Source organism: Cupriavidus sp. GW823-FHT06D04 (assembly GCF_058795055.1).
Map to the genome: position 1 here is coordinate 1 of NZ_JBXAHL010000044.1, position 55,278 is coordinate 55,278.

At 66.8% G+C, this 55,278-nt stretch carries 52 protein-coding genes, 4 tRNA genes and 2 pseudogenes (1 of these 58 only partly in view); 25 read left to right on the forward strand and 33 right to left on the reverse strand.

Going from position 1 to position 55,278, the window contains the following annotated elements:
• The 4 genes and pseudogenes from AC1Q7H_RS34090 to AC1Q7H_RS34105 all read left to right on the forward strand — a co-directional run.
• Positions 1–416, forward strand: a pseudogene (locus tag AC1Q7H_RS34090) (allantoinase); the annotation flags it as partial.
• Positions 413–931, forward strand: coding sequence for a 2-oxo-4-hydroxy-4-carboxy-5-ureidoimidazoline decarboxylase (gene uraD, locus AC1Q7H_RS34095; protein WP_211980856.1), 519 nt, complete (start codon positions 413–415; stop codon positions 929–931). The pseudogene AC1Q7H_RS34090 and the gene uraD, both read left to right, overlap by 4 nt.
• A 183-nt stretch (positions 932–1,114) precedes the next feature.
• Positions 1,115–2,182: a porin gene (locus AC1Q7H_RS34100; protein WP_492382210.1), complete on the forward strand. Its 1,068-nt coding sequence runs from the start codon at positions 1,115–1,117 to the stop codon at positions 2,180–2,182.
• 240 nt (positions 2,183–2,422) lie between these two features.
• Positions 2,423–2,668: a hypothetical protein gene (locus AC1Q7H_RS34105; RefSeq protein ID WP_013955972.1), complete on the forward strand. Its 246-nt coding sequence runs from the start codon at positions 2,423–2,425 to the stop codon at positions 2,666–2,668.
• A 110-nt stretch (positions 2,669–2,778) separates the two neighbouring features.
• On the opposite strand, the gene AC1Q7H_RS34110 is transcribed toward AC1Q7H_RS34105, so the two are convergent.
• Both AC1Q7H_RS34110 and AC1Q7H_RS34115 read right to left on the reverse strand, forming a co-directional pair.
• Positions 2,779–5,100 (reverse strand): NADP-dependent malic enzyme, encoded by a 2,322-nt coding sequence (locus AC1Q7H_RS34110; protein WP_013955971.1) that lies wholly within the window; start codon positions 5,098–5,100, stop codon positions 2,779–2,781.
• Positions 5,101–5,442: 342 nt separating this feature from the next.
• Positions 5,443–6,066, reverse strand: a complete 624-nt coding sequence (locus AC1Q7H_RS34115; RefSeq protein WP_153956844.1) for a DUF4136 domain-containing protein — start codon at positions 6,064–6,066, stop codon at positions 5,443–5,445.
• A gap of 270 nt (positions 6,067–6,336) precedes the next feature.
• Between AC1Q7H_RS34115 and pepN the strand changes: the two genes are divergently transcribed.
• The 3 genes from pepN (at position 6,337) to AC1Q7H_RS34130 (ending at position 10,373) form a co-directional block, all read left to right on the forward strand.
• Positions 6,337–9,033: an aminopeptidase N gene (gene pepN / locus AC1Q7H_RS34120; RefSeq protein ID WP_211980855.1), complete on the forward strand. Its 2,697-nt coding sequence runs from the start codon at positions 6,337–6,339 to the stop codon at positions 9,031–9,033.
• 97 nt (positions 9,034–9,130) lie between these two features.
• Positions 9,131–10,147, forward strand: a complete 1,017-nt coding sequence (locus AC1Q7H_RS34125) for a class 1 fructose-bisphosphatase (protein ID WP_013955968.1) — start codon at positions 9,131–9,133, stop codon at positions 10,145–10,147.
• A gap of 150 nt (positions 10,148–10,297) precedes the next feature.
• Positions 10,298–10,373 (forward strand) — tRNA-Thr (locus tag AC1Q7H_RS34130).
• Positions 10,374–10,716: 343 nt separating this feature from the next.
• On the opposite strand, the gene ppk2 is transcribed toward AC1Q7H_RS34130, so the two are convergent.
• Positions 10,717–11,634 carry a polyphosphate kinase 2 gene (gene ppk2, locus AC1Q7H_RS34135; protein ID WP_153956839.1) on the reverse strand — a complete coding sequence of 306 codons (918 nt, stop codon included), beginning with the start codon at positions 11,632–11,634 and terminating at the stop codon, positions 10,717–10,719.
• 128 nt (positions 11,635–11,762) lie between these two features.
• Entirely contained in the window at positions 11,763–13,151 is a 1,389-nt protein-coding gene (locus tag AC1Q7H_RS34140; protein ID WP_211980854.1) for an FAD-binding oxidoreductase, read from the reverse strand.
• 245 nt (positions 13,152–13,396) lie between these two features.
• On the opposite strand from AC1Q7H_RS34140, the gene AC1Q7H_RS34145 reads away from it, so the two are divergent.
• Complete coding sequence (locus AC1Q7H_RS34145; protein WP_371827390.1) at positions 13,397–14,509, forward strand: CapA family protein; 1,113 nt, start codon at positions 13,397–13,399, stop codon at positions 14,507–14,509.
• Positions 14,510–14,570: 61 nt separating this feature from the next.
• Here AC1Q7H_RS34145 and AC1Q7H_RS34150 read toward each other — a convergent pair whose 3' ends face one another.
• The 7 genes from AC1Q7H_RS34150 to AC1Q7H_RS34180 all read right to left on the reverse strand — a co-directional run bounded on the left by AC1Q7H_RS34150 (position 14,571) and on the right by AC1Q7H_RS34180 (position 20,552).
• The gene (locus tag AC1Q7H_RS34150) at positions 14,571–14,726 is read right to left on the reverse strand and encodes a hypothetical protein (RefSeq protein ID WP_013955963.1); all 156 of its coding nucleotides are present in this window, start codon (positions 14,724–14,726) and stop codon (positions 14,571–14,573) included.
• 255 nt (positions 14,727–14,981) lie between these two features.
• Entirely contained in the window at positions 14,982–16,595 is a 1,614-nt protein-coding gene (locus AC1Q7H_RS34155) for a flagellar assembly protein A (RefSeq protein ID WP_153956836.1), read from the reverse strand.
• A gap of 139 nt (positions 16,596–16,734) precedes the next feature.
• The gene (locus AC1Q7H_RS34160; protein WP_492382211.1) at positions 16,735–17,541 is read right to left on the reverse strand and encodes a hypothetical protein; all 807 of its coding nucleotides are present in this window, start codon (positions 17,539–17,541) and stop codon (positions 16,735–16,737) included.
• A gap of 66 nt (positions 17,542–17,607) precedes the next feature.
• Positions 17,608–17,949: a hypothetical protein gene (locus AC1Q7H_RS34165; RefSeq protein WP_153956191.1), complete on the reverse strand. Its 342-nt coding sequence runs from the start codon at positions 17,947–17,949 to the stop codon at positions 17,608–17,610.
• Positions 17,946–18,710 carry a lytic transglycosylase domain-containing protein gene (locus AC1Q7H_RS34170; protein WP_153956196.1) on the reverse strand — a complete coding sequence of 255 codons (765 nt, stop codon included), beginning with the start codon at positions 18,708–18,710 and terminating at the stop codon, positions 17,946–17,948. Before AC1Q7H_RS34170 ends, AC1Q7H_RS34165 begins: the two co-directional genes overlap by 4 nt.
• Positions 18,710–20,080, reverse strand: a complete 1,371-nt coding sequence (locus AC1Q7H_RS34175; protein ID WP_492382213.1) for an OmpA family protein — start codon at positions 20,078–20,080, stop codon at positions 18,710–18,712. The genes AC1Q7H_RS34170 and AC1Q7H_RS34175 overlap by 1 nt, the downstream gene beginning before the upstream one ends.
• A 58-nt stretch (positions 20,081–20,138) precedes the next feature.
• On the reverse strand, positions 20,139–20,552 hold the full coding sequence (locus AC1Q7H_RS34180; protein ID WP_228772684.1) for a hypothetical protein: 414 nt from the start codon (positions 20,550–20,552) through the stop codon (positions 20,139–20,141).
• Positions 20,553–21,147: 595 nt separating this feature from the next.
• Between AC1Q7H_RS34180 and AC1Q7H_RS34185 the strand changes: the two genes are divergently transcribed.
• Complete coding sequence (locus AC1Q7H_RS34185; RefSeq protein ID WP_153956190.1) at positions 21,148–21,990, forward strand: class I SAM-dependent methyltransferase; 843 nt, start codon at positions 21,148–21,150, stop codon at positions 21,988–21,990.
• On the opposite strand, the gene AC1Q7H_RS34190 is transcribed toward AC1Q7H_RS34185, so the two are convergent.
• Positions 21,991–22,566 (reverse strand): DUF1415 domain-containing protein, encoded by a 576-nt coding sequence (locus AC1Q7H_RS34190; RefSeq protein ID WP_153956189.1) that lies wholly within the window; start codon positions 22,564–22,566, stop codon positions 21,991–21,993.
• Between the two features lie 90 nt (positions 22,567–22,656).
• Between AC1Q7H_RS34190 and AC1Q7H_RS34195 the strand changes: the two genes are divergently transcribed.
• Entirely contained in the window at positions 22,657–23,922 is a 1,266-nt protein-coding gene (locus AC1Q7H_RS34195; protein WP_153956188.1) for a TIGR03862 family flavoprotein, read from the forward strand.
• Here AC1Q7H_RS34195 and AC1Q7H_RS34200 read toward each other — a convergent pair.
• Both AC1Q7H_RS34200 and AC1Q7H_RS34205 read right to left on the reverse strand, forming a co-directional pair.
• On the reverse strand, positions 23,919–25,544 hold the full coding sequence (locus AC1Q7H_RS34200; protein ID WP_153956187.1) for an NAD(P)/FAD-dependent oxidoreductase: 1,626 nt from the start codon (positions 25,542–25,544) through the stop codon (positions 23,919–23,921). The genes AC1Q7H_RS34195 and AC1Q7H_RS34200 overlap by 4 nt on opposite strands.
• A gap of 67 nt (positions 25,545–25,611) precedes the next feature.
• Positions 25,612–25,983, reverse strand: coding sequence for a hypothetical protein (locus tag AC1Q7H_RS34205; RefSeq protein WP_153956186.1), 372 nt, complete (start codon positions 25,981–25,983; stop codon positions 25,612–25,614).
• A 175-nt stretch (positions 25,984–26,158) separates the two neighbouring features.
• Between AC1Q7H_RS34205 and AC1Q7H_RS34210 the strand changes: the two genes are divergently transcribed.
• Positions 26,159–27,595: an aminotransferase-like domain-containing protein gene (locus AC1Q7H_RS34210; protein WP_211980837.1), complete on the forward strand. Its 1,437-nt coding sequence runs from the start codon at positions 26,159–26,161 to the stop codon at positions 27,593–27,595.
• 151 nt (positions 27,596–27,746) lie between these two features.
• Positions 27,747–29,252, forward strand: a complete 1,506-nt coding sequence (locus AC1Q7H_RS34215; protein ID WP_492382212.1) for a sensor domain-containing diguanylate cyclase — start codon at positions 27,747–27,749, stop codon at positions 29,250–29,252.
• Positions 29,253–29,263: 11 nt separating this feature from the next.
• On the opposite strand, the gene AC1Q7H_RS34220 is transcribed toward AC1Q7H_RS34215, so the two are convergent.
• The 5 genes and pseudogenes from AC1Q7H_RS34220 to AC1Q7H_RS34240 all read right to left on the reverse strand — a co-directional run bounded on the left by AC1Q7H_RS34220 (position 29,264) and on the right by AC1Q7H_RS34240 (position 33,039).
• The gene (locus AC1Q7H_RS34220; RefSeq protein WP_013955949.1) at positions 29,264–29,518 is read right to left on the reverse strand and encodes a putative hemolysin; all 255 of its coding nucleotides are present in this window, start codon (positions 29,516–29,518) and stop codon (positions 29,264–29,266) included.
• A 94-nt stretch (positions 29,519–29,612) separates the two neighbouring features.
• A complete protein-coding gene (lpxO, locus tag AC1Q7H_RS34225) occupies positions 29,613–30,515 on the reverse strand; it encodes a lipid A hydroxylase LpxO (RefSeq protein ID WP_013955948.1) in 903 nt (300 codons plus the stop codon).
• Between the two features lie 157 nt (positions 30,516–30,672).
• Entirely contained in the window at positions 30,673–30,984 is a 312-nt protein-coding gene (locus tag AC1Q7H_RS34230) for a hypothetical protein (protein WP_013955947.1), read from the reverse strand.
• A gap of 32 nt (positions 30,985–31,016) precedes the next feature.
• Positions 31,017–32,459: pseudogene (locus AC1Q7H_RS34235) on the reverse strand (DUF2252 domain-containing protein).
• A 136-nt stretch (positions 32,460–32,595) separates the two neighbouring features.
• Positions 32,596–33,039 carry a carboxymuconolactone decarboxylase family protein gene (locus AC1Q7H_RS34240; RefSeq protein WP_153956183.1) on the reverse strand — a complete coding sequence of 148 codons (444 nt, stop codon included), beginning with the start codon at positions 33,037–33,039 and terminating at the stop codon, positions 32,596–32,598.
• Between the two features lie 142 nt (positions 33,040–33,181).
• Between AC1Q7H_RS34240 and pdxR the strand changes: the two genes are divergently transcribed.
• Positions 33,182–34,630 (forward strand): MocR-like pyridoxine biosynthesis transcription factor PdxR, encoded by a 1,449-nt coding sequence (pdxR, locus tag AC1Q7H_RS34245; protein WP_153956182.1) that lies wholly within the window; start codon positions 33,182–33,184, stop codon positions 34,628–34,630.
• 158 nt (positions 34,631–34,788) lie between these two features.
• Entirely contained in the window at positions 34,789–35,097 is a 309-nt protein-coding gene (locus tag AC1Q7H_RS34250) for a hypothetical protein (protein WP_013955942.1), read from the forward strand.
• Between the two features lie 57 nt (positions 35,098–35,154).
• Here the strand turns inward: AC1Q7H_RS34250 and AC1Q7H_RS34255 are convergent, their stop codons facing one another.
• The gene (locus AC1Q7H_RS34255) at positions 35,155–35,838 is read right to left on the reverse strand and encodes a Fe2+-dependent dioxygenase (protein ID WP_153956181.1); all 684 of its coding nucleotides are present in this window, start codon (positions 35,836–35,838) and stop codon (positions 35,155–35,157) included.
• A gap of 151 nt (positions 35,839–35,989) precedes the next feature.
• Here AC1Q7H_RS34255 and AC1Q7H_RS34260 point away from each other — a divergent pair, with 151 nt between their 5' ends.
• Positions 35,990–36,271: a hypothetical protein gene (locus AC1Q7H_RS34260; protein WP_013955940.1), complete on the forward strand. Its 282-nt coding sequence runs from the start codon at positions 35,990–35,992 to the stop codon at positions 36,269–36,271.
• A 144-nt stretch (positions 36,272–36,415) separates the two neighbouring features.
• Here the strand turns inward: AC1Q7H_RS34260 and AC1Q7H_RS34265 are convergent.
• Positions 36,416–36,491 (reverse strand) — tRNA-Met (locus AC1Q7H_RS34265).
• Positions 36,492–36,508: 17 nt separating this feature from the next.
• On the opposite strand from AC1Q7H_RS34265, the gene AC1Q7H_RS34270 reads away from it, so the two are divergent.
• Entirely contained in the window at positions 36,509–36,694 is a 186-nt protein-coding gene (locus AC1Q7H_RS34270) for a hypothetical protein (RefSeq protein WP_013955939.1), read from the forward strand.
• Positions 36,695–36,749: 55 nt separating this feature from the next.
• Here the strand turns inward: AC1Q7H_RS34270 and AC1Q7H_RS34275 are convergent, their stop codons facing one another.
• Positions 36,750–37,010: a hypothetical protein gene (locus AC1Q7H_RS34275; protein WP_013955938.1), complete on the reverse strand. Its 261-nt coding sequence runs from the start codon at positions 37,008–37,010 to the stop codon at positions 36,750–36,752.
• A gap of 214 nt (positions 37,011–37,224) precedes the next feature.
• Positions 37,225–37,301, reverse strand: a tRNA-Arg gene (locus tag AC1Q7H_RS34280).
• Positions 37,302–37,457: 156 nt separating this feature from the next.
• Here AC1Q7H_RS34280 and greB point away from each other — a divergent pair.
• Positions 37,458–38,027 (forward strand): transcription elongation factor GreB, encoded by a 570-nt coding sequence (gene greB / locus AC1Q7H_RS34285; protein ID WP_013955937.1) that lies wholly within the window; start codon positions 37,458–37,460, stop codon positions 38,025–38,027.
• Between the two features lie 21 nt (positions 38,028–38,048).
• On the opposite strand, the gene AC1Q7H_RS34290 is transcribed toward greB, so the two are convergent.
• From AC1Q7H_RS34290 to AC1Q7H_RS34305, 4 genes are all read right to left on the reverse strand, one after another.
• Complete coding sequence (locus AC1Q7H_RS34290; protein WP_041228319.1) at positions 38,049–40,460, reverse strand: RelA/SpoT family protein; 2,412 nt, start codon at positions 40,458–40,460, stop codon at positions 38,049–38,051.
• A 196-nt stretch (positions 40,461–40,656) separates the two neighbouring features.
• A complete protein-coding gene (gene rpoZ / locus AC1Q7H_RS34295; protein ID WP_006578656.1) occupies positions 40,657–40,860 on the reverse strand; it encodes a DNA-directed RNA polymerase subunit omega in 204 nt (67 codons plus the stop codon).
• Positions 40,861–40,965: 105 nt separating this feature from the next.
• The gene (gmk, locus tag AC1Q7H_RS34300) at positions 40,966–41,628 is read right to left on the reverse strand and encodes a guanylate kinase (RefSeq protein WP_010809225.1); all 663 of its coding nucleotides are present in this window, start codon (positions 41,626–41,628) and stop codon (positions 40,966–40,968) included.
• 31 nt (positions 41,629–41,659) lie between these two features.
• Entirely contained in the window at positions 41,660–42,595 is a 936-nt protein-coding gene (locus tag AC1Q7H_RS34305) for a YicC/YloC family endoribonuclease (protein ID WP_013955935.1), read from the reverse strand.
• Between the two features lie 190 nt (positions 42,596–42,785).
• Between AC1Q7H_RS34305 and AC1Q7H_RS34310 the strand changes: the two genes are divergently transcribed.
• The 5 genes from AC1Q7H_RS34310 (at position 42,786) to hemW (ending at position 47,747) form a co-directional block, all read left to right on the forward strand.
• The gene (locus AC1Q7H_RS34310) at positions 42,786–43,832 is read left to right on the forward strand and encodes a serine/threonine protein kinase (RefSeq protein WP_035819595.1); all 1,047 of its coding nucleotides are present in this window, start codon (positions 42,786–42,788) and stop codon (positions 43,830–43,832) included.
• A 56-nt stretch (positions 43,833–43,888) separates the two neighbouring features.
• Complete coding sequence (locus tag AC1Q7H_RS34315; RefSeq protein ID WP_153956180.1) at positions 43,889–44,803, forward strand: PP2C family protein-serine/threonine phosphatase; 915 nt, start codon at positions 43,889–43,891, stop codon at positions 44,801–44,803.
• Between the two features lie 362 nt (positions 44,804–45,165).
• Positions 45,166–45,885 carry a ribonuclease PH gene (gene rph, locus AC1Q7H_RS34320; protein WP_153956179.1) on the forward strand — a complete coding sequence of 240 codons (720 nt, stop codon included), beginning with the start codon at positions 45,166–45,168 and terminating at the stop codon, positions 45,883–45,885.
• Positions 45,886–45,900: 15 nt separating this feature from the next.
• Positions 45,901–46,518, forward strand: coding sequence for an RdgB/HAM1 family non-canonical purine NTP pyrophosphatase (gene rdgB, locus AC1Q7H_RS34325; protein ID WP_013955932.1), 618 nt, complete (start codon positions 45,901–45,903; stop codon positions 46,516–46,518).
• Positions 46,515–47,747: a radical SAM family heme chaperone HemW gene (gene hemW / locus AC1Q7H_RS34330; protein WP_013955931.1), complete on the forward strand. Its 1,233-nt coding sequence runs from the start codon at positions 46,515–46,517 to the stop codon at positions 47,745–47,747. Before rdgB ends, hemW begins: the two co-directional genes overlap by 4 nt.
• Before the next feature lie 80 nt (positions 47,748–47,827).
• Here the strand turns inward: hemW and AC1Q7H_RS34335 are convergent, their stop codons facing one another.
• Positions 47,828–48,328 (reverse strand): outer membrane lipoprotein, encoded by a 501-nt coding sequence (locus AC1Q7H_RS34335; protein ID WP_153956178.1) that lies wholly within the window; start codon positions 48,326–48,328, stop codon positions 47,828–47,830.
• A 288-nt stretch (positions 48,329–48,616) separates the two neighbouring features.
• On the opposite strand from AC1Q7H_RS34335, the gene AC1Q7H_RS34340 reads away from it, so the two are divergent.
• Positions 48,617–48,706 (forward strand) — tRNA-Ser (locus AC1Q7H_RS34340).
• Between the two features lie 43 nt (positions 48,707–48,749).
• On the opposite strand, the gene AC1Q7H_RS34345 is transcribed toward AC1Q7H_RS34340, so the two are convergent.
• The 5 genes from AC1Q7H_RS34345 to AC1Q7H_RS34365 are packed head-to-tail and all read right to left on the reverse strand — an operon-like array spanning position 48,750 to position 52,667.
• On the reverse strand, positions 48,750–49,124 hold the full coding sequence (locus AC1Q7H_RS34345) for a hypothetical protein (RefSeq protein WP_013955929.1): 375 nt from the start codon (positions 49,122–49,124) through the stop codon (positions 48,750–48,752).
• A gap of 40 nt (positions 49,125–49,164) precedes the next feature.
• Positions 49,165–50,334, reverse strand: a complete 1,170-nt coding sequence (locus AC1Q7H_RS34350) for an osmoprotectant ABC transporter ATP-binding protein OsmV (RefSeq protein WP_013955928.1) — start codon at positions 50,332–50,334, stop codon at positions 49,165–49,167.
• The gene (locus tag AC1Q7H_RS34355) at positions 50,331–50,981 is read right to left on the reverse strand and encodes an ABC transporter permease (protein ID WP_022533965.1); all 651 of its coding nucleotides are present in this window, start codon (positions 50,979–50,981) and stop codon (positions 50,331–50,333) included. The genes AC1Q7H_RS34350 and AC1Q7H_RS34355 overlap by 4 nt, the downstream gene beginning before the upstream one ends.
• 10 nt (positions 50,982–50,991) lie before the next feature.
• Entirely contained in the window at positions 50,992–51,924 is a 933-nt protein-coding gene (locus AC1Q7H_RS34360) for a glycine betaine ABC transporter substrate-binding protein (RefSeq protein WP_228772683.1), read from the reverse strand.
• Positions 51,925–51,950: 26 nt separating this feature from the next.
• The gene (locus tag AC1Q7H_RS34365) at positions 51,951–52,667 is read right to left on the reverse strand and encodes an ABC transporter permease (protein ID WP_013955925.1); all 717 of its coding nucleotides are present in this window, start codon (positions 52,665–52,667) and stop codon (positions 51,951–51,953) included.
• 689 nt (positions 52,668–53,356) lie between these two features.
• Here AC1Q7H_RS34365 and AC1Q7H_RS34370 point away from each other — a divergent pair.
• The gene (locus AC1Q7H_RS34370) at positions 53,357–54,289 is read left to right on the forward strand and encodes a pirin family protein (protein ID WP_013955924.1); all 933 of its coding nucleotides are present in this window, start codon (positions 53,357–53,359) and stop codon (positions 54,287–54,289) included.
• Between the two features lie 316 nt (positions 54,290–54,605).
• Positions 54,606–55,278 carry the beginning of an ABC transporter ATP-binding protein gene (locus AC1Q7H_RS34375; protein WP_013955923.1) on the forward strand. Its footprint extends 890 nt past the window's final position, so the window shows 673 of its 1,563 coding nt (coding positions 1–673); the start codon lies at positions 54,606–54,608; the stop codon falls past the right edge of the window.

Consider the following 55,278-nt stretch of genomic DNA (forward strand, 5'->3'; position numbering starts at 1 on the left):
ACGGCGGCCTCCTGTACGACTCGGACTACTACGGCGACGACCTGCCCTTCTGGACCGAAGTCGAAGTCACCGGCGGCGAGAAGAAGCCGCACCTGGTGGTGCCGTACACGCTCGACTCCAACGACATGCGCTTTGCCACGCCGCAGGGCTTCAATACCGGCGAACAATTCTTCCAGTACCTCAAGGACGCGTTCGACGTGCTGTACGAGGAAGGCGACCCGAGCGGACAGGACAGCCCCAAGATGCTGTCGGTCGGCATGCACTGCCGCCTGCTCGGCCGCCCGGGCCGCTTCCGCGCGCTGCAGCGCTTCCTCGACTATGTGCAGGGACACGACAAGGTGTGGATCTGCCGCCGTGTCGACATCGCCCGCCACTGGGCCGATACCCACCCCTACACCCCCCGGAACCAAGCATGAGCCAGACCTACACCATCGCCCAACTCAACACCATGCCTGTCGCGGAGTTCGTGCAGGTGCTGGGCGGCATCTACGAACATTCGCCGTGGTTTGCCGAGGCCGCTGCCGCGCAACGGCCCTTCGCCGACGGTGCCGCGCTGGCGCAGGCACTGCGCAAGGCCGTCGATGAAGCCGGCGAGGCGGCCCAGCTCAAGCTGGTGCGCGCTCACCCGGAGCTGGCCGGCAAGGCCGCCGTGCGCGGCGAGCTGACCGCCGAATCCACGCGCGAGCAAAGCGGCGCCGGCCTGAACCTGTGCACGCCAGAGGAGTTCGACCGCCTGCAGTCGCTCAACGCGGCCTACAACCAGAAATTCGGCTTCCCGTTCATCCTGGCCGTGCGCGGCTACGACCGCCACGGGATCATCGCGGAGTTCGCGCGCCGCCTGGAAAACACGCCGCAGCACGAGTTGCAAACGTGCATCAACCAGATCCATCGCATTGCGCAGTTCCGGCTTGACGACTTAGTATCCGCCTGAGCAAAAAAGCGTCACCTGTATAACAAAAAACGCTGTACCCGATGCCGCCGGCACCCCATGCACCACCCACCACCGAGCCAGGCCAGGCGGCACGAATAAAAGCACCAAGACATTAGAAGAACCCGACAGGGACCCAGTACACAACGTTCCAAGCAGGATCGATCAAACCACGGAGGTCTAACAATGCAGAAGCAGTACAAGCCGGCACTAAAGCTGGCGGTGGTAGCGGCTACCCTTTTTTCCGGCGCGGCCATGGCCCAGTCCAGCGTCACGCTGTACGGCCAGGCTGACATGTTCGTCGGCGGCGTCAAGAGCCCGGGTTCGGGCGAGCGCGCATGGGTGGCCAACTCGGGCGGTATGCAGACGTCCTACTGGGGCATCAAGGGCACCGAAGACCTGGGCGGCGGCACCAAGGCCATCTTCGACCTGAACGGGTTCTTCCGCACGGACAGCGGCAACAGCGGCCGCTTCAACGGGGATTCGATGTTCAGCCGCAATGCGTACGTCGGCCTGCAGAATGACAAGCTGGGCACGTTGAAGCTGGGCCGCAACACGACCCCGTACTTCATCTCGACCATCCTGTTCAACCCGCTGGTCGACTCGTACGTGTTCTCGCCGACCATCTTCCACACCTACTTCGGTGCCGCCAGCAATGGCGTGGTGGACCCGGGCATCATCGGCGACTCGGGCTGGAACAACTCGGTGCTGTACTCCACCCCGAACTTCGGCGGCCTGAGCGCGAACCTGATCTACTCGGCAGGCGAGAAGGCAGGTGCCGCGGGCCAGAACAAGTGGGGCGGCAACCTGATGTATTTCAACGGGCCGTTCGCCGCGACCGTCGCGTACCAGCAGGTCCGCTTCAACGCGGTTCCCGACGACCTGTCGAGCGCGGGCTTCAGCCGCCAGGACGCCGTCCTGGGCGGCATCACATACGACTTCAAGGTGGTCAAGCTGTTCGCCCAGGGCCAGTACATCAAGACCAAGGCCAGCACGGCCGCCAGCGGCGACATCAAGCACTCCAACGGTCAGGTCGGCGCCTCGGTGCCGATCGGTGCCGGCAACGTGCTGGCGTCCTACGCCTATGGCAAGACCGAGAACGCAATCGGTGACTTCAAGCGCAACACGTTTGCCGTCGCCTACGACTACAACCTGTCCAAGCGCACCGACGTGTACGCCGCCTACTACTACGACAAGATCACCGGCATCGAGCACGGCGATACCTTCGGCGTGGGCGTGCGTCACAAGTTCTGATGACGTAACCGTCTCACCGGCAGTCCTGCAGCCCGCCCTTCCGGCGGGCTTTTTCATTGCCGCGTTCGCATCACACTGCGCGGAAATCTGCCACCGCAATGCTGCGCCGCGCCATCGCATGCCGTCCGGCAATACGGATCGAAAGCCAGCATTTCATAGATGGATTCAATTGGAAGCCCCCCTTCACGCTTCCTAGATTGGTGTTCCGGACCCTCAAAACGACATTGAGAGAGGTGATTCATGCGGCGCTACCCGAAGACCCGTTCCGAACTGATGGCCATCCTGAACCAGTGCCTCGACAACAACCCCGAGTGCGGCGAATGCGAACTGCACGCGGTGCGAATGCACCAGCCTGACCATACCGGATGCAACTGGAGCGCCGAGGTCGATTTCCCGCAGGAATATGTTGAAAACCTCGACACGCAGTTGGCCGCGGCCAAGTCGATCATCGTCGTGATGCGCGAGCAGTACAACGTGCTGCAATAGCAACCACGTCAAGTGCCTTCCCCCCGCAATTGCCGCGGGGCAGCATTAAACAAAAAGCCGGGTCAGACGACCCGGCTTTTTGCATTCTTGCTGACTTCGTTTTCAGCGCATCAGCGCACCGCGCCGCTCTCCGCCACGGCCACCGCCGTCATGTTGACGATACGGCGTGTGGTCGCCTGCGGGTTCAGGATGTGCACCGGCCTGGCCGCGCCCAGCAGGATCGGGCCCACCGTCACGCCCTGCCCGCCCGTGATCTTGAGCAGGTTGAAGGCGATATTGGCCGCGTCCAGCGTCGGCATCACCAGCAGGTTGGCGCTGCCGGCCAGCTTGGTCGACGGCAGGAAGTGGCGGCGCACGTCTTCGTCCAGTGCGGCGTCGCCCTGCATCTCGCCTTCCACTTCCAGGTGCGGTGCCACCTTGGCCAGGATAGCCGCAGCCTCGCGCATCTTGCGCGCCGACGGACGGGTCGAGGAACCGAACATCGAATGCGACATCAACGCGGCCTTGGGGACCAGGCCGAAACGCGCGATTTCCTCAGCGGCCAGTTGTGCGATCGCGGCCAGTTCCTCGGCGGAGGGATCGTCATTGACGAAGGTGTCAGTGATAAACAGCGTGTGCTTCTCCAACATCAGGGCGTTCATCGCGGCGAACACCTTGGCGCCAGGCGCCAGGCCGATCACGTCACGCACGTGCTCAAGGTGAGCCTCGAAGCGGCCGACCGTGCCGCACAGCAGCGCATCGGCATCGCCCATGTGCATCAGCATCGTGCCGATCAGCGTGTTGGAGCGGCGCAGCGCCACCTTGGCCATGTCCGGCGTCACGCCGTCGCGACCGCGCAGCGCGTGGTAGGCCTCGTGGTAGGCGCGGTAGCGCGGGTCTTCTTCCGGATTGACCAGGTCGAAGTCCACCCCGGCCTTGAGGCGCAGGCCGGCCTTCTCGATGCGCATCTGGATCACGTGCGGGCGGCCGATCAGGGTGGGGCGCGCCAGCCCTTCGTCCACCACGGTCTGCACGGCACGCAGCACGCGCTCTTCCTCGCCCTCGGCGTAGGCCACGCGCTTGGGCGCGGCCTTGGCGGCCGAGAACACCGGCTTCATGATCAGGCCGGTGTGATAGACATAGGTGGACAGCTGCTGGCGATACGCTTCGAGGTCCTTGATCGGGCGCGTGGCCACGCCGGATTCCTCCGCGGCCTTGGCCACCGCCGGCGCGATCTTCTCGATCAGGCGCTGGTCGAACGGGGTCGGGATGATGTAGTCCGGGCCAAACTTCAGCTCACGGCCGCCGTAGGCGGCGGCAACGGCGTCGTTCAGCTCGGCCTCGGCCAGCTCGGCGATGGCCTTGACGCAGGCCAGTTTCATCGCTTCCGTGATCTTGGTCGCGCCGCAATCCAGTGCGCCGCGGAAGATGTACGGGAAGCACAGCACGTTGTTGACCTGGTTCGGGTAGTCCGAACGGCCGGTGGCGATGATGCAGTCCGGGCGCGCGGCCTTGGCCACTTCCGGGCGGATTTCCGGCTCGGGGTTGGCCAGCGCCAGGATGATGGGCTTGTCGGCCATGGTCTTGACCATCTCGGCGGTCAGCACGCCGGCGGTCGAGCAACCCAGGAAGACGTCGGCGTCCTTGACGATGTCAGCCAGCGTGCGCGCCGAGGTGTCCTGTGCGTAGCGCGCCTTGTTGGCTTCCATGTTGACGTCGCGGCCAACGTAGATTACGCCCTTGGAGTCCACCACCGAGATGTTCTCGCGCTTCACGCCCAGGCTGACCATGGTGTCCAGACAGGCAATGGCAGCCGCGCCGGCGCCGGACACGGCCAGTTTCACCTTGCCGACGTCCTTGCCGACCACCTTCAGGCCATTGAGCAGCGCCGCGGTCGAAATGATGGCGGTGCCGTGCTGGTCGTCGTGGAAGACGGGGATGTTCATGCGCTCGCGCAGCTTCTGCTCGATGTAGAAGCATTCCGGCGCCTTGATGTCTTCCAGGTTCACGCCGCCCAGCGTGGGCTCGAGCGCGGCAACGATCTCGACGATCTTGTCCGGGTCGCGCGCGTCGAGCTCGATGTCGAACACGTCGATGCCGGCGAACTTCTTGAACAGGCAGCCCTTGCCCTCCATCACCGGCTTGCCGGCCAGCGGGCCGATATCGCCCAGGCCCAGCACGGCGGTGCCGTTGGTGATCACGGCCACCAGGTTGGCGCGCGAGGTGTACTCGGCGGCGGTGGCGGGGTCCTTGGCGATTTCCTCGCAGGCATAGGCCACGCCCGGCGAGTAGGCCAGCGACAGGTCGCGCTGGTTGGACAGCGCCTTGGTCGCGGTTACCTGGATCTTTCCCTTGGTGGGGCTGCGGTGGTATTCCAGCGCAGCGAGGCGCAGCTGCGCTTCAGGACTGTTCGGGGCATGTTGCGGTGCATCACCGCTAATCTTGCTGCTCATTGGCTCGTCCGGAAAATGGCCCGGACCGGAAGCGCCCCTCTCCCGCCAAGAACCGGCTCGGGCCCGATCGAGAAGTCTCAGGATACGGGCCGGCAGCGAATGACAACGCCTGGCAGCGAAACTGGCGATTCCGGCAGACAGGCCGGAAAAATCGAGCAACCATTCTAGCCCACGTGTCCGCGCAAAGTACCACCACAGCCCGCCTGCAGGCCGTTTTTTGAGTGGATTATTCCAGTTAAACAGCTTTTACCATTGCGTATGCAATGCAGGTGCAGACGCATGCCCCTGCATGCATCCGCACGCATCGCCTGGCCAGGACCGCGCGGCCGGCCCCCGGCTGCCCTACTTTGCGTTTTTCTCGACCTCCAGCGTCACCCTGCGCGGACGGCCGCTCTCGGCCGGGAAGTCGGTAAAGGCGCTGCGGATCAGGTAGGGCATGACCGCCGGCAGGCTGCCGTTTTCGGTCTGGTTCTGCGCGGTGACCTGGTAGATCCGCTTGCCGCTGGCCGCATCCCTGAAATACACCCGCAGGCTGGAGAACGTCACCGGCACGTCGCGCACCACGGTCTGCGGCGGCCAGTAGCCCGGCCCCCATGGGCCCCACGGACCCCAGGGCCCGTAGGGGCGGTAGTAGCCGGGCCCCCAGTAAGGGCCCCACGGGCCGTACCACGGGTCCGAGTAGACGGTCTCGGCCACGCGCACGATGCCGGGCGCGGCATCGAAGTCCATGCTGACGCGATAGCGCGCCTGTTTCGCCGGCACCTGCTCGAAGCCGATCCCCGCCAGCGCCGCGGCCAGCCACTGCTCATAGGTCTGGCGGTCCAGCTGCGCCGCCTGCTCGGCGCTGCGCTCGAAGCTGTAGGTGCGCGGCGCATCGTTCTGCCAGCCCGGCTGGCGGAACGCCGTGACATCGGTCACCACTGTGCTGGCGCACCCTGACAGCAACAGCGCCGCCAGCAACGCCATCGCCCCCCACCACCTGCGCGGCCCCACCGCTCCTGCATTGCCGACACCGCCTGCGCGCTGCCACATAGTGCTACCTCGCTTTCCTCTGAATACCCACGTGTCTCTGAGACCACGCCGCCGGCGCGGAATTCCCCGCAGCATGCCGATGCCGTGCTGCGCCGGGCCGCGCCCCGACCCCTTGGCTACAATGAGGACTTCAGCGCCATGCTTCGCTGCCGCGCGCATGGCCCGCCCCCTTTCCTAACGGTCTTCCGAAGACAGGATCTTTCCATGCTGCGCACCGACACGCCCGTTACCGTCTATCGCAAGGACTATACCCCGCCGCCGTTCGCCATCGACCACGCCGAGCTGGTGCTGGACCTCGATCCCCAGCGCACCGTGGTCACCAGCACGCTGCGCTTCGCGCGCCAGGCCGGCGCGCCCGACGCACCGCTGGTGCTGGCCGGCGAGGAACTCGAACTGATCGGCGTCAGCCTGGAGGGCAAGCCGGTCGCCAACGCGACCCAGGATGCCGGCACGCTGACCATCCCCGGCCTGCCGGCGCAGGGCACGCTGGAGATCACCACGGCGTGCCAGCCCGCGGCCAATACCACGCTGTCGGGCCTGTACGTGTCCAACGGCAACTTCTTCACCCAGTGCGAAGCCGAGGGCTTTCGCCGCATCACCTACTTCCTGGACCGCCCCGACGTGATGGCGACCTACCGCGTCACGCTGCGCGCCGACCGCGCCGCCTATCCGGTGCTGCTGTCCAACGGCAACCTGGTGAGCCAGCGCGAACTGCCCGACGGCCGCCACGAAGCCGTGTGGGAAGACCCCTTCCGCAAGCCGGCCTACCTGTTCGCGCTGGTCGCGGGCAAGCTCGAATGCATCGAGGAACGGATCCAGTCCGCCTCCGGCAAGGACAAGCTGCTGCAGGTCTGGGTCGAGGCGCGCGACCTCGACAAGACCCGCCACGCTATGGATTCGCTGATCCATTCGATCCGCTGGGACGAGCGCCGCTTCGGGCTGGAACTTGACCTGGATCGCTTCATGATCGTCGCCGTGGGCGACTTCAACATGGGCGCGATGGAGAACAAGGGCCTGAACATCTTCAACACCAAGTACGTGCTGGCCAACGCGCAGACCGCCACCGACACGGACTTCGCCAATATCGAGGCGGTGGTCGGCCATGAGTACTTCCACAACTGGACCGGCAACCGCGTGACCTGCCGCGACTGGTTCCAGCTTTCGCTCAAGGAAGGCCTGACGGTGTTCCGCGACCAGGAGTTCTCGGCCGACATGATGGGCTCGGAATCCGGCCGCGCGGTCAAGCGCATCGAGGACGTTCGCGTGCTGCGCCAGGTGCAGTTCCCCGAGGACGCCGGCCCGATGGCGCACCCGGTGCGCCCCGACAGCTATGAAGAGATCAACAACTTCTACACGGTCACCGTGTACGAGAAAGGCGCCGAAGTCGTGCGCATGTACCAGACCCTGCTCGGCCGCGAGGGCTTCCGCAAGGGCATGGACCTGTACTTCCAGCGCCATGACGGCCAGGCCGTCACCTGCGACGACTTCCGTGCGGCAATGGCCGATGCCAACGGCCGCGACCTGAGCCAGTTCGGCCTGTGGTACAGCCAGGCCGGCACCCCGGTGGTGACGGCGCGCACGGACTGGAACGGCGACGACGGCAGCCTGACGCTGACGCTGTCGCAGCGCTGCCCCAAGGTCGGCATCGAAACCCGCGCCGGCACGCCCGAGAAGCAGCCCTTCCATATCCCGTTCGCGCTCGGACTGCTTGGCGCAGACGGCAAGGACCTGCCGCTGCAGCTCGAAGGCGAAAGCACGCCCGGAGCGACCACGCGCGTGCTCGACTTCACGCAGGCCGAGCAGCGCTTCCGCTTCATCAACCTGCCGCGCGGCGCCAGTGCCCCGCTGCCCTCGCTGCTGCGCAACTTCTCGGCGCCGGTGATCGTCGATGCCGAGTACACCGACGCGCAGCTGACCTTCCAGCTGTCGCACGACAGCGACGCCTTCAACCGCTGGGAAGCCGGCCAGCGCCTGGCCACGCGCGCGCTGCTGCAGATGGTGGCAGACGTGCAGGCCGGGCGCGAGCTCAAGCTCGAGCCCGCGCTGGTGCAGGCCATGGGCGCCGTGCTGACCGACGACACGCTCAATCCCGCCTTCCGCGAACAGGCGCTGGTGCTGCCCGCCGAGGCCTACCTGGCTGAGCGCATGGGCGTGGCCGATCCCGCCGCCATCCACCGCGCCCGCCAGTTCATGCGCGAAGGCCTGGCGCGCGCGCTGCAGGCCGACTGGCTCGCCGCCTACGAGGGCAACGCCACGCCGGGCAACTACTCGCCCGATGCCACATCCGCCGCCAGGCGCGCACTGCGCAACCTTGCGCTCGGCTACCTGGCCGACAGCGGCGACGCCGCGATGCAGGCGCTGGCCGAGCAGCAGTACCAGAACGCCGACAACATGACTGACCGCTTCGCCGCGCTGTCGGCGCTGGTCAACAGTTTCGCCCCCGGGCGCGAGCATGCGCTGGCGGACTTCTACGAGCGCTTCGAGGACGACCCGCTGGTGATCGACAAATGGTTCTCGCTGCAAGGCATGCAGCGCGGTGAAGTCGGCCCGCACGCCGGCAAGCGCACCATCGACACCGTGCTCGCGCTGATGGAGCACCCCGCCTTCAACCTGCGCAACCCCAACCGCGCGCGTTCGCTCATCTTCAGCTTCTGCTCCGGCAACCCGGCGCAGTTCCACGCCCAGGACGGCTCGGGCTACCGTTTCTGGGCCGACCAGGTGCTGGCGCTCGATGCCATCAACCCGCAAGTGGCCGCGCGCCTGGCGCGGGTGATGGACCGCTGGCAGAAATACGAACTGGCGCTGCGCGACCGCATGCGCGCCGAACTGGAACGCGTCGCCGCCAGCAGCACGCTGTCGCGCGACGTGCGCGAGATCGTCGGCAAGGCGCTCGCCGCCTGAGCGGCGGGAACGACACAGGGAGGCCCGCCAACGCCCCCTTTGCCCGGCCAAGCGCGGCCGGGCATGTAGAATTGCGGCCATCCAAGGAGAACCAACCATGACTCGCATCAGCCTCACCCGCTACCTGGTCGAGGAGCAGCGCAAGCACAACACGATCCAGCCCGAACTGCGGCTGCTGATCGAAGTGGTCGCGCGCGCCTGCAAGGCCATTTCCAACGCCGTCAGCAAGGGCGCCCTCGCCGGCGTGCTGGGCTCGGCCGGCACCGGCAACGTCCAGGGCGAAACCCAGCAGAAGCTGGACGTGATCGCCAATGAAGTGCTGCTCGACGCCAACGAATGGGGCGGCCACCTCGCCGCCATGGCGTCGGAAGAAATGGAATCGTTCTACGAGATTCCCAACCGCTACCCGAAGGGCGAATACCTGCTGATGTTCGACCCGCTGGACGGCTCGTCGAACATTGACGTCAATGTCTCGATCGGCACCATCTTCTCGGTGCTGCACATGCCCAAGCCGGGCCAGACCGTGACCGAGGCCGACTTCATGCAGCCCGGCACCCACCAGGTCGCCGCCGGCTACGCCGTATACGGCCCGCAGACCACGCTGGTGCTGACCGTCGGCAACGGCGTGCACATGTTCACGCTCGACCGCGAGGCAGGCAGCTTCGTGCTGACGCACTCCAACGTGACGATCCCGGACGACACCAAGGAATTCGCCATCAACATGTCGAACATGCGCCACTGGGCCCCGCCCGTGCGCCGCTATATCGACGAATGCCTGGCCGGCGAAGAAGGCCCGCGCGGCAAGAACTTCAACATGCGCTGGGTCGCCTCGATGGTTGCGGACGTGCACCGCATCCTGACCCGCGGCGGCGTCTTCATGTACCCGTGGGACAAGCGCGAGCCGGAAAAACCGGGCAAGCTGCGCCTGATGTACGAAGCCAACCCGATGGCCATGCTGGTCGAACAGGCCGGCGGCGCCGCCACCAACGGCCACCAGCGCATCATGGACGTGCAGCCCGAAAAACTGCACCAGCGCGTCTCCGTGATCCTGGGCTCCAAGAACGAAGTGGAACGCGTCACCCGCTACCACCTGGAAGCCGAAGGCAAGGCCTGATTCCGGCCGCGCGGCAACAGGACGGGGCGCCCAGGTGGCGCCCCGTTTTCTTTCGGCCCCGGCCGGATGGCACGGGCGACACAAAAGGGGTTCACAAGGCGGAAAAACGCTGCTACTATTGCGGGCTGTTCCAGTTCACCGGAACATGTTGCCGAAGTAGCTCAGTCGGTAGAGCAGCTCATTCGTAATGAGAAGGTCGGGGGTTCGATTCCTCTCTTCGGCACCACAGAATTCCAGGGCATCGCCCACACAAGCCAACCCGGACAGCGTCACGCTCTCCGGGTTTTTTGTTGCCTGGGATCCGGCAAAGCCGGCGGTGGCAGCGGGCGCCCCAGCCGTTGCGCCCACCAGTAGCGGAAGGGATGATCTAAATCGGGATAAAGCACCGGCTGGCTGAAGCAGCCGGCACGCTTCATCAGAAGGTAGGCAGCAAGCATGGCCGCCCAAAAAACTAGCAGTTCCACGATAACGGCCACCCTTGGATTTACAGGTGGCTGTTTTCATTATAGGTAGCCGTCTACCGCAGGGGGACGATGGCGCACCCCGTGCAAACCCTAGGGTCTGATTCCTCAATACACATCCGGCACGATCATCTCCTTCGGCACCGGTTGCCGCACATAGTCCTCATGCCGTTCGCGCCCCGGCAGCACCACGCTGGGCGCCTCTACGTCCGCATAGGGGACCTGGCTCAGCAGGTGATGGATGCAGTTCAGCCGTGCGCGCTTCTTGTCGTCGGCCTGCACCACCCACCACGGCGCTTCGGCAATGTGCGTGCGCTCGAGCATGATTTCCTTGGCCTTGGTGTAGTCCTCCCAGCGGCGCTGCGATTCCAGGTCCATCGGGCTCAGCTTCCACTGCTTGAGCGGATCGTGGATGCGGCTGAGGAAGCGCAGACGCTGTTCGTCGTGGGTGATCGAGAACCAGTACTTGATCACCTGGATGCCGGAGCGCACCAGCATCTTTTCGAACTCGGGCACGGAGCGGAAGAACTCTTCATACTGCTCGTCAGAGCAGAAGCCCATCACGCGTTCGACGCCGGCGCGGTTGTACCAGCTGCGGTCGAACAGCACGATCTCGCCGGCGGCGGGCAAGTGCGCCACGTAGCGCTGGAAGTACCACTGGGTGCGTTCGCGGTCGTTGGGCGCGGGCAGCGCCGCCACGCGGCAGACGCGCGGGTTCAGGCGCTGCGTGATGCGCTTGATCACGCCGCCCTTGCCGGCAGCGTCGCGTCCTTCGAAGATGATGACGATCTTGTGCCCGGTGGCGGCCACCCAGCTCTGCAGCCGCACCAGTTCGCCCTGCAGGCGGAACAGCTCGCGGAAATAGTGGCGGCGGCTGTCCTGCTCGGCCTCGTCGTCCAGGTGCACCGGATCGCCGAAGGCCTCGCTGGCTTCGCGGTCGTCCAGTTCCAGTTCGATCTCTTCGTCGTAGTAGTCGGCCACCTCGTTGTGGATGCGCCGCACCAATTCTGCTTCGCCCGGTCTCATCTGATCTGCTCCCTGTGGATACAACGCGGTCGCGGCGATACTCGCATGCCAGTATTGCAGCCGCGTGAAAACGGGGCAGGCCACCCGCCCTGCCCCGCCTTCCTGCCTGTCCCTGCAGGTTACGCCAGTTACGCCGCTGGATTGATGTTGTGGTTATGGCGGAACAGGTTGCCCGGATCGTAGCGCCGCTTCACCTCGACCAGCCGGTCGTAGTTGGGCCCGTAGGCCGCGCCAATGCGGTCGGTTTCTTCCTGCGTCAGGAAGTTCACATAGACGCTGCCCAGTGCAAAGGGCGCTGCCGCGCGGAACACTTCACGGGCCCAGCTGATGCACTTGTCGTCGTCAGCGGGCGCGTCCCAGCGCCCGTGCAGGTTCATGATGAAGTTGGCGTCGCGGCTGGCGTAGGCAGTCGCGTCAGGCGCGACGCGGTTGGTCTGCCCGCCCATGGCGCCGATAAAGACTTCGCATTGCGGCGAGGGCAGCTTTCCGATCTGCTCGATCAGCATCGTGATCAGGCCGTCGTCCAGCCCGGCGAAGTTGTGCGATTTCCAGTAATTGCGCGCGCCCGGCGTCAGCAAGGGGTCGAACGCCTGCTGCCATGCCGTAAGCGGCATGGGACCGACATGCTCGCCGTAGGGCGTGCCGAGCTTGCGCAAAGGCTCGACCAGTTCGGGGCCTTTGTCAGGCGGGCCGATATAGCAGATCGCCAGTGCCGCGATCGGCTTACCGTGCGCCTCGGGCGGCAGGAACGGCAGCGGCGGCGCCTGGCGCAGCACCACCCAGACGGTCAGCTCGTCCGGCATCGACTTGAACAGTTCACGATAGGCGGGCAGCACCGCGGCGGCCTGTTCCAGCGGATAGACGATCAGCCCGCCATAGACCTCGGGGCCGACCGGGTGCAGCCGGAACTCGAACATCGTCACCACGCCGAAGTTGCCGCCGCCGCCGCGTAGCGCCCAGAACAGGTCGGCGTTCTCGTCGGCGCTGGCGCGCACCAGCTTGCCGTCGGCAGTCACGACCTGTGCCGACACCAGGTTGTCGACGGTGGTGCCGAACTTGCGGCTGAGCCAGCCGAAGCCGCCGCCGAGCGTCAGCCCGGCCACGCCGGTGGTGGAGTTGATGCCCAGTGGCGTGGCGAGGCCAAAGGCCTGCGCTTCATGGTCGAAATCGCGCAGTGTGGCGCCAGGCTCCACGAAGCCACGTTGCGCGTGGGGATCGATGCGCACGGATTTCATCTGCGACAGGTCCAGCACCATGCCATCCTCGCAGATCGCCAGCCCGCCGATATTGTGGCCGCCGCCGCGTATCGACAGCAGCACGCCATGGTCGCGCGCGAAGTTGACCGCGGCGATCACGTCTGCAGCGCCCGCGGCCTGCACGATCAGTGGCGGACGGCGGTCGATCATCGCGTTCCAGATGCGGCGCGCTTCGTCGTAGCCGCTGTCGTCCGGCTGCAGCAGGCGCCCGCGCAGCTGTGTCTTGAGTGCCTCAATGTGTTCCTGCGATGGCTGGGCCATAGTGTGCCTCCCGATGCTGGTTGGAAACATCGGACGGCGCGCGGCGTCTGGGTGCAGGGAAATGGCCACGAGGACCGATGACTACATCATTTAAGGCAGGCACCACCTAAATGTAAATGGGGCTCTGGCCCCACGCGCACAATCTCCATGGCAAGTGCCGCAACGCGATCATGCCGCGCCGCCACCCTGCCGGCCTATCATGAATGAACAGCCGGCATGGCGCCCTCGCGCCGTCCGTCTGCGCCATGAACACAGCCAGCCACCCTCCCCTGTTCCTGTGCGGCGACGTAATGACCGGGCGCGGCATCGACCAGATCCTCGCGCATCCCAGCCAGCCGCTGCTGCATGAATCGTATGTGCATTCCGCGCTCGACTACGTGCGCCTGGCCGAGCACAAGGCCGGCCCGATCGCGCGCCCCGCCTCGCCGGAATACCCGTGGGGCGATGCCCTGGCGGAACTGGAAAGCCGTGTTGCGCGGCCGCGCATCGTCAACCTGGAAACCGCCATCACCACCAGCGACGATGCCTGGCCCGGCAAGGCGGTGCACTATCGCATGCATCCGGGCAATATCGCCTGCCTGCAGGCCGCCGGCATCGACTGTGCGGTGCTGGCCAACAACCATGTGATGGACTGGGGCCGCGCGGGCCTGACGGATACGCTGGCGGCGCTCGACGGCGCGCATATCGCGCATGCCGGCGCCGGCCCCGACGAGGCGAGCGCGGCGCACGCCGTACAGCTGCCGCTGCCCGGCGGCGGCCGCGTGCTGGTGCTGGCCCTCGCCATGGAAAATGCCGGCACCCCGGCGGCGTGGCGCGCCAGCGCCGGACATTCCGGCGTGAACCTGCTGGAAGACTGGTCCGTTGCCTCGCGCGAACGCATTGCCGCACAGGTGCGCAAGCTCAGGCGTGCCGGCGACGTCGTGGTGGTATCGATCCACTGGGGCCCGAACTGGGGCTACCACATCGACCCCGCGCAACGCGCCTTCGCCCGCGGGCTGGTGGAAAGCGGCGAAATCGACATTGTGCACGGGCATTCCTCGCATCATCCGCTGGGGATTGAGCTGCATGCCGGCAAGCCGATCCTGTACGGCTGCGGCGATTTCATCAACGATTACGAAGGCATCGGTGGCTACGACGAATACCGGCCGGACCTGGCGCTGATGGCCTTCGTCAGCTTCGATGCCGGCGGCAGCGCCGACCTGCGGCTGGTGCCGTTGCGGCGCAGCCATTTCCGTCTGGCCTACGCGCGCGAAGTGGATATGACGTGGCTGCAGGCCATGTTTGAAGACGAGGGACGGGCACTCGGCACCCGGGTGGAGCGAAGCGGATTGCATGAACTGCGCTTGTGGGCCGCATGAGCCTCAGTCCATGAAAAAGCCCGCCGTGGCGGCGGGCTGGACGAAATCGAATCGCCAGGCGTCAGTGGCGATGGATCATGTGATCAAACCATGTGCGCACTGACTGCTCCTGCTGCTGCAGCAGCGTCGGGTTCTTTTCCCGCAACATCCAGATGGTAAATGCGGCGCACGCAACAAGGGCGATCAGGACCAGCGCGGTAATCAAGGTGGCGGCCATAGCAACCTCCTTTGGATAATGGTTGCACCTTCAGTGTAGTTCGCCTGGCAGCCATCACGGAAAACAGAAAGGCCAGCCTTGATGGCTGGCCTTCCGGTTATTCCAGTGCCACGTGAGTTGGTTCCGTGTAACGCTTCCGCAGAGTGCTGATCCGCTTCTTCATTCACTGCCCGACTCTAGCTCTCTCGCCCATCCTGCGGCACCCCAGGACATAACTGCAGCATAGTACAAATCCCCGCGGATAACAGCGCGCGTTCAGCTGACGGCGATGCGGTCGTCGACCAGACGGATCTGGCCGCCAGGCTTGTCTTCCATCACTTTGAGCACGCGGCTGCCAACCTGCAGCGTGACGCCGCCATGGATGCGGCGCGCGGCGTCGATCACGGCCTCGGCGGCCGGCTGCATCTGCTGCCCCAGTTCGGTCAGGCGTGCCTCCAGCTCGAACAGATCGCGCGACAGCTTGAACAGTGTCGCGCGCGCCTTTTCGCGCAGGTCACCCACGGCCTTCTCGGGATGCTTGGCAAAGAAATCCACCAGCTGCTTGACCTTGTTCTGCTCTGCCAGCATGCGGCGGCGCTCGGCTTCCAGCGCGGCGCGCTGTGCGTCGGCAAAAGGATTCAGGCCGACCTGGATGCTGGTGGCGGTGCCGGCAGGTGCGCCCAGCACCGCGGCGCGCACCGCCAGCAAGGCACGGCTGCGGCCGCCGCTGATGCTACCCTGCGCGCCGGTGCCGCCCACCACGATGCGCTCGCCGGCAGCAACATCGCTCTGCCGGATGCCGCTTTCGACGTTGACCGCGGTGCCGGCCTCGACCACGGCGTTCTCGATAAAGCGTGCCTTCACCGCGCCCTTGCAGCGCACGCTGGCACGGCTGATGCCGCCTTCGGCGCGGCCGGTGTCGGCCTTGCCGATGATGCCGCCCTTGACGATGACATTGCCGCCGGCCTCGACGTTGGCGGCTTCGATGGTGCCCTCGACCACCACGTCGCCGCTGACATTGACCGACATGCCGGTGCGGATATCGCCCGACACGCGCAGCGTGCCGTCGAACGCCACGTTGCCTGAGTGCAGGTCGACCGAGTCCACCTGCACCACCGGGCTGACCGAGATGCCGTGCACGCCCACCACCGGCGATCCTGCGATCACCGCGCGCAGCAGCTCCGGATCGTCGGCATCGGCGGCAGCGCCGGTCAGGCCTTCGGCAAAGGGCGGATCATCGACCGGATCGGCGGCGACGGGCTTGCCGAATACGTCGATGCCGTCATTGCCATGCACTGCCGGGATGCGCCGCATCAGCGGCGTGCCGGGGCTGACCAGCAGCAGGTTGCCCAGGTCGCGCAGGTCGACCTTGCCGGCCTCGTCGTCAGGCTGCGCCGGCTTGCGCGGTTCTAGCAGGTTGATAAAGCGCGCCGGCTCACCCTGGCGCGGCGCGACGCCGGCGGCAATGGTGCGCAGCTCGCAACGGCCTTCGGCCAGCGCGGCGTCCAGTGCCAGGGTCTGGATCGGTGCCACCACGCCGCGTTCGGCCACGGCGCGACGGATGTCCTCCGCGCTGACCGGGCGGCCGCCTTCGGCTGGCAGCAGCGTCAGCCGCACGGCCAGGCCGTCGGCGGTGATGTCGAGCTCGAAGGCGCCGTCGATCAGCGCACCGATGGTGGCATCGATCTCATGCTCGGCCCGCTGGCATTGCGCCAGGAACTGCGCCACCGCGCGCGCATCCAGCCGCGCGCCGGCCCAGCCCAGGCTGTCCAGGCATTGGCGCAGGCTGGCCTGGTCCGGCGGCAGCCTGCCCGGCTGCGGCGTGTAGCGCGCATGCACCTGCTCGCCTGGCTCGGCAAGTTCCAGGCGCAAACCCGACTCATGCGTCATGCGTCCCCTGAATCGTCTTGTGGAGCCGCGCGGCGGGTGCCGGCGCTCCGCTTGTTATCGATCCATAACCAACGGCAGCCGCGCGGAGAACTTTAGCGCACAGCACCCCGCGTGGGGGACGATCCGGACGATGCCCGGGTTATCTGACCGAGACCACCTCGATGGTGCCGGTCTGGCCGTTCTGCACGACCTCCTGCTTCATGACCAGGCCCATGTCGGGGCAGTACCAGTCCGTGACGCTGGCGGTCGCCGGCGGCACCGACACGGTGTGGCCCTCCACCGTGACTGGCGCCATGGTCGTGCTGCGCTCGTAGCGGACCGGCCAGCAGGATTTCTGGCCGAGGCGGGTGGGGATGGTCGCGCGCTTGCCGACGACCTTGCCGCCGATGGTGACCTTGGCGGATGGGATTTTGGCCTGGCCGGCGCTCTGGCCGGCGGCGGTCATCTGCAGGTCCATGCGCACGGTCTGCGACTCGCCCGGCAGCCGCTGCCCTTCCGCTTCAATGACGCCGCCGTAGGCCAGCGTGCCGACCGCGCTGCTGTCGAGCATGCCCGATGCCGTGCCGGCGGCGCTCTTGCCCTCGACCTTGCCCGGCGCGCCGCCGCGCGAGATGGTCAGGCGGTCTTCGATCACCGCCATGGTGTAGTCCAGCCGCGTCTCGTTGGCTGAGCCGGCCGCGGCCACATTCGACACGACGCTGATATTGGCATTGCACTGGCCCTTGCCCGACTTGCGCACGCTGGACACGGACATGGTCGCCGTGCCCGGCGCACCGCCCTGCATGGTCATGCGGATCTCGCCGCCGTCATGCATCCACGGCGCATCGCAGACGCCGGCCGCAGCGGCTGCCGGGAGCAGCAGCGCAGCCAGGGCCAGGCTTGCGCCAAGCGCCGTGCGGCGGTCGAGGGATTGACGCGCGGTGGCACGGTCGGATTTCTTCGGCATCTGTCGCCTCTCCATTAGGGTCTGTTCAACAAGGCGCCGGCACGCTGGCGCTGTGGCGGACAGGCGTCAATCCTTGCACTGCGGCATGTCGCGGAAGCTGTCGCGCACCGTCGCACAGGACTGCGCCAGGCCATCCTTGTCGGAGACGCCGGCCCAGCGCGTGCGGATCGATTCCAGCTCGCCGGGCAGCCCGTCGCGCAGGGTCTGGGCGGCCGCGGCCTGCCCCGACTTGTCGAGCTTGGCCGCCATGTTCTCGGTGCAGGCGCGTTGCGCGGCTTCGGCTTCCTGGCAGGCTTTCGGCAAGGCATCGCTGGCGGCGGCGGAGCGCCCCTCTTCCTTGCCACAGCCGGCAACGGCCAGCGCCAACATGACCGGCAGGCAGGCACGCGGGATCCAGTACGACTTCATGACTTCTCCTTTTTCTTCACCGCTAAGGCGGGAGGGTTCTGGAACGAGACAATGACCAGGCCGCCTCGCTGCGCCGGCGCCGCCGGCTGGCGCAAGGGCGCCGCGGCGCTGTCGTCCTGGCCGCCGCGCAAGCGCGCATAGCGGCCCAGCACCTGCGGCACGTAGGCCTGGGTTTCGGCAAACGGAGGGATGCGCGACCCATGGCGCAGCACCGCGCCTTCGCCCGCGTTGTAGGCCGCCAGGGCCAGGCTGGTGTCGCCGTTGAAGCGCGACAGCAGGCCGCCCAGGTAGGACGCACCGGCCTGCAGGTTCTGGGCCGGATCATAGGCATCGGTCACGCCCAGCATGCGTGCCGTGGCCGGCATCAGCTGCGTCAGGCCGATGGCACCCTTGACGGAGGTGGCTTGCGGGTTCCAGCCTGACTCCACCTCCACCATGGCCATCAGCAGATGCGGGTCCACTGCCGCGGCCTGCGCCGCGCGGTGCGCGAGGGCCACCAGGTCGGAGGGCGGGGATTTGCCGGCGACGACGGCAGCCTTTGCCACCGGCTGCGTTGGCAGCCCGATAAACGCCCGCGCCGGCAACGCTGCGGGCGCCGCAGTGCGAGCCGCTTCTGCGGGCCCAGCGCTGCGCGACGTGAGAAAGGTCACGCCGCTGCCGCGGTCCGCATGCACGACGATCTCGGCGCCGGCCGGCACTGCGCCCGCCACCAGCAGGGCCGCCACGACACCGCGCGCCGGCGCGGCCACAGGCGCTGGCATCACTGCCTGGCCAGCTCCACGCGGCGGTTCTGCGCGCGGCCGAATGGCGTGTCGTTGGACATCAGCGGATGGGTGGCGCCATAGCCCTTGGCATCGAGGCGGTCGGCGGGCACGCCGGCGCCTTCCAGGTAGCGCTTGACGGCGGCGGCGCGGCGTTCGGACAGCGGCTGGTTGCGCGCGTCGCCACCGGTGCTGTCAGTATGCCCCTCCACGCGCAGGCGCCAGTCGGGATGCGCCAGCACCGCCTTGGCGGCACGGTCCAGCAGCGGCCGGGCCGCCGCGCTCAGCACGTCGGAATCGGTTTCGAAGTTGACGCCGTAGAGCTGCACGCGGCCCGCGCCTTCCAGCGCCTGGCCGATGGGATCGGCGGCAGCCTCGGCCTTCGGGAAGCACGGCGGCGCCTGGTCCGCCAGGCGCCAGCCGCCGGCTTCGCGCACGCTGTCGAAGGTGCGCGCATCGCCCTTCACCAGCGCGGCGTAGGCATGGCTGCCGTCCGGGCTGAATGCCATGGCGCCCTTCTCCGGCGCGCCCTCGGTGGTGCGCCGGAAGGCCAGCAGGGCGCCGTTTTCCAGCCCGCCGGAAATCGTGCCCAGCACCTGCGTGATCTTCATCTGCTTGTTGCTGTAGTCGCCTTCCACATAGCAGCCTTCCACCGCCGCGCCGTCCTGGTGAAGCAGCATGTAGCCGGACGAACCGAATTCCACCGGGAACTGGTAGATGCCGCCCACCTGGCGCACCTTGTCGGCCGCGGCCTCGGGCTTGCCATAGGCCATGAACTGCTGTAGGCCGATCTGGCCCTCGTCCTGGTCGCCCGACCAGCGGTTGCCGGTAAGCGTCAGGCGCAGTGCCCCGGCCTTGACGGGCTGAGCCAGCGGCACGCGGGTATCGTAGCCGTCCTGCCCCGGCAGGTCCGCATCGTAGATCACGGTCCAGGGGCCTTGCGTGCCGCCGGCGGAGGCTTCGACGCGGGCATGGCGCGCATTGCTGCGCGCCCCGGCATCGGACAGGCCGCGAAAGCGCAGCACGTCGACAGATGACGCCTGCGCCAGCGCAATCACCAGCTCCTGCCGGCTGCCGTTGCGCATAAAGCCGGCATGGTCCGGAATCTCATTGAGCAGCGGATACCACGAGCGGTCTTCCTTGTCGCGGTTGACCACGAATGCACCGGACCACAGGCCGGCAACGTTGGTTTGCGCGGGCGTCGCCGGCGCCGATGCCGCGGGTTGGGCCGAAGCCGCTGCGGGCGCGGGCTGCACATCGCCTTGCGCAGCGGCGCTGTCAGCGGGCTTCTTCTTGCAACCGGCCATGGCCAGCAAGGCCACGACGCCCAGGCCGATGGCGGCCTTGCGGGTCGTCAGTCCAAACGTCATTCCCTTCAAGGTACTTCCCCTTCTTCTTTTTGTGATGCCGGCCTGTCCGGTGCGCGCCTCAATGCGGGGCGCGCATCAGCATGTCGATCTTCTGCAGCCGCGCGCGGACTTCGCGCTCGAGCGGCGCCAGCGTTTCCGGGCTGGCACCGGCCTTGCTGGCGCGCGCGTAATTCGCGATCGCCTCGTTCATGCCGCGCTGCTCTTCGGCCAGCGCACGCTTGACCAGCTCGCGCTCATCGCTGGCCGCCACGCTCGGAATCGCCGCCTGCGCGGCACGCGCGACGGCGGCCTGCGCGAGGTCGGGCGCGTTGCCGCGTCCGGACAGCGCCGACGCCTGTGGCGCGGAAGCCGGCACGGCGCTGCTTGCGGCCGGCGGCGCACGTCGCGTGGTGATGATCTGCACGCCTTCGGAGCGCGACACCTCCATCGCCGCCAGCGCCGGTTGCGGCACGAACCCGAGGTTACACAACAACAGCAACGCCAAACAACCCCGCTTCGGCAATTTTGTCGACCTTGTCGATTCTGGCATCGGTGTCTTCGGGCTTATCCCGGCAAATCTTCGTCCCGGCGGCGCGGCGCGCCGCCGGGCGTACCGCTCCACCGTGTCACCGCATCCAACCCGGCACGTCAGCCCGCCATCCGCCTCTGCCAAATTTGCGCGTTACGAGCTCATGACCCAAATCGTGTCAATTATGTTGTTTCCGGTTCGTTGCAGATTTCGGAGATCAGCCTTGGCCCATGTGCAACACACACGGCCGCTGACGGGGAAATGCAATCGATTACTGCTTTTTGCCACCTATTTGGCTGAAGCCCAGCGACCGGAGCCTGGTGGAACGCAATCACTCCTGGAACGGGCAGCAGCCGAGCATTTTTAATATTTTTACCATTTACTCCGGCACCGGCGCGCAATTTCGCTCAAGCCCACCCGTGCTGGCGATGCCGACGACTCCGCTGCACCACGCCCGAGCCGGTGAGGTCCACGTCACTCAGGGGCCCTTGGGGACTTTTCGGTAAACTGTCGGCATTCCGGGACGCGCCGCGTCCCGCAGCCTGTGCAGTCCCCCCTCATGTCAAATACCCACGAAATCCGCCCCGGCCAGTCCATCGAACTGCTCAAGGAACTCCATATCCTGACGCGCGACGGCAAGATGAACCAGGACAGCCGGCGCAAGCTCAAGCAGGTCTATCACCTGTTCCAGTTCATCGAACCGCTGCTGCAGGAGGTCAAGGCCGAGCGCGGCCGCGTCACGCTGGTGGACCACGGCGCCGGCAAGTCGTACCTGGGCTTTATCCTGTACGACCTGTTCTTCAAGGCGCTGCAGGACGATTCGCACATCTTCGGCATCGAAACCCGTGAAGAACTGGTGAAGACCTCGCAGGCGCTGGCCGCGCGGCTGGGTTTTCCGGGGATGTCGTTCCTGAACCTGTCGGTGGCGGATTCGATCACCTCGCCGCAGTTGCCGCCCACTGTCGACGTCGTCACCGCGCTGCATGCGTGCAATACCGCGACCGACGATGCGATCCGCTTTGCGCTGGCCAAGGAGGCCCGCCATATCGTGCTGGTGCCGTGCTGCCAGGCCGAAGTGGCCAGCGTGCTGCGCAAGCACAAGGGCAAGCTGCTGGCGGGCAATCCGCTGACGGAGATCTGGCGCCACCCGCTGCACACGCGCGAGTTCGGCAGCCAGGTGACCAATGTGCTGCGCTGCCTGCAGCTGGAGGCGCATGGCTACCAGGTCAACGTGACCGAGCTGGTGGGCTGGGAACACTCGATGAAGAACGAGCTGATCATCGCGCAGTACAAGGACCTGCCGCGCCGCCGCCCGGCCGAGCGGCTGGAAGAGGTGCTGGAAAGACTGGGGCTGGAAGAGATGCGCGAACGCTTCTTTACCGCGCCGGCGCCGGCTGCGTAATCAGCCTTTTTCGGGTTCGTCCTCGCCCGCAATCCAGCGCTGCCAGCCGTCGTGGCCCAGGCGGCGCATGGTGGCCTGGTTGCGCTCATAGATATCCGCCGCATCCGGGAACGCCGCCGCCGCGCGGGCGATGGAATCCTCGCGCAGCAGGTGCAGGATCGGATACGGCGCGCGGTTGGTGTAGTTCTCGATATCGTTCGGCTCGGTCCCGGCAAACTGGTACTGCGGATGGAAGCTGGCGATCTGCAGCGTGCCTTCCAGGCCGAGGCTGCCGAGCAGGCGCTCGGCAAAATACAGCAGGTCGTTGAAGTCGAGGAAGTCCGCCACCGCATCCGGCAGGATCAGCAGCGTGGTGTCGATCTGATCGGGGTCGGCATCGGCCAGCAGGCGCAGTTCGCGCTCCAGGTCGTCCATCACGTCCGGCGCCTCGGTGACGGTGCTGACCACGTAGCGCACCTGCTCCTTCACATACACGCTCTTGGCGAACGGGCACAGGTTGAGCCCGATCACGGCGCGCTCCAGCCAGTGGCGGGTGGCGGCGATGACGGTGTCTGCGGAGTGGGTGGCGGAGGTCATGATGGCAAGGCGCGGCAAACCGTCATTCTAGCGCTGCCGCAGGCTCTATAATCCGCGGCGGAAACACCCTGCCCCCTGCCGAGCCTCCTGATGCCCTCTTCCGCCACTTCCTCCCCTTCTCAAGCCAGCCTAGACGTTGCCGTCATCGGCGGCGGCCCGGCCGGGCTGATGGCGGCCGAAGTGCTGGCGGCACAGGGTGCCAGTGTGGCCGTCTACGACGCGATGCCGTCGGTCGGGCGCAAGTTCCTGATGGCCGGCAAGGGCGGCATGAACCTGACCCATGCGGAGCCGGAGCCGGCCTTCCTGGGCCGCTATGGCGCCCGCACCGCACAGATCGCGCCGATGCTGGCGGGCTTCGGCCCGCAGGCCCTGCGCGAGTGGGTGCACGGGCTTGGCATCGAAACCTTCATCGGCAGTTCCGGCCGCGTCTTCCCGACCGACATGAAGGCCGCGCCGATGCTGCGCGCGTGGCTGCACCGCCTGCGCGAATCCGGCGTGCAGTTCCATATGCGCCACCGCTGGCTGGGCTGGGACGAGAGCGCGCAGCATGCGCTGCGCTTTGCCACGCCGCACGGTGAAACGGTCGTGCAGGCACGCGCGGTGGTGCTGGCGCTGGGCGGCGCCAGCTGGGCACGGCTGGGATCGGATGGCACATGGGTGCCGCGGCTGGCCGAGCGCGGCGTCGAGATTGCGCCGCTGCGGCCCGCCAACTGCGGCTTCGATGTAGCGTGGAGCGAGGCATTTGCCGAGCGCTTTGCCGGTGAGCCGGTCAAGCCCGTCGCGATCGCCCTGGCCGATCGCGATGAACACGCGCACTACCGCCAGGGCGAGTTCGTCATCAGCGCAACCGGCATCGAAGGCAGCCTGGTCTACGCGCTGTCCGCACCGATCCGCGACCGCATCGAAGCCGATGGCGACGCCACCATCCACCTTGACCTGCTGCCGGCGCACAGCGCCGAGCACGTCAGCGCGCAGGTAAAGCATCCGCGCGGCGCGCGCTCGCTGTCGAGCCACCTGCAAAGCCGGCTTGGCCTCACCGGCGTCAAGGCCGGGCTGCTGCGCGAATGCCTGTCGAAGGAAGCGATGCACGATGCGGGCACGCTGGCGGCATCGATCAAGGCGCTGCCGCTGCGGCTGCTGCGCCCGCGGCCCATCGATGAAGTGATCAGCAGCGCTGGCGGCGTGCGCTTCGAAGCGATGGATGAAGGGTTGATGCTGCGCGCGCTGCCGGGCGTGTTCTGCGCGGGCGAGATGCTGGACTGGGAAGCGCCCACCGGCGGCTACCTGCTGACGGCGTGCTTTGCCAGCGGGCGCACCGCGGCGCTCGGCGCCGCGGCTTACCTGCAGCAGGCTTAGGCGGCCTTGCCGCCGACGATGCTTAGCGCCACGGCCTCGGCCACTTCGATGCCGTCGATCGCCGCGGAGTAGATGCCGCCGGCATAACCCGCGCCTTCGCCCGCCGGGTACAGGCCCTTCACATTGATGCTCTGGTAGTCATCGTTGTTGCGGCGGATGCGCAGCGGCGACGAGGTGCGCGTTTCCACCCCGGTCAGCACGGCATCATGCAGGGCAAAGCCAGGCAGCTTCTTGTCGATCTCGGGAATGCCCTCGCGGATCGCCGCGATCACGTAGTCAGGCAGCGACGTGCTCAGGTCGGTCGGCGTCACGCCGGGCTTGTACGAAGGCTCGACCGAGCCCAGCGCGGTCGATGCCCGGCCCGCGATGAAATCACCCACCAGCTGGCCCGGCGCGCAGTAGTTGCTGCCGCCCAGTTCGAACGCGCGCGCTTCCCACTTGCGCTGGAATTCGATGCCGGCGAGCGGGCCGCCGGGATAGTCCTCGGGCGTGATGCCCACCACGATGCCGGCATTGGCGTTGCGCTCGGCGCGCTTGTACTGGCTCATGCCATTGGTCACCACGCGGCCCGGCTCGGAAGCAGCCGCCACGACCGTGCCGCCCGGACACATGCAGAAGCTGTACACCGAACGCCCGTTGCTGCAGTGATGCACGACCTTGTAGTCGGCCGCGCCCAGCAGCTTGTTGCCGGCGAACTTGCCGAAGCGGCTGCGGTTGATCAGCCCCTGCGGATGCTCGATGCGGAAACCCAGCGAGAACGGCTTGGCCTCCATGAACACGCCGCGCTCATGCAGCATCTCGAAGGTGTCGCGCGCGCTGTGGCCCACCGCCATGATGACGTGGTCGGCTTCCAGGTATTCGCCGGTGGACAGCTTCAGGCCGCGCACCTGGCCGCCGTCGATGTCGATATCGTCCACGCGCGTCTCGAAGCGGATCTCGCCACCGAGCTCGGTGATCTCGGCGCGCATCTTCTCGACCATGCTCACGAGCCGGAAGGTGCCGATATGCGGGCGTGCCTTGTACAGGATGTCTTCCGGCGCACCGGCGCGCACGAACTCGTTGAGCACCTTGCGGCCATAGTGCTTCGGGTCCTTGATCTGGCTGTACAGCTTGCCGTCCGAGAACGTGCCCGCACCGCCCTCGCCGAACTGCACGTTCGATTCGGGGTTGAGCACGCTCTTGCGCCACAGGCCAAAGGTGTCCCTGGTGCGCTCGCGCACTGCCTTGCCGCGCTCCAGGATGATGGGGCGGAAGCCCGACTGCGCCAGGATCAACCCGGCCAGCAGGCCACACGGGCCCATGCCGATCACCACCGGGCGCGGATGCGTGCTGCCTGCCTGGGCACGCGCGACGAAGTGGTACGCCATGTCGGGCGTCACGCTCCAGTGCGGCTTGCCGGCCATGCGCTGGATGGCAGCGGCCTCGTCCCGCACCTCGATATCGATGATGTAGGTCAGCTTGATATCCGAGCGCTTACGCGCATCGTGGGCACGGCGGAACACGGTATAGCCGATCAGGCCGTCTCCCTTGACGCCGATCTGCACGGCGCTGGTGCGCACGGCGGCGTCCAGGTCGCTTTCGGTATGGTCGAGCGGGAGTTTGACTTCACTTAGACGTAGCATGGGGAACCCGAGAACTGCGGCCGGGGGGTTGGGCACACCAATGTGCCAGGCCGGCCGGAGCGCAATTTTATAGTCTTTCGGGCGCGGAGTCGGGAATCGGGCGGGATACGGGCTGGCGAGCCGGGCCGGTGCGGCGCCAGGACCACGCCAGCCAAGCTCGCAGCCGGGGCAGCCAGCCCGGCGGGGCTGTGACCAAGAGCGCGCCGGCACGGCTGGCCGACACCGCCAGCCAGCCGCGCGCGGGCACGATCCACGTGTCGCCCGCGCGCAGGCGCCGCCGCGGTACATAGCAGGTATCGGCCAGCCATTGCGGCGGCCCAGCAACCTCCAGCTCACCCACGCCGGCACGCAGCACGGTGCCCGCCGCCACGCGCACGCGCAGGCACTGGCCGGCCGAAAGCGGCATTACGATTGAAGTGTCGTTGAGATCGCTTTGCATGACAGGACTCCGGTAACAGGCACAGGACTCCAGCCTATCGACCGGCCAGCGCATGCGGCAGGCACACCCGTGTAGCACCTGAACCGGAACAGCAACCAGGATTTCGGGCTGTTACGATACAGGGGCCCCGCTTCTGTATCTGTACCGATGCGGCCGACCACGCCACGATCCCCCCATGGACACCACCCCGCTCTACCGCCAGGTTGCCGGCCACTACCGCCGCGCCATTGAATCCGGCACGCTCGCCGCCGGCGACCGCATGCCGTCGGTGCGTGCGCTGATGGCGTTGCACAGCGTGAGCCTGTCCACCGCGCTGCAGGCATGCCGGCAACTGGAAAGCGACGGCCTGCTGGAAGCGCGCCCACGCTCGGGTTACTTTGTTGCCGCGCCGCTGCGCGGCCCGCTGGCCGGACTGTCAGAGCCCGCCGCCGCGCTGCCGGACCCGGCCCAGTACGTTGGCATCCACCAGCGCATTTCAGGCTTGCTGGCACGCAGCCAGCATGAGCACGTGCATACCGATCTGGGCGGCGCCTATTGCGCGCCGTCGCTCTACCCGACCGAGGCCCTGCGCAGTGCCGCGGCGCGTGCGCTGCGCCGGCATCCGCAGCTGTTCGGCGAGGCGGTCGAGTCCGATGGCTACCAGCCGCTGCGCGCCGCGATTGCGCGCCAGGCGCTGCGCAACCGCGTGCAGCTGGCACCGGAAGAGATTGTCATCACGCACGGCTGCACCGAGGCGCTCAACCTCGCGCTGCGCGCGGTGGCTGGCCCGGGCGACGTGATTGCGGTGGAGTCCCCGACCTACTATGGCCTGCTGCAGATCCTGGAAAGCCTGGGCATGCGCGCGCTGGAAATCCCGTGCAGCCCCCAGACCGGCATCTCGCTGGAGGCGCTGGAGCTGGCCGCGCAGCACTACGACAACATCCGCGCGGTGGCGGTGGTGCCCAACCTGCAGAACCCGCTCGGCTGCATCATGCCGGACGCGCACAAGGCGCGGCTGGTGCAGTGGTGCGAAGCGCGTGGCATCGCGCTGATCGAGGACGACTGCTTCTCGGCCACCGCCGACAGCGATGCGCCGCCGGCCGCGGCCAAGGCCTGGGATGGCAGCGGCAACGTGATCCACTGCGCCTCGCTGCACAAGGTGCTGGCGCCCGGCATGCGCCTGGGCTGGATCGCCGCCGGCAAATGGCAGGCGCGGGTGGAGATGCTCAAGTTCGGCCTGTCGCGGCCCAACGAGATGCTGTCGCAGATGGCGGCCGCTGACTTCCTGGCTTCCGGCGCGCACGACCGCCACCTGCGCCGGCTGCGCACCCGGCTGCGCGCGCAGCGCGAATGGTTCGCGCAGGCCATCGCCGCCAGCTTTCCCGCCGGCACGCGGCTGGGCTCGCCGCGCGGCGGCATGCACCTGTGGGTGGAGCTGCCCGCGCAGGTGTCGTCCGAAGCGGTATTCGACCAGGCGCTGCAGGCCGGCATCCGCGTGATGCCGGGCGTGATGTTCTCCAACGCCGGGCGCTTCGACCACTGCCTGCGCGTCAACTGCGGCACGCCGCGCTCGGCGCAGATCGAGCGGGCGCTGGGCACGCTGGCCGCCATCGTGCAGCGGCTGGCAGGCTAGCCCTGGCGCCTGCCTGCAATATCCCTCCCCTTTTGCCGGTGCCTCGCCTATCCTAATGCGCTGGTGCGCAGGGGCTGCCCGGCTGGTCTCCGGGGGCGAAGACCGACCACGGGCGCCGTGCACCACGGGAAAAAGAAAAAGGAGAAAAGCCTTGAGCAGTGCATCCGCGGCAACGTCCGTCGGCAAGGGTGTCGGCAACCCTGCCGGCAACAACCTGGACGACTATCAAACCCTGTTCCAACTAGCACCTGTCTCGCTGTGGCTGGAAGACTTCAGCGCCGTGCGCGAGTATTTTGCGCAACTGCGCAAGGAAGGTGTCACCGACCTGCGCGCCCACCTGCGCGCGAACCCGCAGCAAGCGGCGCAATGCTCGGCGCTGATCCGCGTGATCGACGTGAACCGGCGCACGCTGGAGCTGTTCCGCGCGGCCGATCTCGACGACCTGGTGGCCAACCTCGACACCGTGTTCCGCGACGACATGCTCGATCAGCATGTCGAGGAACTCGGCCAGCTGTGGGACGGCGGCAGTCGCTTCGCCAGCCAGACAGTCAACTACACGCTGGATGGCGAGCGGCTCGACATCCAGCTTGAGGCCACGGTGATGCCGGGCCACGAAGACACCTGGGAGCGCGTGCTGCTGTCGATCAAGGACATCACCGCGCGCATGCGCACCGAGCGCGAGCTGCGCCGCAGCGAGCAATATGCGCTGGGGCTGTTCGAGCATTCGCCGGTGTCGTTGTGGGTGGAGGACTTCAGCGCGGTCAAGGTGCTGCTCGATGAGGTCCGCGGCGCCGGCATTACCGACTTCCGCACCTTCCTCAACGTGCATCCGGACTTTGTCTCGCGCTGCATGCAGGAGATTCGTGTGCTCGATGTCAACCAGCAGACGCTGCAGATGTTCGGCGCGGACAGCAAGCAAGTCCTGCTGTCGCGGCTGGGCGATGTGTTCCGCGACGACATGCGCATCCATTTTGCCGAGCAGCTGATCGACCTCTGGCACGAGAAGCTGTGGCAGCAGCGCGAAGTCATCAACTACGCGCTCGATGGCCGCGCCGTGGACGTCTTCATGCAGTGGTCGGTGTTCCCCGGGCGGGAAGCGGACTGGGACCAGGTGCTGGTGTCGCTGACCGATATCACGGCGCGCAAGAAGGCCGAGGCCTATGTCGAGTTCCTGGGCAAGCACGACGTGCTGACCAAGCTCTACAACCGTGCCTACTATGAGGACGAGCTGGCGCGGCTGGGCCGTAAGGGCCCGTGGCCGGTCAGCGTGGTGGCGGTGGACCTGAACGGCCTCAAGGTGGTCAACGACCAGTTCGGCCATGCCGACGGCGACGGGCTGCTGCGCCGCACCGGCGAGGTGTTGAAGAAGGCGGTGGGCGAGCAGGCCTGCGTGGCGCGCATCGGCGGCGACGAGTTCATGATCCTGCTGCCCGGGCGCGACGAGCGCGGCGCTGCCACGGTGATCGAGCAGATCGGCCAGGTGGTGGAGCTGAACAACCAGTTCTACCCGGGAGCACGCCTAAGCTTTTCCATCGGCCACGCCACCTGCCTGCAAGGCGACCGGCTGAACGAGATCGTCAAGCTGGCCGACAGCCGCATGTATCAGGCCAAGCGCGACTACTACACTACGCTGGCCAACGAACGCCGCCGCGATTGAAGCCTGGCGGCTCAGCCCGGCGTGCATTGGCCGCGCATCAGCGCCCACTCCTCGCATTGCTTGCCGGACGGGAAGGTGCAGATGCCGGACTGGCCGGCCGGTGTCGACACGATCTGCAGCTTGCCGCCGCGCTGCGTGCAGTTGATGGAGGCGGGGTTGGGCTTGCCGACGGCAGCGGCGCTGCTGGCGGCTCGTTCTTCAGGTGTCGTGGTGCAAGCGGCGGCGCCAAGGGCGGCGGCCAGCCACAGTGCGGAGCGGACGCGCATCGGGATCTCCGGAACAGGGTCGCAATGCGGGATGTGAACGGCGCTCGCTACCCGCCCAAGGCAAAGAGCCGGCTTGCGCCGGCTCTCTTGCTGCTTACAGGAAGACGATCAGCCCCACGCCCAGCACGATCAGGCCAAACTTGGTGACGTAGTAAAGCTGGCGGTTCCAGGCCTTGAAGCGGCGGCGATACTGGCCGCCCAGCCAGACAAAGCGGAACAGCCGGTTGATCATGCCGGTCTGGTCGTGCTCGTCATTGGGCGAGCTGGCCGCGGTCATGACCTTGCGGCCCATCCAGTGGTTGAACTTCGCAGCCCAGCCGTAGCGCATCGGACGCTCGATATCGCAGAACAGGATCAGCCGGTTGGCATCGCTGCGGTTCTCGGCCCAGTGCAGGTAGGTTTCGTCGAAGACCACGCCCTCACCGTCGCGCCAGCTGTGGCGCTCGCCGTCGACCTCGATAAAGCAGCGGTCGTCGTTCGGCGTGGCCAGGCCCAGGTGGTAGCGCAGCGAGCCGGCAAACGGGTCGCGGTGCGGGTTGAGCTTGCCGCCCGGCGGCAGCTCGGCAAACATCGCCGCCTTCACCGTGGGCAGCTCGCGCAGCAGCGCCACAGTCTTGGGGCAGAGCTGCTCGGCCGACGGGTGCTGGGCCTCGTACCACTTCAGGTAGAAGCGCTTCCAGCCGTACTTGAAGAAGGAATTGAAGCCGGCGTCGTCGTTCTTGTCCGCGGCTTTGATCTTGCGCATCGCGGCCAGCGCCAACCCTTCATCGCGGATCTCGGGCCAGGCGGCGCGCAGCTTTTCCAGGTCGGGGAAGTTGTCGACCGGGATGTACGGCGTGCGAGGCACGCCCGAGAACGCATACATGAAGCAGTTGATTGGAGCCACCAGGGCCGAATGGTCCAGCAGCTGGCGCCAGATGCGCAGGCGCACCTTGCCGCGGAAGTGCACATACAGGACGGCACCGAGGTAGCCCGCGACGATTATCCACTTGATCACCGAAATCCTCCTGGTCAGCCGCCTCCGCCGCGTGTCAGTCACAGCGCGGACCGGCTGGGTGAAAACGCGTATTTTAGCGAAACGGCAGAGCCGCCGCAGCTTGAGATGATTGCGGCACATTGCCCGGGGTGCGGGCCGCGCAGTCAGGCTGGCGCGTTCAGGCCCCGCCGCGCGACTGGCGCGCGATGCGCTCGATCAGCGCCTGGGCGTCGTCGGGCAGGCCCTGCAGCGTCAGCAGGCGCGCGTTGAGCACCAGGTTCTCCAGCACCAGCTTGGCGGTCGAGGCCCACATCGTGGCCAGCAGTGCTTCCACCGGCAGGCCGGACGCCTCCATCTCGCTGGAACGCTCGGCGATCAGGCGGCACGCCAGCCGGCGCAGCGCGGCGTCGTCGAACGGCAGGTCGGCGTAGTCGATGGGGTCTTCCTTCTCGACTTCCGTCATCAGTTGCAGCAGGGTGTCTTCTGTCATGGGCAGACTCCTGGCCAGGCAAGATGCGTGGGCTACACGCGGAAATCAGCAGCCATGTCGGCATCGGTGCGCGCCTCGAGGCGCCCCGAGCGGCACGCGGCGACAAACTGATCGTAGTCGCGCTCGACCTGGTCGGCATAGCCATTGGCATAGCCTACCATCACGTCGGCCATGCGGTCGCTGCGGCCCAGGTAACCGCTGACCTCGGCGGCCAGGCCGCTGGCCTTGGCGTGCGCCCGCGCCAGCACCCAGCCACACAGCGAGGCATAGCGGCCGAGCAGGTCGCCATCCATCAGCTCGATCTGTGCCGACAGCTTCATGTCGCGCAGCTGCCGCATATAGAAGTGCCGCCCGAACAGCCCCTTGGTCCAGCCGAGGAAACAGGTCGCTCGCGGCCTGCATCAGGCGCTGGCCCTCGCCCACGCGGCGGCCCTCGTGCGCGCTCGGCGCGCTCTTGAAGTAACGCGCCACCACTGACCTGGTGGCCTCCTTGACCTGCAGGAACAGCGGCTTCTCATGCTGGTCCACATCAGCTGCACCAGGCAGCGCGTGCCCACGCTGCCTACGCCGACCATCTTGAAGGCCACGTCATGGCGCGTGAAATGGCCGAGCAGCTGGCGCCGGTCGGGAGCCAGCGTGGACAGGTAGTCCTTGTAGGCCTGGTCCAGCGCCAGATCCGCGTCGCTGGCGGCCAGCCAGTCGTCGCCCGTCCCGAACAGCGTCTGCTCGCCGCGCACGCGGAAGATAGCCGGCGGCGTATCGAGTATCGACCAGCGGTCGCCGATGCGCTCGGCCAACTTGGGCAGCAGCGACTCGTGGGTGCGGTCGGCGGCGCGCTCCATGCCGCGCCGGATGCGTTTCTGGACTTCGGGCAAGGTTTCTTCTTCGAGCAGCCGCTCGAAGGTGATGCGGTCGTACCATATGCCAAGCATGCCCATTTCGGCATAGGCCAGCATGCGGCGCTGGTAGCTGCCCACTGCCTCGCGCACCACGGCTTCGGCCACGCCGGCCTTGTGCTGCAGGTGGCGTGCCGCCACCACGAAGCTTGCGCACAGGCGCTTGAGGTCCCATTCCCACGGGCCGGGGCTGATTTGGTCGAAATCGTTGAGGTCGAACAGCAGCGCGCGCTCGGGCGTGGCAAAGCCGCCGAAGTTGGCCAGGTGGCAGTCGCCGCAGATCTGCATATGCAGCCCGGAATCCGCGGTGCCGGCCAGGTCGTGCGCCTGGATGATGGCGCTGCCGCGGTAGAAGGCGAACGGCGACTGGATCACGCGGCCATAGCGCAGCGGCACCAGCCGCTCCACCCGGCCGTGGCTGCTGATTTCCAGCAGTTCGACGGGGTCGCGGTCGACGTTGCCGATGGCTTCATGCGCACCGCACGGCACCTTCTGGCGTGCGGCCCTGCCGCGCTCGCGCCGGGCCTTGACGGTACCCTCGGCCCCGGCTTCGCCGCCCTCCTGACGTATCGCCACCATGCCCCCGATGCCGGCGCCGCCGGCGGTTGCCATTTGTGCAGCATCTGCAACAGAAGCTAATGCACTGCGCCGCGGCTTGTCAATCGGCAGGCCGCGGCAGGGGTCAGGCTGGGGTCAGGCGAATGTGCGCCGTGGCTCAGAGCGCCGGTGGCTGGCGCCGGAAACCGACGCCAAAGCGGTTCCATGCATTGATGGCCGAGATCAGCAAGGTCAGGTCGGCCATTTCCTTTTCCGAGAATTGCTCGCGCAAGGCCTGGTAGTCCGCATCCGGCGCCTGGCTTTGCGGCAGCAGCGTGAGCGCCTCGGTCCACGCCAGCGCGGCGCGCTCGCGTGGGGTGAACCAACTCACTTCACGCCAGGCCGGCAGCAGGTTCAAGCGGCGCTCGCTGTCGCCATGCTTGCGCGCATCGATGATGTGCATGTCCAGGCAGAACGCGCAGCCGTTGATCTGCGAGGCGCGGATCTTCACCAGTTCCTTCAACGTGGTCTCCAGCGAGCAGCGCGCCAGGTAGACCTCCAGGCCGATCATTGCCTTGTACGCGTCAGGGGCCACGTCTTGCCAGTTCATCCGTTCTTCCATGATCGATCTCCGATTTGACAGGTTGGATTCGGCGGGCACTGTGTCGCGCCCGTTGGGATGAAAGATAGACGCATCGATTGGTCCCGTACACTGCCAATTTCCGGCAGAATCAGTAGACCAATTTTGATCGACGCGTACCCTCATGGAACTGCATCTCGCGCTGGACCAAGCCAGCGACCTGACCGCGCAGATCGTCCACCAGATCCGCGACGCAATCCAGGGCGGACGGCTCGGGGCCGGCGCACGCATGCCGCCTACGCGCCTGCTTGGCACGCAGCTGGGCGTGGCGCGCAAGACGGTGACCACGGCGTATGAACGGCTGGTGGCCGAGGGCTGGCTGCACGCGCGCGTCGGCGACGGCACCTATGTGGCCGAGGGGCTGTCCCGCCCGGCCGTGCGCATGGCGGCTGCGCCGGTGCTGCCGCCCGCCGTGCAGCGCTGGATGGCGGTGCCGACGCCGTTCCTGGACGCCGCCGGCGGCGCGCGCTATGCGTTCCAGCCGGGGCAGGCCGACACCACGCGCTTTCCGCATGAAGCCTGGTCGCGCTGCGTGCGCGCGGCGCTGGCCGCCGAGCGCCAGCGTCCGCCCGGCGCCGCCGATCCGGCCGGTGAGATGGTGCTGCGCCAGGCCATTGCCCGCCATATCGCATTCACGCGCGGCGTGCAGAGCATGCCGACTGACATCCTGGTCACAGGCGGCGCGCAACAGGGCATCGACCTGCTGGCCCGGCTGGTGCTCGGGCCCGGCGCCGTGGTGGCGATGGAGGATCCCGGCTACCCGATGGCGCGTTCGTTGTTCCAGGGGCTGGGCGCACGGGTGGTGCCAGTGCCGGTCGATGGCGAAGGGCTGGTGGTGGACGCACTGCCGAACGATGCCACGCTGGTCTATGTCACCCCCTCGCACCAGTCGCCGCTGGGCGTGCCGATGAGCCTGGCGCGGCGCCAGGCGCTGCTGGACTGGGCGGCGCGCCGCCACGCGGTGATCCTGGAAGACGACTACGACAGCGAATTCCGCTACGGCGGCCAGGCACTGGACGCGCTGCAGACGCTGGACCGGCATGGCCGCGTGGTCTACCTCGGCACCTTCTCGAAGACGCTGGTGGCGAACCTGCGCGGCGGCTACCTGGTGGTGCCGCCCTGGCTGATGCCGGCCGCGCGCAAGGTCAAGCACCTGATGGACTGGTACACGCCGACGCTGATCCAGCAGGCGCTGGCGCGCTTCCTGTCCGAGGGGCACCTGCTGCGCCATATCCGGCGCTCGCACGCGCGCCACGCCCAGCGCCGCGCCCGCCTGCTGGCGCGGCTGCAGGGCGACCTGTCGCCGTGGCTGGAGCCGCTGCCGGCGATGGCGGGCTTCCACCTGGCGGCACGGCTGCGCGTGCCGGTGGCGTCCGAGGCGCTGGTCTCGATGGCGCGCCTGGCCGACCTGGCGCTTGCCACGCTCGATCCCTGCTATGCCTCGCCCCCTGCTACCTGCGCGGGGCTGCTGCTGGGCTTCGGCGCCATCGACCTGCTGGATATCGATCCTGCCCTGGACCGGCTGGCAATGGTACTCTCTGCACTGGTACCTGAGCCGCCGCACGCCACGTGACGCGAGCGGCACAGGAGCGATATCAGGTGACGCATCCCGCGCGCATGCCATCCCGGCGAGATGGCGCCGCAGTCATGCTGGTATTTCGCAAACTGCCGTGAACAAATCGGAAGCGTGCGGGTCTCATTCGCACTTTCCACACAACCAGAGTCGCGTTCATGACCAAGCGTTTGTTGTCCGCCATGCGTCAGTACGCATGGTTTGCCGGGGTGAAGCACCATGTCGTGCAGGGCGTCGAAGCCCTGGCGGAGCTGCTCAAGTCCCCTTCCGCCGCGGCGCGCGCCGTCGCGGCCATCATTGCCGAAACCGAGCAAGGCGTACAGGTCTGGGTCTCGTACTTCGGCAAGCCGCTGGATCCGCACACCAACTACGTGCTGTGGCCCAACCGCGCGCTGCGTCCGGCGCGGCGGCGTATCCAGCCCTCTCCGATCGAACTGTTGCAGATGCAGCGACGGCGCGACGAATAGTCGCGCCTGCTTGCTGGCTGACGTGATGCAGCGCCCTTGAGAGGGCGCCGCCGGCGTTCAGGCGTCCGCCCAGCGGCGCAGCAGGTTGTGATAGACCCCGGTCAGGCCGATCACCGATTCATGCGCCTGGCCGAGCTCCTGCGCCACCAAGCGGATACGTGCGTCCAGCTCGAACAGCAGCGCGCGCTGGCCATCGTCGCGCACCATGCTCTGGATCCAGAAGAACGATGACACCCGCGCCCCGCGCGTGACCGGCGTCACGTGGTGGATGCTGGTGGCCGGGTACAGCACCATATGCCCGGCCGGCAGCTTCACGCGCTGCTGGCCGTAGGTGTCCTCGATCACCAGTTCGCCGCCGTCGTATTCCTCCGGCTCGGTCAGGAACAGTGTCGCCGACAGGTCGCTGCGGATGCGGAAGCTGGTGCCGCGCAGGTAGCGGATCGCGTTGTCGACGTGATTGGCAAAGGTATGCCCGCCCTCATAGCGGTTGAACAGCGGCGGATAGACCTTCAGCGGCAGCGCCGCCGAGAAGAACAGCGCATTGTTGCCGAGCGCGTCCTGGATCAGGTCGCCCACCTGGCGCGCCGCCGGCGAGCCCTCCGGTAACTGCAGGTTGCGCTTGGCCAGCGCCGACTGGTAACCCGAGGTCTCATTGCCGTCGGCCCACGCCGCCGCTTCGATGACTTGCCGGACTTGCGCCACCTGGGCCTTGGACAGTACGTCGGGAATCTGCAGCATCATGATGGCAATAACATCGGGATAAATTGGGCAGGTGCACATTGTATGGGAAGCGCGGAAAGGACAAGAACAAGAATCATTACTGTTTGATCCTGTGCGGGCGGCGGCTTCACTACAATGGGGTTTGTATCCCCGTCACCGACAAGGAGCCGACATGTCCGAACCGCTACACGATGAAGCGCTGGTCAATCTCTACCTGGAACGCATCTCGGCTCTCTCGGTGAGCGCCTTCGATGGTGCCGATGTCAGCGGCGAGCTCGATGCGGTGATGCGCGAAGCGGTAACCAAGTGCCAGGCCGCGGGCGGGCCGCAGGCGCAAGGCACACTGACGGTGCTGGCCATGCGGCTGCGTGAGCATGCCGACGCCGCGGAGCGTGAAGACCAGCCGCTGGTGCGCGATACGTTCAGGCGTGCGGCGGAACTGGTGCGCACCTAGCGAGCAGGCGCACGAACGCTGCAAGGCCATGCCTTTGGGTTGCGCGGAATCACATCGGAGCAGTGGGTGAGTCAGGCCGGACGGCCTTGAGAACAACGCCTTGAAGGACTGCGGCGAATGCCGCTGGATACTGAGATAAGGCGTTGGTTGCGGGGGCAGGACTTGAACCTGCGACCTTCGGGTTATGAGCCCGACGAGCTGCCAACTGCTCCACCCCGCGTCTGAAGGAGACGGATTATGGGCGATTCACCCGCGCATGGCAAGCGCTATTTTGCCGTGCGCATGAAATCGTTCATTCGTGCCTCGCGCCGTCATGCAATGCGCCTGGCTTTGCCGTCCGGTTCATGGACCGAGCGAGACTTCGCTCGCTTCATTTCCAGCGTAGGAATGCCGGGCCGGATCAAAAATGATCCGCGTCAATAGCAATAGATCACGGCATGATATAAGCCGTTGCGCCAATCACAATGACGCGCAGCCCTTATTCGGCGGGCCCCAGCAGCCGGTCCACCAGGGCATAGCCCGCGCCGAAGGCAGCCACCTCTGCCGCATGGCGCGTGGCGAACTGCTGCGGGCCGCTGGCAAGCAACTCGGTATCGCCCGCGTCGGCCGGGTCGGCGCCTTCCTGCGACACGCGGACTTCATAGCCCCAACGGCCGATGCTGTCCTGCCCTTGCGGCGATACCAGGACATAGACATCCATGCCGCGGTACTCTTCAACGCGCCACTCTGCGTTTTCCATGCGCTCAGCTCCCAGGGTCGAGGTTGTGCCTGATTCGAGCCTAGGAGGCCGCACGCGCGACCGCAAGGCGTGACGCAGCAATCGCAGGCGACGCGTTGGGTGCAGGGGAAAGCGGGAACGGTCGCCGCAGCGCACAGGTCGAACGGCACGACGGCGAGAGGACGGAAACGAAAAAGGGCTTCCGTTTCCGGAAGCCCTTTTCTTTCTGCATAGGTGGCGCGGCTGGCAGGATTCGAACCCACGACCCCTTGGTTCGTAGCCAAGTACTCTATCCAACTGAGCTACAGCCGCACGCGAGAAAAAGATTATAACCCAGTTTTTATTTTTGGGAAGCCCCTTCGCAACTTTTTTGTGATCTTTCCTTGGAAGGGGCGCAGCAGATGCCCGCCGGCGAGGTTCGCCTGTGGCGTTTTCCTATAATGACAGACCCAAGAAGTGATCCGGAACATGAACAAGGCATTTGTCAAAGAGTCGTCCGGCGACGAGGACGACGATCTCCCCGAAGGCGCAACGCCGCTACCTCCCGGCACCAAGAACTACATCACCGCCGATGGCTACAACCGCCTGCGCAATGAGCTGATGCAGCTGATCGACGTCGACCGGCCCGATGTGGTGCAGATCGTGTCGTGGGCGGCCTCCAATGGCGACCGCTCGGAGAATGGCGACTATCTCTATGGCAAGAAGCGGCTGCGCGAGATCGACCGCCGCATCCGCTTCCTGACGCGCCGCCTCGACAAGGCGGAAGTGGTCGACGCGTCCCTGCAGGGCGACAACGACCAGATTTTCTTCGGCGCCACCGTCACCTACGCCAATCGCGCCGGCGAAGAAACCACCATCACCATCGTCGGCATGGATGAAGTCGACCTGGACAGCAACCACGTGAGCTGGATCTCGCCGATCGCCAAGGCGCTGATCAAGGCGCGCGAAGGCGACACCGTGGCGTTGCGCACGCCGGCCGGGGTCGAGCAGATCGATATCCTGGAAGTCCGCTACCCGTCGCCGCGCGGCGCCGAGTAATCCCACGCTGCCGAGCGGCGCTCAGCCGTCGTTGCGGTCGCGGAAGATGCGGATGACGTCGGGGTTGCGGCGCAGCCCGCGCATCACGTTGGCCAGGTGCAGGCGGTTCTGTACCTGGATGATGAACTGCATATAGGTGGCTTCCTGGTGGCCGGCGTCCTGCTGCTCCATGGCCACGTGCGCCACGTTGGCATCGGCGGCGGTCAGGTCGGCCGCCACGCGCGCGACGATGCCCTTGACGTTGCGCACCATCACCTTGATCGATACATCGAAGGCGCGCGTGGTCTTCTTGGCCCACATCACGTCGATCCAGTGCTCAGGATCCTTGCTGTGCAGGCGCTTGGCGATCTTGCAGTCCTGCACGTGGATCTGCAGCCCTTCGCCCTTGCCCAGGTAGCCGACGATCGAATCGCCCGGGATCGGGCGGCAGCACGCCGAGAAGATCATCGACATGCCTTCGTCGCCGGTGATCGGCACCGCGGGCGCTTCTTCGCCGGCAAAGGTCTGCACCGCCGCCAGCAGCGCGCTGTCGACATCGCCGGACAGCTCCTGCAGCAGGATCTCCATGCGCTTGGCCACCACCGCCGGCACACGCCGGCCCAGTGCCAGGTCGGCAAAGATGTCTTCGCGCTGCTTGTTGCCGGTCCACTGGACCATGCGGTCCCACACCGACTGCGGCACCGCCTTGAGCTCGAAGCCGAGCTGGCGCGCCGACTGTTCCAGCAGGCGCTCGCCGAGCTGGATGGCTTCGTCGAGCTTGGTGGTCTTCAGGTAGTGGCGGATCGCCGCGCGCGCCTTGCCGGTGCGCACGAACGACAGCCACGCCGGATTGGGCTTGGAGTATGGCGCCGTCACCACCTCGACGATATCGCCGCTCTTGAGCTCGGTGCGCAGCGGCAACATCTCGTTGTTGATCTTGACCGCAACGCACTGGTTGCCCAGATCGCTGTGCACCGCGTAGGCAAAGTCCAGCGCGGTGGCGCCGCGCGGCAGCGCGCGGATATGGCCCTTGGGCGTGAACACATAGACCGCATCCGGGAACAGGTCGATCTTGACGTGCTCCAGGAATTCCTGCGAATCGCCGGTCTGGCTCTGGATATCGAGCAGCGACTGCAGCCACTGGTGCGCCTGCTGCTGAATATCGTTGGCGTGGTCGGCCTGGTGCTTGTACATCCAGTGCGCAGCCACGCCGGCCTCGGCGATCTGGTGCATGTCGCGCGTGCGGATCTGGAACTCCACCGGCGTGCCAAACGGGCCCACCAGCGTGGTGTGCAGCGACTGGTAGCCGTTGATCTTGGGGATGGCGATGTAGTCCTTGAACTTGCCGGGCATGGGCTTGTACAGCCCGTGCAGCGCGCCCATCGCCATGTAGCAGTGCATCTGCGTTTCCACCACCACGCGGAAACCATATACGTCCAGCACCTGCGAGAACGACAGCTGCTTGTCGTGCATCTTGCGGTAGATGCTGTATAGCGTTTTCTCGCGCCCGGACAGTTCGGCCACGATGCCGGCATCGGCCAGCCCCTTCTGCGCGGCTTCCAGGATACGCTTGACCACCTCGCGGCGGTTGCCGCGCGCGGCCTTGACGGCTTTCTCCAGCGTGGCGTAGCGGAACGGCGAGCCGACCTTGAAGGACAACTCCTGCAGTTCGCGGTAGATCGTGTTGAGACCGAGACGGTGCGCGATCGGCGCATAGATCTCCATCGTCTCCAACGCGATGCGGCGGCGTTTCTCCGGCGGCACGAAGTCGAGCGTGCGCATGTTGTGCGTACGGTCGGCCAGCTTCACCAGGATCACGCGCACGTCGCGCGCCATCGCCAGCAGCATCTTGCGGAAGCTCTCCGCCTGCGCCTGCTCGCGGCTCTGGAATTCGAGCTTGTCCAATTTGGTCAGGCCATCGACCAGTTCGGCGACCTTGGGGCCGAATTTCTCGGCCAGCTCGCTCTTGGTGATGCCCTGGTCTTCCATCACGTCGTGCAGCAGCGCCGCCATGATGGACTGCACATCCAGCTTCCAGTCCGCGCACAGCTCGGCCACCGCCACCGGATGGGTGATGTAGGGCTCACCGCTCTGGCGGTACTGGCCCAGATGGGCTTCGTCGGAAAACTGGAAGGCCTCGCGCACGCGCGCCAGGTCGGGCGCCTTCAGGTACGCGAGTTTCTCCATCAGCCGGGTGATGGAGATGACCTGCTGGCGCGGCGGCACCGCCGGCTGCGAGGTCGGGCCGAAGAAGTGACGGTATGACTGCGCCAGCACTGCGTCGATAAACAGGCTGTCAGCCGCCGGCGCCACATCCTGCATCGCGGCCAGCTCGTCCTGCAGTGCCGCGCCCCTGGCCTTGCCCGGCGCCAGCGCGGGCGCGACGGCACGTTCGCCGACGACATCGCCGCCGAGCGGATCGGGAAGATTGGGAGCGCCGGTGCGCGCGTTCACGGAGGGTTGGCCCGGAATGGTGCGCTTACGCGCCGTAGGCGGGGCCGCATCGCCAAGCGCCGGCGCCACGGCAGTCGGCGACGGCTGGGAGGGAGGCTTGGAGGGCGAATGCGGCGAAGGCATGGCGGCGGCCCCTGGAATCCGGCTGGATACGTGCTGGCACGATGCGAGGATAAGCCATGGGCCGCCTGACCAATCAGGTCGGGACCTTCTTCAGCATCTCGATGCCGACCTGGCCCGACGCGATCTCGCGCAGTGCCACCACAGTCGGCTTGTCCTTTGCTTCGACTTTGGGCGTGTGGCCCTGCACCAGCTGACGGGCACGATACGTGGCCGCCAGCGCGAGCTCGAAGCGATTCGGAATGTGTTTCAGACAATCTTCGACGGTAATACGCGCCATATCAAATCCACCTTGGGACAAAACCTTACGTTGGGTTGCTATTTTACAGCACGCGGCGGAAAACGCCGGCGGCGCCTCGCGCGGCTGTCATCGGCAGGCATCGGCTCAGTGGATGCCCAGCTCGATAAACAGCTCCGTATGCCGCGCTTTCTGCGAGGAAAACCGCAGCCGCGTGGCGCTGATCACGTTGCGCAACTGCTCCAGAGCATCGTCGAAGACCTCGTTGATGATGACGTAGTCCGACTCCGAGGCGTGGGCCATTTCACTGCCCGCCGCCAGCAGCCGGCGCACGATCACATTGGGCTCGTCCTGGCCGCGCTTTTTCAGGCGCTCTTCCAGCGCCGTCAGCGACGGCGGCAGGATGAAGATCTCGACCGCGTTGGAAAAGCGCTGGTGCACCTGCTGCGCGCCCTGCCAGTCGATCTCGAGCAGCACGTCGTTGCCTTGCGCCATCTGCTGCTCGATCCACACGCGCGAGGTCGCGTAGTAGTTGCCGTGGACCTCGGCCCATTCCAGGAAGTCGCCGCGATCGCGCGCAGCGCGGAACGCGTCGACCGTGACGAAGTGGTATTCGCGCCCGTCCTGCTCGCCCGGGCGCGGCGCGCGCGTGGTGTGCGAGATCGACAGGCGGATGGCCGGGTCCTGCGACAGCAGCTTGTTGACCAGCGTCGACTTGCCGGCTCCGGACGGCGCCACCACCATGAAGAGGTTGCCGGGGTAGACGGTATCGATGGCAGTGTGGGGCGCGGATTGAGGCGTTGGGCTCATGATGATTCTTTGGTGATTCCTGGGACTGTCTTTATTCGAGATTCTGGACCTGCTCGCGCATCTGTTCGATCAGCAGCTTGAGCTCCATCGAGGCGTCGGCCAGTTCCTTGGCGGCGGCCTTGGAGCCAAGCGTGTTGGCCTCGCGGTTGAGCTCCTGCATCATGAAGTCCAGGCGCTTGCCGGCCTGACCGCCCTTCTTCAGGATATGCCGGGTCTCGTTCAGGTGCGCCTGCAGCCGCGACAGCTCTTCGGCGATGTCGATGCGGATGCCGTAGACGGTGGCTTCCTGGCGGATGCGCTCGGCGATCTCGTCGCGGCTCATCGACGGCATGCCGGCAGGCGCGGCCAGGTTGAAGGCCTCCTGGAGGCGCTCGGTCAGCTTGTCCTGGTGATGGGCGATCAGCTGCGGGATGGTCGGCGTCAGGCGCTCGACGATCGCCAGCATGGCGTCGATGCGCTCCATCAGCGTCGCCTTGAGCGCGTCGCCTTCGCGGCGGCGGGCTTCCAGCAGCTGGTCCAGCGCCTCGCGCGCGGCGCCCAGCACCGCCTCGCGCAGTGCCTCCTGCGACAGTTCCGGCTCGACCAGCACGCCCGGCCAGCGCAGGATCTCGCCCATGCGCAGGGTGCCGGCACTGGCGAAGGTGGCGGCGACGGTGGTTTCCAGCGCGCGGATCTGCGCCAGCAGCCCTTCATTGAGGGCCAGGGTGGCGCCGCCGGCGTCGGTGCGCTGCAGGTTGATGCGGCACTCCAGCTTGCCTCGCGACAGCTCGGCCATCAGCATCTCGCGCAGGGCCGGCTCGAAGGCGCGGCACTCTTCCGGGGCCCGGAACAACAGGTCGAGGAAACGCGAATTGACAGTGCGGAATTCCACCGAAACGGACGCGGAGCGCCCGCTGGGCTCGCCTTGCGCGTTGGTCAATGGCGCCTGGCGCGTGGCCAGGCCATAGCCTGTCATGCTGTGGATCATTGGATGTTCTCGTGAATGGCGGCGGCCCCGGGCTGCTGGCGGCCCGCGTACGTCCGCCTCGAGCGCCCCGCACGGGAGCCCGGGGACGCTCTCAATACGTTGAAAGGAGGGCAACAATGCCCTTATTTGTGTTCTTTACAAGTGACCGATTAGCCCGGACAATCCGGAGGCAAATCAGGTCCCTATTCCCATGACAGAGCCAAAGGGCACGACACAACCGAAGAGTGCACCGCTGCCCGTCGGCACGCTGTTGTCCAACTATCGTATTGTAAAGAAGTTGGCCAGCGGGGGGTTCAGTTTCGTCTACCTGGCCACCGACGATACCGGCGCGCCAGTTGCCATCAAGGAATACCTGCCGGCGTCGCTGGCGCGGCGCAACCCGGGCGAACTCATCCCCGTGGTGCCCGAGGAAAACGCCGCCGCGTTCCGGCTGGGCCTGAAATACTTCTTTGAAGAGGGCCGCTCGCTGGCCCGCATCTCCCATCCCAGCGTAGTGCGCGTAGTGAATTTCTTCCGCGAGAATTCCACCGTCTACATGGTGATGAACTACGAGCTGGGCAAGACGCTGCAGGAGCACGTGCTGGCCGCCCGGCAGCAAGGCGGCCCCAAGGTGCTGCGCGAGCATTTCATGCGCAAGGTCTTCCACGACCTGATGAGCGGCCTGCGCGAGGTCCATATCCACAAGCTGCTGCACCTGGACATCAAGCCCGGCAACATCTACCTGCGCGAGGACGAATCCCCGATCCTGCTGGATTTTGGCGCCGCGCGGCAGACCCTGACGATGGAAGCGGCCCGCTTCCAGCCGATGTACACCCCCGGCTTTGCCGCGCCCGAGCTCTATGGCAAGCATTCCGACCTGGGCCCGTGGACCGATGTCTACAGCCTGGGCGCCACGCTCTACGCCTGCATGGCCGGCATGCCGCCGCAGGAAGCCAACCAGCGCGAAAAGGAAGACCGCATGGGCGAAGCCCTGGCGCGGCTGCGCAGCAGCTACACCAACGGGCTGGTGGACCTGGTCGAATGGTGCCTGCGGCTGACGCCGGCCGAGCGCCCGCAGAGCGTGTTCCGGCTGCAAAAGGAGTTGCGCGAGCAGACCAACGCCCTGGGCGAGCAGACGCTGGCGCCGCAGACGCAAGCCCCGGCCATGGCACCGGCGGAGCGGCCCGCGGCGACATCGCGCTTCCTGACCCTGCTGCGCCGGCGTGACGAACCCGTCCCCGGCGCGAGCGTCGACTGAATCACAAATCTGGCGCCCCGGTTGCGGCCAGTCCACTGAATTCCCTGAAAGCCAACATGCGATTCTCTGTCTACCAGGAAAGCAGGAAAGGCGGCCGCCGCGTCAACCAGGACCGCATGGGCTATTGCTTCACGCGCGACGCGCTGCTGATGGTGCTGGCCGACGGCCTGGGCGGCCATGCGCACGGCGAAGTCGCCGCGCAGCAGGCGCTGCAGACGCTGGCGCGCCAGTTCCAGGTGCAGGCGCGGCCCACGGTGCGCAACCCGGCCGAGTTCCTGCAGGACACCATCATGCTGGCCCACCGCGAGATCCACCGCTATGCCGAAGCCAACCAGATGGCGGACGTGCCGCGCACCACGGTGGTCTGCTGCCTGGTGCAGCAGGGCCAGATCTACTGGGCCCACGCCGGCGACTCGCGCTATTACCTGCTGCGCAAGAGCCGGCTGCTGACGCGCACGCGCGACCACTCCAAGATCGAGAACCTGCTGCAGCAGGAGCGCGTGCTGCCGATGCACGTGGCCAACCACCCGGAGCGCAACAAGCTCTACAACTGCCTGGGCTCGCCCAACCTGCCGCTGATCGACCTGGGCGGCCCGGTGCGGCTGGAGCCGGGCGACGTGGCCCTGCTCTGCTCCGACGGCCTGTGGGGCGCGCTGGAAGAGCCCGCGCTGGTGGACAAGCTGTCGCGCCTGTCGGTGGTGCAGGCGGTGCCGGCGCTGATCGAGCAGGCGCTGCAGAACGCCGGCGAAGGTGCCGACAACACCACCGGCATCGCCATGATGTGGGAACTGGACAGCAATGCGGCGGGACAGGATTCGGTCATGACTGACACCCTGCCGCTGAACGCCTTCACCACCTCGATCCTGGAGCGCACCGGCACTGATAGCGACCTGCTGTCCGAAGAGGAGATCGAGCGCTCGATCGCCGAGATCCGCGCCGCCATCGACAAGACCAGCAACCTGATGCGGTAATGCCCTTCCCGGGCGCACGCCGGGGAGGCTATGCAGCGTTTTAGAACCCATTTCATGATGAAGAAGGGGCGCGAAGGCTGCTGCCGGGCCGCAGGGTTAGGCGTGGCCGACGCCGCGTGGTCACTCCACGCAAGGAGGCCACAACAACGCCATGCGGCCCGGCAGCAGCCTTCCCTGTGGGTTCAAGCCAGGCGTGGCGCATGCGTTGTTGCGGGCCTTGACCTTGGAATAACCAAGGCCGGCGGCCCGCGCCTAGCCTGCGCCGCGCCTGGCTTGAACGCGTCCCCTTTCATCATGAAATGGGTTCTTTGGGCTGGCGGCGTTAGAATCGCGGTCTCTCCCCGATTCGGACAAACCATCCCATGCGACCCAGCGGCCGCGCAGCCGATGCGCTGCGTTCCATCAGCCTTACCCGCCACTACACCCGCCATGCTGAGGGCTCCGTCCTGTGTGCCTTTGGCGACACCAAGGTGCTTTGCACCGCCAGCGTGCTGGCCAAGGTGCCGCCGCACAAGAAAGGCAGCGGCGAAGGCTGGGTCACGGCCGAATACGGCATGCTGCCGCGCGCCACGCACACCCGCTCGGACCGCGAAGCCGCGCGCGGCAAGCAGACCGGCCGCACCCAGGAAATCCAGCGCCTGATCGGCCGCGCCATGCGCTCGGTGTTCGACCTGGCGGCGCTGGGCGAATACACCATCCACCTGGACTGCGACGTGCTGCAGGCCGACGGCGGCACCCGCACCGCGGCCATCACCGGCGCCTTCGTCGCCGCCCATGACGCGGTTTCGACCATGCTGCGCGACGGCCTGATCGCCGCCAGCCCGATCCGCGACCATGTTGCCGCGGTCTCAGTCGGCATGGTCGACGGCGTGCCGGTGCTGGACCTGGACTACGCCGAGGACAGCAACTGCGACACCGACATGAACGTGGTCATGACCGGCAGCGGCGGCTTTGTCGAGGTGCAGGGCACCGCCGAAGGCGTGCCCTTCAGCCGCGCCGACCTGGACGCCATGACGCGCCTGGCCGAAGCCGGCATCGCCCGCCTGGTGCAGCACCAGCGCGAAGCGCTCGACCTGGCCTGAGCAGCGGGACCCGCGATGCAACGCCTGGTACTGGCTTCCAACAACGCCGGCAAGCTGCGCGAATTCGGCGCGCTGCTGGCTCCGCTCGGCTTTGACGTGGTGCCCCAGGGCGAACTGGGCATTCCCGAGGCCGAAGAGCCCTTTGCCACCTTCGTCGAGAACGCGCTGGCCAAGGCCCGCCACGCCAGCCGGCTGGCCGGGCTGCCCGCGCTGGCCGACGATTCCGGCATCTGCGTGCAGGCGCTGGACGGCGCGCCCGGCGTCTATTCCGCGCGCTATGCGCAGATGGCCGGGCAGGCCAGGTCGGATGCCGCCAACAATGCGCACCTGGTCTCGCAACTGGCCGGCAAGCTGAACCGCCACGCACACTACTACTGCGTGCTGGTGTTCGTGCGCCACGCCGAAGACCCCTGCCCGATCATTGCCGAAGGCCTCTGGCACGGCGAGGTCGTCGACGCGCCGCGCGGCGCGGGCGGCTTTGGCTACGACCCGCACTTCCTGCTGCCGCGCCTGGGCAAGACAGCCGCCGAGCTGTCACCCGAAGAGAAGAACACGGTCAGCCACCGGGCCCAGGCGCTGCGCGCGCTGGTGGCACGGCTGCAGGCCGATGCCGCGGAAACCACCACCCGATGATCCCGATCGTACCGGTCTCCGCGTCCGTGCCCGTGGACAGCAAGCAGCTCTGGCTCAAGCCCGGGCAGATCAGCCTACCCGGCTCGCCACCGCTGTCGCTGTACGTGCATATCCCGTGGTGCGTGCGCAAGTGCCCGTATTGCGATTTCAACTCGCACGCCGCGCCCGGCGCCGACAACCACGAGATCCCGGAAGACATCTACCTGGACGCGCTGCGCGCGGACCTGGAGCAATCGCTGCCGCTGGTGTGGGGCCGGCCGGTGCATACGGTCTTTATCGGCGGCGGCACGCCCAGCCTGCTGTCGGCAGCGGGTATGGACCGGCTACTGTCGGATATCCGCGCGCTGCTGCCGCTGGACGCCGACGCCGAGATCACGATGGAGGCCAACCCCGGCACCTTCGAGGCCGACAAGTTCGCCAGCTACCGCGCCAGCGGCATCAACCGGCTGTCGATCGGCATCCAGAGCTTCAACGACCGGCACCTGCAGGCGCTCGGCCGCATCCACGGCGGTGCCGAGGCGCGCAAGGCGATCGACATCGCCCAGGCCAGCTTCGACAACATCAACCTGGACCTGATGTACGCCCTGCCCGGCCAGACGCTGGATGAATGCCGGCAGGATGTGGAAACCGCGCTGTCGTACGGCACCACGCACCTGTCGCTGTACCACCTGACGCTGGAGCCCAACACGCTGTTCGCCAGGTTCCCGCCCGCGCTGCCGGACGACGACAGCGCGTACGAGATGCAGGACTGGATTGAAGCGCGCACGGCCGAGGCCGGCTACCGGCACTACGAAACTTCGGCGTACGCAAAGCCGCATCGCGAGGCGCGCCACAACCTGAACTACTGGCGCTTCGGCGACTACCTCGGCATCGGCGCCGGCGCGCACGGCAAGCTGTCGTTCCCGCATCGGATACTGCGCCAGATGCGGCACAAGCATCCGGCCACCTACATGGAGCGGGCACTGGCCGGCAATGCCGTGCAGGAAGCGCGCGATGTCGGCGCCGACGAATTGCCGTTCGAGTTCATGCTCAACGCCCTGCGCCTGACCGACGGCGTGCCGGCATCAAGCTTCCACGACTACACCGGGCTGCCGCTGCATACCATCAGCAAGCAGCTGGCCGAGGCGGAAAAGAAAGGGCTGCTGGAAGCGGACCTGACCACCATCCGCCCCACCGAGCTGGGCCGGCGCTTCCTCAACGACCTGCAGGAGATGTTCCTGAAGGACTGAGCGCCGCCGTGCGCCGGCAACAAAAAAAGGCCACGCAATGCGTGGCCTTTTACATGCTGGCAAACGTCAGGCTGGCCTTATCAGTACGGCGTTGCCATGTCGTTGGCCACGCGCGCCCGCATGCCCACCTGCAGGTTGCCCAGGCTCGACTGGGTCACCGTGGCCACGCGGCCATCATCCAGGCGCACGTTGACGCGGTACGCGGTCTGCGTGTTGCTGCCCGCGCGCTTCTCGATCTGGTTGCCGGCCACGGCGCCGACCACGGCACCGCCGATGGTCGCCGCGGTCTGCCCGCGCCCGCCGCCGATCTGGTGGCCCAGCAGGCCGCCGGCCGCACCGCCGATCACGGTGCCAAGCAGGCCCGAGCTGTTTTGCGTGTTGGTGATCGGTTCGATCGATTCCACACGGCCGTAGTACACCGCGCCAGCCGGGGCCTGCGAGGTGTTGGGAGTCTGGTACCCCGGAGGCGGGGCGTTGTAGCCGGTGTTGTAGCCGCTGTCATACGGCGGCGCGGCACAACCGGCCAGCACAGCCGCTGCGGCCACCGGAACGATCAGCCATTTCTTGCTATGGATTCGCATTTTGAGTTCTCCTCTGTTGCCAGGCGAAAGCCGGGGATGCGGCACACACCGCGCCACCCGGCACGACAATATGAGCGATGCCGGCGTGTGAAGGTTCCGTAATGTCAGACAGACGCCGACATCCGCGGCGGTGGATGTGGCAGGAAGTTTACGCGCGCTTGCGTGCCGCAACACAAGACCACCATCGATCCACGCGAGCCTTGTATAATGCGCGGCCTGACCGTCAGGTCTGCAGGCGGCAGCGCGCGGGGCCCGTGTCCTTTCGCGCTACAATGTCCGCACTTTCCAGGAAGCGTGGCCGAGTGGTTTAAGGCAGCAGTCTTGAAAACTGCCGATGGGGTGACCCATCCGTGAGTTCGAATCTCACCGCTTCCGCCAGACAAGAGAAACGGCCCGCACCAGTGACTGGTGCGGGCCGTTTTCATTGGGCATCGCCGTGCGGGTCTTGGGTCAGCAGCCGGTACGCCTCGGCTTCTGAAATCCTGAGCCGGTACTTGCACGCCAGCACGCGCGCCAGCCCATGCGCCGCGCCCGGCGGGCTGTACCGCAGCTGCACGCGGTAGGCCTCCACTTCATAGCGCAGGCGCCAGCGCCGGCTGGCCAGGTAGAGCACGCCCATCAGGCCCCAGCTGCGCCAGAACTGGCGCACATGCACCTTCTCGTGCTCGATCAGCGCATGGCTGGCGCCGGGGCGCAGTAGGATCAGCGGACCGGGCGTGAAGCCGTCAAACCCGCGCGGGATCAGCCAGCGGGTTTCGACGACCAGGCACAGGGGCGAGCGGCAATAGCGAAGCATGCACCTAGCATAGCGCGGAAGCCGCCGCCCTGCTGCTGGCTCAGGCCGCCGCTCGCAGCGGCGCGGGAGCGGAGGCGGCCAGCGCCCCGGCCTGCCCGCGCGAACGTCCCGAACTCAGGTACCCCGCGATCGATTCCTGCGTAACCTCGCCCAGGTAGGCACCGTCAGCGCCCATCACCGGCAGCCAGCTGGTGTTGTGCTGGTACATGCGCGACAGCACGATGCGCAAGTGCTCGTCGAAGGCCGCGGTCACGGCGAACGGACGCATTACATCACTGCACTGCCCCTTGCCGGAGCGCGCATCGCGGCGCGTGACGTAGCCCAGCGCGACTTGGGCGTCGTCCACCACCGGCAGGTGGCGCACGTCGGCGTCGTCCATCACGGCCAGCGCCTCGGCCAGCGGCATGTCGGGGCGGCAGCTCGGCGGCATGGTGGCGGCGTCGCCGGCGCGCACCAGCAGCAGGCGCTTGAGCGTGTTGTCATGGCCGACGAAGGCCTGCACGAACTCATCGGCCGGATGTGCCAGCAGCGCGTCGGGGTGGTCGAACTGCACCAGCTTGCCGCGGCGGAACACCGCCACCTTGTCGGCCAGCTTGATGGCCTCATCGATGTCGTGCGAGACCATGATCACGGTCTTGCCGAGCTGGCGCTGCATCTGCAGGAATTCGTTCTGGATGCTCTCGCGGTTGATCGGGTCGACCGCACCGAAGGGCTCGTCCATCAGCAGCAGCGGCGCGTCGGCCGCCAGCGCGCGGATCACGCCGATGCGCTGCTGCTGGCCTCCGGAGAGCTCGCGCGGATAGCGCGTCAGCAGCCGGTTGGGGTCGAGCTGCACCATCGCCATCAGCTCGCGCGCGCGCTCGCGGCATTGCTTCTTGTCCCAGCCCAGCAGGCGCGGCACCACCATGATGTTCTCTTCGATGGTCATGTTGGGGAACAGGCCGATCTGCTGGATCACGTAGCCGATCTTGCGGCGCAGGGTCACGCCGTCAAGGCCGCGCGTGTCCTCGCCCTCGATGCGCACCGTGCCCGAGGTCGGCTCGATCAGCCGGTTGATCATCTTCAGCGTGGTGGTCTTGCCGCAGCCCGAGGGGCCGAGGAAGACGCAGATCTCGCCGCGCGGCACCGTCAGCGACACGGCGTCGACGGCGCGCGTTTCGGTGCCGTCTTTCTGCGGGAAGGACTTGGTGAGTTGGTCGAGTTCGATCATAGCCGGATTCCTTTCGGCGTTAGCGCGCGCTGCAGCCACTGCAGGAAGGCGTCCGCCACGATGGCGAGCAGGCTGACCAGGACCGCGCCCACGGCCAGCTTGCTCATGTTGCTCTGGCTGATCGCCTGCAGGATCAGCACTCCAAGGCCACCCGCGCCGATGATGGCGGCAATGGTGGCAACCCCGATATTCATCACCACGGCGGTACGCACGCCGCCAAGGATCACCGGCACCGCCAGCGGCAGGTCCACCAGCCGCATGCGCTGCCAGGTGGTCATGCCGATGCCGCGCCCCGCTTCCTGGATGCCGGGGTCGACATTGGCCAGCGCGGTGTAGGTGTTGCGCATGATCGGCAGCAGCGAGTACAGGAACACCGCCGTCACCGCGGGCACGTAGCCCAGCGCATGGCCGAAGCGCGCGAAGATCGGGATCATCAGCCCGAACAGCGCGATCGACGGCAGCGTCAGCACGATCGTCGCCAGCGCCAGCAGCGGCGTGGCGAGCGCGCGGAAGCGCGTGATCACAATGCCCAGCGGTACGCCGATCAGGATGGCCAGCCCCACTGCCGAACCCACCAGCGCCAGGTGCTCGCCGGTCATTTTCAGCAGCGTGGGCCAGCTGTGTTGCAGGTACGAGATCAAGTCCATGCAGCCCTCCTCAGATCAGTCCGTGGCGGCGCAGGAAATCCTCCGCGACCTTGTCCACCGGCTGCTGGCCGATGTCCACCTTGTAGTTCATGTCGGTCATGCTCTCGTTGTCGAGCTTGGCCGCCAGCGCGTTGAGCAGGCCCGCGAGCTCCGGGTGCTGGTCAAGCACCGGCTTGCGCACCACCGGCACGGCGTTGTAAGGCGGGAAGAAGTGCAGGTCGTCTTCCAGCAGCACCAGGTCGAAACCCTTGACGCGGCCGTCAGTGGCATAGACCAGGCCCAGTTCCACCTGGTTGTTCTTCAGTGCGGTGTAGACCAGGCCCGGGTCGAGCTGGATCACGTCGCGGCGCGAGAACGGCAGCTTGTACAGCGCCTTGAGCGGCTCCAGGCCGTCCGGGCGCGCAGCGAATTCCATGTCGACCGCGAACGGGTGGCTGGTGTCGGGACCGGCGCGGCGCATCTGCTCGGCAAAGCCCGACAGCGTGGTCACGCCGCTGGCCGCGCGTTCCTTCGGCATCGCCAGCGCATAGGTGTTGTTGATGTTCGAGGCATCGAGCCACACCAGCCCGCGCGCACTATCCATCTGCTTGACGCGCTCGTAGCTTTCCCTGGCGCCCAGTTTTTCCTGGACCTTGTTGAACACGATCAGCGCGGTGCCGGTGTAGTCCCACACCACGTCGAGCTGGTTGCTCTCCATTGCCTGGCGCATCAGCGTGCTGCCCAGGCCGGCGGTCAGTTCGGTGGTGAGGCCCTTGGCGCGCAGGTACTTCGACGTCATCGACGACAGCAGCAGCTGCTCTGTGAAGTTCTTGCCGCCCACGCGGATCGGCGTGGCCTCGGCATGCGCTTCAGGCGCAGTGGCCAGCGCCAGGCCCGCCGCAAAGGCGGTGACGGCAGCCACCACCAGGGCGACACGCCGGGCACGGCGGCGAATGAATTGCATCTGGTTTTCCATTTCGGTCCCCATGTTCAGCGCGCCAGGCCGCGGCGGCGCAGGTACAGCTGGCCGGCGGCGGCAAAGAGCGCGTCCAGGGCCAGCGCCAGCAGCGCCGTGGCGGCCGCGCCAAGCAGCAGCAGCGGCTGGTTGTTCAGATAGATGCCCGGGAAGATCAGCTCGCCCAGGCTGTTGGCGCCGATCAGGAACGACAGCGGCACCGTGCCCACGTTGATGACCAGGGCGATGCGGATGCCGGCCAGCATCACCGGCAATGCGTTGGGCAGTTCCACGCGCACCAGGCGCTGCACCGGGGTCATGCCGATGCCACGCGCCGCTTCCAGCAGCGTGGGCGAGACATTGCGCAGGCCTTCGTAGGTATTGCGCACGATCGGCAGCAGCGAGGCCAGCCACAGCGCCAGGATGGCGGGCCGCTCGCCGATGCCGAGCACGGCCAGGGCCAGAGCCAGCACCGCCAGCGACGGCACGGTATTGCCCACGTTGAAGACCTGCATCAGGCGGTCGGCCCAGCGGCGCATGCACGGGCGGCTCAGCGCGATGCCGGCCGGGATGCCGGTGGCCAGCGCCAGCGTCATGGACAGCACCACCAGGCGCAAGTGGTCGGCCACGTCGTAGAGCAGGCGCTCCTGGTACTGGCGGATCACATCGACGCCGATCCATGCCACCAGTGCGGCCAGCGCGGCAAGCGTCAGTCCTGCCCAGGCGAAGACCCGTGCCGATTCCTTTGACATACTCTCCCCTTTTCCGAAACCGGAAAGCGCGCAGCACGCCACTTCCCGGCGATGGAAAACAATATGGGCTGGTGCGTGCGGAGATGGGGCACCACCAATCCCGGTTCAGATTGCATTGCCGCCATGACCGGCACGATTGCCGGCGGACGGTCTGTGGATTCCTCCGCCGTGGGCGGGAAGTCCGATTGACGGGATGCCGGGTTGGATGGCAGTCCCTGAAGCGGCGCAACCGGCGACGCAAGCATGTTGCGATCGGTTGGCCAGTGGCAGCGCAAGTATTGAAGTTTTCCGACGCGCCGCCGGTACATCGGCCGTTGACTGGCAAGGGCTAGCGAGGTTTTTCCACCCCCGCATCTCGCTTCAACGGATGACAAAAAGAGCGCTATTATAGCGATCTTCATCGATCCTGTCATCTTCCCACATTCTTCCGGCCTTCCTGCGCCGATCTGACGCGAATTGGCAGCACATGGGACGGCAGTTTCGGCCGTGTATTAGTCAGCACATCGCGATCACTCGGATCGTTCTGAATTCGCGGAGACCGACGCGGTAATTGGTACGCCAGCAGAACAATCTGTTGCCCGGCGACCCTCTACTCTTTCCGCGCCAAACCACTAAATTGACGAGGTAGCTGAAACGACGGGAACCCGGCCTGGCCATTGCCGCGCGGGACCCGCCCACAGGAGAAAGACATGGACACCCTTACCACCACCCTCGCCACCGTTCCCGCCGCCGCTGCCGAAACCGTGCAACGTTCGCGCGCCGTGGATCGCGTCGTGCGGGGCATCGCCACCTCGGACGGCGCCGGCGTCAAGCTGACCCGCGTGCTGACGCAGAACCTGCAGCGCCGGCTGGACCCGTTCCTGATGCTCGATGCCTTCGGTACCGACAGCAAGGACGACTACATCGGCGGCTTCCCCGATCACCCGCACCGCGGCTTCGAGACCATCACCTACATGCTGGCCGGGCGCATGCGCCATCGCGACAGCGCCGGCAACGAGGGCCTGCTGCAGAACGGCGGCGCGCAGTGGATGGTGGCGGGCGCCGGCGTGGTCCACTCGGAAATGCCCGAGCAGGAAGACGGCCGCATGGAGGGCTTCCAGCTGTGGCTGAACCTGCCGGCCGCGGACAAGATGACCGCGCCGTGGTACCGCGACCTGCCCGCCGCCGAGATCCCGACGGTGGCATTGGACAACGGCGGCACGGTGCGCGTGCTGGCGGGCGCCACGCACGGCGTGGCCGGCGCGATCACGCGCCCGGTGACCGAGCCGGTCTACCTGGACGTGCACCTGCCGGCCGGCCAGACCTTTGCGCAGGCGCTGCCGGTCGGGCACAACGCGTTCGTCTACGTGTACCGGGGCGAGGTCTCGATCGGCAACGGCGACGACCGCGCCGTGATCGAGGCCCAGCGCATGGGCGTGCTGGACAACGCCGGCCAGTCTGACGGCGTCATCGTCAGGGCCGAGGCCGACGCGCGCTTCCTGCTGATCGCGGGCCAGCCGCTGAACGAGCCGATCGCGCAGTACGGGCCGTTCGTGATGAACACGCAGGAGCAGATCTACCAGACCCTGGCGGACTTCCGCGACGGGCGCTTCGCCACCAGCGCCGCCGCCATCGACGCCTGAGCCCTGCCAGCGAGCGGCCGCCCTGGCCGCCCGCCGCTGCCGCGCCAGCCCAGCCGCTGGCTCCGCAAGGAGCCGGCGGTTTTTTCGTGCTGTAGCCGGCACGCGACTTGCAACCGCCCCCAAACCGTTGCAGGGACTGGATTGACGCCGGAATCGGCCCGCCCGGTCCCCGCTCACTTATATAATCCATCACCAATATCGGGCATCACCAGACCATGATGAATGCTGCAATGCGTCGCGGCGATGCTGCGCCACGCACTGCCGCGCCGTTGACTCATCCCACGTTGCTGCCACCACAACAACCCGAGCCGCCTCAGTGACATCACAACTCCCTCCCAGGCTGGCGCTGGCCCATATCAGCAAGCGCTACCCGGGCGTCGTCGCCAACGACGACGTCAGCCTAAGCGTCGCTCCCGGCGAGATCCATGCCGTGCTGGGTGAAAACGGCGCAGGCAAGTCCACCCTGATGAAGATTATCTTTGGCGCGGTCCGTCCGGATGCCGGCGAGATGCACTTCAACGGCGCGCAGGTCACGATCAACAGCCCGCACGACGCCCGCAACCTGGGCATCGCCATGGTGTTCCAGCATTTCTCGCTGTTCGACACGCTGACCGTGACCGAGAACATCGCGCTCGGCCTGCCCGCCGGGCAGCAAGGCAACATGAAGCAGCTGGCCGAGCGCATCCGCACCACCGCCGAGCGCTATGGCCTGCCGCTGGAGCCGAACCGCCATGTGCATACGCTGTCGGTCGGCGAGCGCCAGCGCGTGGAGATCGTGCGCGCGCTGCTGGCCAATCCGCAGCTGCTGATCCTGGACGAACCCACCTCGGTGCTGACGCCGCAAGCGGTGGATACACTCTTCGTCACGCTGCGCCAGCTGGCCGCCGAGGGCACCAGCATCCTCTATATCAGCCACAAGCTCGACGAGATCCGCGCGCTGTGCCATCAGGCCACCGTGATGCGCATGGGCAAGGTCACCGGCGTGTGCG

Coding starts and splice junctions, on each gene's coding strand:
- uraD (WP_211980856.1), top strand. CDS start 413: ATGAGCCAGACCTACACCATCGCCCAACTCAACACCATGCCTGTCGCG.
- AC1Q7H_RS34100 (WP_492382210.1), top strand. CDS start 1,115: ATGCAGAAGCAGTACAAGCCGGCACTAAAGCTGGCGGTGGTAGCGGCT.
- AC1Q7H_RS34105 (WP_013955972.1), top strand. CDS start 2,423: ATGCGGCGCTACCCGAAGACCCGTTCCGAACTGATGGCCATCCTGAAC.
- AC1Q7H_RS34110 (WP_013955971.1), bottom strand. CDS start 5,100: ATGAGCAGCAAGATTAGCGGTGATGCACCGCAACATGCCCCGAACAGT.
- AC1Q7H_RS34115 (WP_153956844.1), bottom strand. CDS start 6,066: ATGGCGTTGCTGGCGGCGCTGTTGCTGTCAGGGTGCGCCAGCACAGTG.
- pepN (WP_211980855.1), top strand. CDS start 6,337: ATGCTGCGCACCGACACGCCCGTTACCGTCTATCGCAAGGACTATACC.
- AC1Q7H_RS34125 (WP_013955968.1), top strand. CDS start 9,131: ATGACTCGCATCAGCCTCACCCGCTACCTGGTCGAGGAGCAGCGCAAG.
- ppk2 (WP_153956839.1), bottom strand. CDS start 11,634: ATGAGACCGGGCGAAGCAGAATTGGTGCGGCGCATCCACAACGAGGTG.
- AC1Q7H_RS34140 (WP_211980854.1), bottom strand. CDS start 13,151: ATGGCCCAGCCATCGCAGGAACACATTGAGGCACTCAAGACACAGCTG.
- AC1Q7H_RS34145 (WP_371827390.1), top strand. CDS start 13,397: ATGAACACAGCCAGCCACCCTCCCCTGTTCCTGTGCGGCGACGTAATG.
- AC1Q7H_RS34150 (WP_013955963.1), bottom strand. CDS start 14,726: ATGGCCGCCACCTTGATTACCGCGCTGGTCCTGATCGCCCTTGTTGCG.
- AC1Q7H_RS34155 (WP_153956836.1), bottom strand. CDS start 16,595: ATGACGCATGAGTCGGGTTTGCGCCTGGAACTTGCCGAGCCAGGCGAG.
- AC1Q7H_RS34160 (WP_492382211.1), bottom strand. CDS start 17,541: ATGCCGAAGAAATCCGACCGTGCCACCGCGCGTCAATCCCTCGACCGC.
- AC1Q7H_RS34165 (WP_153956191.1), bottom strand. CDS start 17,949: ATGAAGTCGTACTGGATCCCGCGTGCCTGCCTGCCGGTCATGTTGGCG.
- AC1Q7H_RS34170 (WP_153956196.1), bottom strand. CDS start 18,710: ATGCCAGCGCCTGTGGCCGCGCCGGCGCGCGGTGTCGTGGCGGCCCTG.
- AC1Q7H_RS34175 (WP_492382213.1), bottom strand. CDS start 20,080: ATGACGTTTGGACTGACGACCCGCAAGGCCGCCATCGGCCTGGGCGTC.
- AC1Q7H_RS34185 (WP_153956190.1), top strand. CDS start 21,148: ATGTCAAATACCCACGAAATCCGCCCCGGCCAGTCCATCGAACTGCTC.
- AC1Q7H_RS34190 (WP_153956189.1), bottom strand. CDS start 22,566: ATGACCTCCGCCACCCACTCCGCAGACACCGTCATCGCCGCCACCCGC.
- AC1Q7H_RS34195 (WP_153956188.1), top strand. CDS start 22,657: ATGCCCTCTTCCGCCACTTCCTCCCCTTCTCAAGCCAGCCTAGACGTT.
- AC1Q7H_RS34200 (WP_153956187.1), bottom strand. CDS start 25,544: ATGCTACGTCTAAGTGAAGTCAAACTCCCGCTCGACCATACCGAAAGC.
- AC1Q7H_RS34205 (WP_153956186.1), bottom strand. CDS start 25,983: ATGCAAAGCGATCTCAACGACACTTCAATCGTAATGCCGCTTTCGGCC.
- AC1Q7H_RS34210 (WP_211980837.1), top strand. CDS start 26,159: ATGGACACCACCCCGCTCTACCGCCAGGTTGCCGGCCACTACCGCCGC.
- AC1Q7H_RS34220 (WP_013955949.1), bottom strand. CDS start 29,518: ATGCGCGTCCGCTCCGCACTGTGGCTGGCCGCCGCCCTTGGCGCCGCC.
- AC1Q7H_RS34230 (WP_013955947.1), bottom strand. CDS start 30,984: ATGACAGAAGACACCCTGCTGCAACTGATGACGGAAGTCGAGAAGGAA.
- AC1Q7H_RS34240 (WP_153956183.1), bottom strand. CDS start 33,039: ATGGAAGAACGGATGAACTGGCAAGACGTGGCCCCTGACGCGTACAAG.
- pdxR (WP_153956182.1), top strand. CDS start 33,182: ATGGAACTGCATCTCGCGCTGGACCAAGCCAGCGACCTGACCGCGCAG.
- AC1Q7H_RS34250 (WP_013955942.1), top strand. CDS start 34,789: ATGACCAAGCGTTTGTTGTCCGCCATGCGTCAGTACGCATGGTTTGCC.
- AC1Q7H_RS34255 (WP_153956181.1), bottom strand. CDS start 35,838: ATGATGCTGCAGATTCCCGACGTACTGTCCAAGGCCCAGGTGGCGCAA.
- AC1Q7H_RS34260 (WP_013955940.1), top strand. CDS start 35,990: ATGTCCGAACCGCTACACGATGAAGCGCTGGTCAATCTCTACCTGGAA.
- AC1Q7H_RS34270 (WP_013955939.1), top strand. CDS start 36,509: ATGGGCGATTCACCCGCGCATGGCAAGCGCTATTTTGCCGTGCGCATG.
- AC1Q7H_RS34275 (WP_013955938.1), bottom strand. CDS start 37,010: ATGGAAAACGCAGAGTGGCGCGTTGAAGAGTACCGCGGCATGGATGTC.
- greB (WP_013955937.1), top strand. CDS start 37,458: ATGAACAAGGCATTTGTCAAAGAGTCGTCCGGCGACGAGGACGACGAT.
- rpoZ (WP_006578656.1), bottom strand. CDS start 40,860: ATGGCGCGTATTACCGTCGAAGATTGTCTGAAACACATTCCGAATCGC.
- gmk (WP_010809225.1), bottom strand. CDS start 41,628: ATGAGCCCAACGCCTCAATCCGCGCCCCACACTGCCATCGATACCGTC.
- AC1Q7H_RS34305 (WP_013955935.1), bottom strand. CDS start 42,595: ATGATCCACAGCATGACAGGCTATGGCCTGGCCACGCGCCAGGCGCCA.
- AC1Q7H_RS34310 (WP_035819595.1), top strand. CDS start 42,786: ATGACAGAGCCAAAGGGCACGACACAACCGAAGAGTGCACCGCTGCCC.
- AC1Q7H_RS34315 (WP_153956180.1), top strand. CDS start 43,889: ATGCGATTCTCTGTCTACCAGGAAAGCAGGAAAGGCGGCCGCCGCGTC.
- rph (WP_153956179.1), top strand. CDS start 45,166: ATGCGACCCAGCGGCCGCGCAGCCGATGCGCTGCGTTCCATCAGCCTT.
- rdgB (WP_013955932.1), top strand. CDS start 45,901: ATGCAACGCCTGGTACTGGCTTCCAACAACGCCGGCAAGCTGCGCGAA.
- hemW (WP_013955931.1), top strand. CDS start 46,515: ATGATCCCGATCGTACCGGTCTCCGCGTCCGTGCCCGTGGACAGCAAG.
- AC1Q7H_RS34335 (WP_153956178.1), bottom strand. CDS start 48,328: ATGCGAATCCATAGCAAGAAATGGCTGATCGTTCCGGTGGCCGCAGCG.
- AC1Q7H_RS34345 (WP_013955929.1), bottom strand. CDS start 49,124: ATGCTTCGCTATTGCCGCTCGCCCCTGTGCCTGGTCGTCGAAACCCGC.
- AC1Q7H_RS34350 (WP_013955928.1), bottom strand. CDS start 50,334: ATGATCGAACTCGACCAACTCACCAAGTCCTTCCCGCAGAAAGACGGC.
- AC1Q7H_RS34355 (WP_022533965.1), bottom strand. CDS start 50,981: ATGGACTTGATCTCGTACCTGCAACACAGCTGGCCCACGCTGCTGAAA.
- AC1Q7H_RS34360 (WP_228772683.1), bottom strand. CDS start 51,924: ATGCAATTCATTCGCCGCCGTGCCCGGCGTGTCGCCCTGGTGGTGGCT.
- AC1Q7H_RS34365 (WP_013955925.1), bottom strand. CDS start 52,667: ATGTCAAAGGAATCGGCACGGGTCTTCGCCTGGGCAGGACTGACGCTT.
- AC1Q7H_RS34370 (WP_013955924.1), top strand. CDS start 53,357: ATGGACACCCTTACCACCACCCTCGCCACCGTTCCCGCCGCCGCTGCC.